The organism is Paenibacillus sp. FSL R10-2778, from assembly GCF_038593035.1.
Taxonomy (GTDB): Bacteria; Bacillota; Bacilli; order Paenibacillales; family Paenibacillaceae; genus Paenibacillus_AQ; species Paenibacillus_AQ odorifer.
On record NZ_CP151956.1, the window covers coordinates 6625629 to 6683299 of the forward strand.

51 protein-coding genes (2 of these 51 cut by a window edge) are annotated in these 57671 nt (G+C 45.9%); 20 read left to right on the plus strand and 31 right to left on the minus strand.

Annotated elements, in window-relative coordinates; all coding sequences use genetic code 11:
- Positions 1-127, plus strand: partial view of a histidine kinase N-terminal 7TM domain-containing protein gene (locus tag NST40_RS29650; RefSeq protein ID WP_076276257.1) — the final stretch only. Its footprint begins 1466 nt before the window's first position; 127 of the gene's 1593 nt are visible here — the last part of the coding sequence; the start codon falls outside the window, past its left edge; it ends in the stop codon at positions 125-127.
- 141 nt (positions 128-268) lie between these two features.
- Positions 269-1741 (plus strand): alpha-amylase, encoded by a 1473-nt coding sequence (locus NST40_RS29655; protein WP_036682065.1) that lies wholly within the window; start codon positions 269-271, stop codon positions 1739-1741.
- A 48-nt stretch (positions 1742-1789) separates the two neighbouring features.
- Here the strand turns inward: NST40_RS29655 and mprF are convergent, their stop codons facing one another.
- From mprF to NST40_RS29695, 8 genes are all read right to left on the minus strand, one after another.
- Positions 1790-4456, minus strand: a complete 2667-nt coding sequence (mprF, locus tag NST40_RS29660) for a bifunctional lysylphosphatidylglycerol flippase/synthetase MprF (RefSeq protein ID WP_341004098.1) — start codon at positions 4454-4456, stop codon at positions 1790-1792.
- A gap of 367 nt (positions 4457-4823) precedes the next feature.
- Positions 4824-5174: a FlxA-like family protein gene (locus NST40_RS29665; protein WP_076099710.1), complete on the minus strand. Its 351-nt coding sequence runs from the start codon at positions 5172-5174 to the stop codon at positions 4824-4826.
- A gap of 115 nt (positions 5175-5289) precedes the next feature.
- Positions 5290-6513 carry a multidrug effflux MFS transporter gene (locus tag NST40_RS29670; RefSeq protein WP_342410931.1) on the minus strand — a complete coding sequence of 408 codons (1224 nt, stop codon included), beginning with the start codon at positions 6511-6513 and terminating at the stop codon, positions 5290-5292.
- 163 nt (positions 6514-6676) lie between these two features.
- Positions 6677-7297: an alpha/beta hydrolase gene (locus tag NST40_RS29675; protein WP_342410268.1), complete on the minus strand. Its 621-nt coding sequence runs from the start codon at positions 7295-7297 to the stop codon at positions 6677-6679.
- Entirely contained in the window at positions 7294-8244 is a 951-nt protein-coding gene (locus NST40_RS29680; protein ID WP_076276260.1) for a ring-cleaving dioxygenase, read from the minus strand. Before NST40_RS29680 ends, NST40_RS29675 begins: the two co-directional genes overlap by 4 nt.
- A gap of 17 nt (positions 8245-8261) precedes the next feature.
- Complete coding sequence (locus tag NST40_RS29685; protein WP_036682076.1) at positions 8262-8663, minus strand: DoxX family protein; 402 nt, start codon at positions 8661-8663, stop codon at positions 8262-8264.
- A gap of 115 nt (positions 8664-8778) precedes the next feature.
- Positions 8779-9627, minus strand: a complete 849-nt coding sequence (locus tag NST40_RS29690) for a neutral zinc metallopeptidase (protein WP_076124048.1) — start codon at positions 9625-9627, stop codon at positions 8779-8781.
- A gap of 196 nt (positions 9628-9823) precedes the next feature.
- Positions 9824-10294, minus strand: coding sequence for a MarR family transcriptional regulator (locus tag NST40_RS29695; RefSeq protein ID WP_076124049.1), 471 nt, complete (start codon positions 10292-10294; stop codon positions 9824-9826).
- Positions 10295-10575: 281 nt separating this feature from the next.
- Between NST40_RS29695 and NST40_RS29700 the strand changes: the two genes are divergently transcribed.
- From NST40_RS29700 to NST40_RS29710, 3 genes are all read left to right on the plus strand, one after another.
- Positions 10576-11271: a futalosine hydrolase gene (locus NST40_RS29700; protein WP_081387418.1), complete on the plus strand. Its 696-nt coding sequence runs from the start codon at positions 10576-10578 to the stop codon at positions 11269-11271.
- Positions 11271-12122 (plus strand): 1,4-dihydroxy-6-naphthoate synthase, encoded by an 852-nt coding sequence (locus NST40_RS29705; protein ID WP_076124051.1) that lies wholly within the window; start codon positions 11271-11273, stop codon positions 12120-12122. The genes NST40_RS29700 and NST40_RS29705 overlap by 1 nt, the downstream gene beginning before the upstream one ends.
- A 157-nt stretch (positions 12123-12279) precedes the next feature.
- Complete coding sequence (locus NST40_RS29710) at positions 12280-13101, plus strand: class I SAM-dependent methyltransferase (RefSeq protein WP_342410269.1); 822 nt, start codon at positions 12280-12282, stop codon at positions 13099-13101.
- Positions 13102-13167: 66 nt separating this feature from the next.
- Here NST40_RS29710 and NST40_RS29715 read toward each other — a convergent pair whose 3' ends face one another.
- The 7 genes from NST40_RS29715 to NST40_RS29745 form a co-directional block, all read right to left on the minus strand.
- The gene (locus NST40_RS29715) at positions 13168-14148 is read right to left on the minus strand and encodes an alpha/beta hydrolase (protein WP_036682085.1); all 981 of its coding nucleotides are present in this window, start codon (positions 14146-14148) and stop codon (positions 13168-13170) included.
- Positions 14149-14373: 225 nt separating this feature from the next.
- Positions 14374-15741 carry a HAMP domain-containing sensor histidine kinase gene (locus NST40_RS29720; RefSeq protein ID WP_076278281.1) on the minus strand — a complete coding sequence of 456 codons (1368 nt, stop codon included), beginning with the start codon at positions 15739-15741 and terminating at the stop codon, positions 14374-14376.
- Positions 15738-16412 carry a response regulator transcription factor gene (locus NST40_RS29725; RefSeq protein WP_341164464.1) on the minus strand — a complete coding sequence of 225 codons (675 nt, stop codon included), beginning with the start codon at positions 16410-16412 and terminating at the stop codon, positions 15738-15740. The genes NST40_RS29720 and NST40_RS29725 overlap by 4 nt, the downstream gene beginning before the upstream one ends.
- A gap of 169 nt (positions 16413-16581) precedes the next feature.
- Positions 16582-17655, minus strand: a complete 1074-nt coding sequence (locus tag NST40_RS29730) for an ABC transporter substrate-binding protein (RefSeq protein WP_038573734.1) — start codon at positions 17653-17655, stop codon at positions 16582-16584.
- Entirely contained in the window at positions 17652-18485 is an 834-nt protein-coding gene (locus tag NST40_RS29735; protein ID WP_036682094.1) for an ABC transporter permease, read from the minus strand. Before NST40_RS29735 ends, NST40_RS29730 begins: the two co-directional genes overlap by 4 nt.
- On the minus strand, positions 18475-19287 hold the full coding sequence (locus NST40_RS29740) for an ABC transporter permease (protein ID WP_036682096.1): 813 nt from the start codon (positions 19285-19287) through the stop codon (positions 18475-18477). Before NST40_RS29740 ends, NST40_RS29735 begins: the two co-directional genes overlap by 11 nt.
- The gene (locus NST40_RS29745) at positions 19277-20386 is read right to left on the minus strand and encodes an ABC transporter ATP-binding protein (protein ID WP_036682445.1); all 1110 of its coding nucleotides are present in this window, start codon (positions 20384-20386) and stop codon (positions 19277-19279) included. The genes NST40_RS29740 and NST40_RS29745 overlap by 11 nt, the downstream gene beginning before the upstream one ends.
- A gap of 309 nt (positions 20387-20695) precedes the next feature.
- Here NST40_RS29745 and NST40_RS29750 point away from each other — a divergent pair, with 309 nt between their 5' ends.
- Entirely contained in the window at positions 20696-21796 is a 1101-nt protein-coding gene (locus NST40_RS29750; RefSeq protein WP_052097383.1) for an FUSC family protein, read from the plus strand.
- An 85-nt stretch (positions 21797-21881) separates the two neighbouring features.
- Here the strand turns inward: NST40_RS29750 and NST40_RS29755 are convergent, their stop codons facing one another.
- Complete coding sequence (locus tag NST40_RS29755) at positions 21882-22772, minus strand: DMT family transporter (protein ID WP_076276263.1); 891 nt, start codon at positions 22770-22772, stop codon at positions 21882-21884.
- A gap of 61 nt (positions 22773-22833) precedes the next feature.
- Between NST40_RS29755 and NST40_RS29760 the strand changes: the two genes are divergently transcribed.
- The 3 genes from NST40_RS29760 to NST40_RS29770 are packed head-to-tail and all read left to right on the plus strand — an operon-like array spanning position 22834 to position 26186.
- Positions 22834-23742 (plus strand): LysR family transcriptional regulator, encoded by a 909-nt coding sequence (locus NST40_RS29760; protein WP_305954097.1) that lies wholly within the window; start codon positions 22834-22836, stop codon positions 23740-23742.
- 35 nt (positions 23743-23777) lie between these two features.
- Positions 23778-24752 carry an aldo/keto reductase gene (locus NST40_RS29765; RefSeq protein WP_342410270.1) on the plus strand — a complete coding sequence of 325 codons (975 nt, stop codon included), beginning with the start codon at positions 23778-23780 and terminating at the stop codon, positions 24750-24752.
- Between the two features lie 42 nt (positions 24753-24794).
- Positions 24795-26186, plus strand: coding sequence for an aldehyde dehydrogenase (locus NST40_RS29770; RefSeq protein ID WP_076219755.1), 1392 nt, complete (start codon positions 24795-24797; stop codon positions 26184-26186).
- A gap of 51 nt (positions 26187-26237) precedes the next feature.
- Here NST40_RS29770 and pgmB read toward each other — a convergent pair whose 3' ends face one another.
- The 5 genes from pgmB to NST40_RS29795 form a co-directional block, all read right to left on the minus strand.
- Positions 26238-29243 (minus strand): beta-phosphoglucomutase, encoded by a 3006-nt coding sequence (gene pgmB, locus NST40_RS29775; protein ID WP_342410271.1) that lies wholly within the window; start codon positions 29241-29243, stop codon positions 26238-26240.
- A gap of 46 nt (positions 29244-29289) precedes the next feature.
- Complete coding sequence (locus NST40_RS29780) at positions 29290-30381, minus strand: carbohydrate ABC transporter permease (protein ID WP_342410272.1); 1092 nt, start codon at positions 30379-30381, stop codon at positions 29290-29292.
- Complete coding sequence (locus tag NST40_RS29785) at positions 30381-31469, minus strand: sugar ABC transporter permease (protein ID WP_036682450.1); 1089 nt, start codon at positions 31467-31469, stop codon at positions 30381-30383. Before NST40_RS29785 ends, NST40_RS29780 begins: the two co-directional genes overlap by 1 nt.
- A 173-nt stretch (positions 31470-31642) precedes the next feature.
- Positions 31643-33064, minus strand: a complete 1422-nt coding sequence (locus NST40_RS29790) for a carbohydrate ABC transporter substrate-binding protein (RefSeq protein ID WP_341004104.1) — start codon at positions 33062-33064, stop codon at positions 31643-31645.
- 335 nt (positions 33065-33399) lie between these two features.
- On the minus strand, positions 33400-34404 hold the full coding sequence (locus tag NST40_RS29795) for a LacI family DNA-binding transcriptional regulator (protein ID WP_036682112.1): 1005 nt from the start codon (positions 34402-34404) through the stop codon (positions 33400-33402).
- A 258-nt stretch (positions 34405-34662) separates the two neighbouring features.
- On the opposite strand from NST40_RS29795, the gene NST40_RS29800 reads away from it, so the two are divergent.
- From NST40_RS29800 to pepT, 4 genes are all read left to right on the plus strand, one after another.
- Positions 34663-35676, plus strand: a complete 1014-nt coding sequence (locus NST40_RS29800; protein WP_081387420.1) for an LLM class flavin-dependent oxidoreductase — start codon at positions 34663-34665, stop codon at positions 35674-35676.
- A 477-nt stretch (positions 35677-36153) separates the two neighbouring features.
- A complete protein-coding gene (locus tag NST40_RS29805; protein WP_076276265.1) occupies positions 36154-37230 on the plus strand; it encodes a hypothetical protein in 1077 nt (358 codons plus the stop codon).
- Between the two features lie 36 nt (positions 37231-37266).
- A complete protein-coding gene (locus NST40_RS29810) occupies positions 37267-37920 on the plus strand; it encodes a sortase (protein WP_342410273.1) in 654 nt (217 codons plus the stop codon).
- Positions 37921-38015: 95 nt separating this feature from the next.
- Positions 38016-39248: a peptidase T gene (pepT, locus tag NST40_RS29815; protein WP_076220750.1), complete on the plus strand. Its 1233-nt coding sequence runs from the start codon at positions 38016-38018 to the stop codon at positions 39246-39248.
- A gap of 95 nt (positions 39249-39343) precedes the next feature.
- Here the strand turns inward: pepT and NST40_RS29820 are convergent, their stop codons facing one another.
- From NST40_RS29820 to hxlA, 3 genes are all read right to left on the minus strand, one after another.
- Complete coding sequence (locus tag NST40_RS29820; RefSeq protein ID WP_036682121.1) at positions 39344-39721, minus strand: helix-turn-helix domain-containing protein; 378 nt, start codon at positions 39719-39721, stop codon at positions 39344-39346.
- Positions 39722-39805: 84 nt separating this feature from the next.
- Positions 39806-40363 (minus strand): 6-phospho-3-hexuloisomerase, encoded by a 558-nt coding sequence (hxlB, locus tag NST40_RS29825; RefSeq protein WP_036682124.1) that lies wholly within the window; start codon positions 40361-40363, stop codon positions 39806-39808.
- A gap of 7 nt (positions 40364-40370) precedes the next feature.
- A complete protein-coding gene (gene hxlA, locus NST40_RS29830) occupies positions 40371-41003 on the minus strand; it encodes a 3-hexulose-6-phosphate synthase (RefSeq protein WP_036682127.1) in 633 nt (210 codons plus the stop codon).
- 263 nt (positions 41004-41266) lie between these two features.
- On the opposite strand from hxlA, the gene NST40_RS29835 reads away from it, so the two are divergent.
- The 5 genes from NST40_RS29835 to NST40_RS29855 all read left to right on the plus strand — a co-directional run bounded on the left by NST40_RS29835 (position 41267) and on the right by NST40_RS29855 (position 46368).
- On the plus strand, positions 41267-42658 hold the full coding sequence (locus tag NST40_RS29835; protein ID WP_076124068.1) for an MATE family efflux transporter: 1392 nt from the start codon (positions 41267-41269) through the stop codon (positions 42656-42658).
- A 152-nt stretch (positions 42659-42810) separates the two neighbouring features.
- Positions 42811-44484: a GAF domain-containing sensor histidine kinase gene (locus NST40_RS29840; RefSeq protein WP_076219649.1), complete on the plus strand. Its 1674-nt coding sequence runs from the start codon at positions 42811-42813 to the stop codon at positions 44482-44484.
- Between the two features lie 16 nt (positions 44485-44500).
- Positions 44501-45193: a response regulator transcription factor gene (locus NST40_RS29845; RefSeq protein ID WP_076219648.1), complete on the plus strand. Its 693-nt coding sequence runs from the start codon at positions 44501-44503 to the stop codon at positions 45191-45193.
- A gap of 153 nt (positions 45194-45346) precedes the next feature.
- Positions 45347-45910 carry an NADPH-dependent FMN reductase gene (locus NST40_RS29850; RefSeq protein WP_076276267.1) on the plus strand — a complete coding sequence of 188 codons (564 nt, stop codon included), beginning with the start codon at positions 45347-45349 and terminating at the stop codon, positions 45908-45910.
- Positions 45907-46368 carry a VOC family protein gene (locus NST40_RS29855; RefSeq protein WP_076276268.1) on the plus strand — a complete coding sequence of 154 codons (462 nt, stop codon included), beginning with the start codon at positions 45907-45909 and terminating at the stop codon, positions 46366-46368. Before NST40_RS29850 ends, NST40_RS29855 begins: the two co-directional genes overlap by 4 nt.
- Positions 46369-46437: 69 nt before the next feature.
- On the opposite strand, the gene NST40_RS29860 is transcribed toward NST40_RS29855, so the two are convergent.
- The 3 genes from NST40_RS29860 to NST40_RS29870 form a co-directional block, all read right to left on the minus strand.
- Entirely contained in the window at positions 46438-46668 is a 231-nt protein-coding gene (locus tag NST40_RS29860; RefSeq protein WP_036682139.1) for a cold-shock protein, read from the minus strand.
- A 118-nt stretch (positions 46669-46786) separates the two neighbouring features.
- Positions 46787-46987 (minus strand): cold-shock protein, encoded by a 201-nt coding sequence (locus NST40_RS29865; protein ID WP_019914790.1) that lies wholly within the window; start codon positions 46985-46987, stop codon positions 46787-46789.
- Positions 46988-47249: 262 nt separating this feature from the next.
- The gene (locus NST40_RS29870) at positions 47250-47528 is read right to left on the minus strand and encodes a hypothetical protein (protein WP_076276269.1); all 279 of its coding nucleotides are present in this window, start codon (positions 47526-47528) and stop codon (positions 47250-47252) included.
- A 238-nt stretch (positions 47529-47766) separates the two neighbouring features.
- On the opposite strand from NST40_RS29870, the gene gdhA reads away from it, so the two are divergent.
- The gene (gene gdhA / locus NST40_RS29875; RefSeq protein WP_036682144.1) at positions 47767-49152 is read left to right on the plus strand and encodes an NADP-specific glutamate dehydrogenase; all 1386 of its coding nucleotides are present in this window, start codon (positions 47767-47769) and stop codon (positions 49150-49152) included.
- A 93-nt stretch (positions 49153-49245) separates the two neighbouring features.
- Here the strand turns inward: gdhA and NST40_RS29880 are convergent, their stop codons facing one another.
- Both NST40_RS29880 and NST40_RS29885 read right to left on the minus strand, forming a co-directional pair.
- Positions 49246-49959 carry an HAD family hydrolase gene (locus NST40_RS29880; protein ID WP_076219645.1) on the minus strand — a complete coding sequence of 238 codons (714 nt, stop codon included), beginning with the start codon at positions 49957-49959 and terminating at the stop codon, positions 49246-49248.
- A gap of 34 nt (positions 49960-49993) precedes the next feature.
- A complete protein-coding gene (locus NST40_RS29885) occupies positions 49994-52567 on the minus strand; it encodes a DUF2339 domain-containing protein (RefSeq protein ID WP_076276270.1) in 2574 nt (857 codons plus the stop codon).
- 191 nt (positions 52568-52758) lie between these two features.
- Between NST40_RS29885 and NST40_RS29890 the strand changes: the two genes are divergently transcribed.
- Complete coding sequence (locus NST40_RS29890; RefSeq protein ID WP_342410274.1) at positions 52759-53799, plus strand: stalk domain-containing protein; 1041 nt, start codon at positions 52759-52761, stop codon at positions 53797-53799.
- A gap of 459 nt (positions 53800-54258) precedes the next feature.
- Here NST40_RS29890 and NST40_RS29895 read toward each other — a convergent pair whose 3' ends face one another.
- Entirely contained in the window at positions 54259-56976 is a 2718-nt protein-coding gene (locus NST40_RS29895; RefSeq protein WP_081386188.1) for a CHASE3 domain-containing protein, read from the minus strand.
- A gap of 214 nt (positions 56977-57190) precedes the next feature.
- Positions 57191-57671 carry the 3' portion of a DNA alkylation repair protein gene (locus NST40_RS29900; protein WP_076218263.1) on the minus strand. The gene runs 227 nt beyond the window's last position, so 481 of the gene's 708 nt are visible here — the last part of the coding sequence; its start codon lies beyond the right edge, outside the window; it ends in the stop codon at positions 57191-57193.

Genomic DNA, 57671 nt, shown 5'->3' on the forward strand with positions numbered 1-57671 from the left:
TCCAGAGGCCACTCTAGAAGAACTGCTATCTGAAGCCGACCATGCTCTCTATAGCTCCAAACGGAATGGACGCAACGCTGTGCATCTCTCCCAAAGGTCAGAAATCATTCTTTTCAAGCCTGTTTAATGACAATCATGTCCCTTCCTGCGCATTCAACAACTGGCCTTATTTTTCATAGTCTGTTTTTAAGTTTAATAAGAGTTATCTGAAAAACTAATCAGAGTGTTGAGAGTAAAATTTGCTTGATGGGATATGGAGGCGTAAGAAATAATGAGGAACCATACAATGATGCAGTTTTTTGAATGGCATGTTGCTGCGGACGGGAAACACTGGGATCGCTTAAAAGAAACTGCACCCGCGCTAAAAGCCGTAGGCATTGATTCTGTTTGGGTACCTCCTGTGACAAAGGCCGTCTCCGCTGAAGATACAGGCTATGGCGTGTATGATCTATACGATCTGGGCGAATATGACCAAAAAGGTACGGTACGCACCAAATATGGCACCAAACAAGCACTGATCAACGCAATTTCGGAATGTCAAAAGAATGGCATCGCCGTTTACGTTGATTTGGTGATGAATCATAAGGCTGGCGCGGATGAAAAGGAAGTATTCCAAGTCATCGAGGTCGACCCCAATGATCGGATGAAAGAAATTTCGAAACCTTTCGAGATTGAGGGCTGGACAAAATTCACCTTCCCTGGCCGCGGGAATGAACACTCTGCCTTTAAGTGGAATCACAATCATTTTAACGGCACTGACTTTGACGCCAAAGAAGAGCGAACCGGCGTATTCCGTATAGTAGGCGAGAATAAAGCGTGGAATCAGAATGTTGACGACGAGTTCGGAAACTATGATTATCTAATGTTCGCTAATATTGATTACAGCCATCCGGAAGTCAAAAAAGAAATGATCCAATGGGGAAAATGGCTGGTAGATACCCTCCACTGCAGCGGCTTCCGCTTGGACGCCATCAAACATATCAACCATGAGTTTGTTAAAGAATTCGCGGTAGAGATGTTTAATAAATGCGAGAAGGATTTCTATATCGTCGGTGAATTCTGGAATTCCGACTTAGAGTCCTGTCGACAATTTCTGAATACCGTCGATTATAAAATTGACCTCTTCGATGTATCCCTTCACTACAAGCTGCATTCAGCTTCTTTGGAGGGCAGAAACTATGATCTGACCAAAATTCTTGATGACACACTGGTGCAGACCCATCCCACCAATGCTGTAACCTTCGTTGACAATCATGATTCTCAGCCTCACGAAGCCCTGGAATCCTGGGTAGATGATTGGTTCAAGCAAAGTGCTTACGCGCTTATCCTGCTGCGACGGGATGGATATCCTGTGGTCTTTTACGGGGATTATTATGGGATCGAAGGACCAACACCTGTAGCAGGTAAAAAAGATGCGATTGACCCTCTGCTGTATACCCGCTATCACAAAGCTTATGGTGAACAGAAGGATTATTTCGATCATCCTAACACGATTGGCTGGACACGGCTCGGCGTGGAGGATATTGAACACTCCGGTTGTGCGGTTGTGATCAGTAATGGTGAGAATGGCCAGAAGAGAATGTTCGTAGGAGAACATCGCGCCGGTGAAGCATGGGTGGATTTCACCCATAACCATAAAGCCACCATAACCATTGAAAAAGATGGTTGGGCGACCTTCCCGGTCAATGGCGGCAGCGTCTCCGTCTGGGCTTTGCCAGATGCAGAAGCTGACAAGAAGTAAACCTGATTAAAAAGGTGCCCAACGCCGTTTGGCGTTGGGCACCTTTTTTTAGTTATTCGTTTTATGCTCCGGATGGCGGGATACAAGCCTCACCAGATCCAGCGTTAAGACGGGTAATGTTAGGGACGCTGGATAAGCTAAGTAACGCGGCTCCCACTCCGGATTGAACTTTTCCTTGTAACGACGCAATCTGGCAAAACCGTAACCATGCCCATGCCCACCTCTATTAAACACTTGATGAGCCAGCTTCTCCTCCTTCAGAGCTCCGGGGTCCTGACCCCCACTGGATGATAGAGGAGTGTTGCCTAGATTAAATCGCCGATACCCCTTGGACTTCGCCCATTCCAGCATACAAACCAATAAATAATCTACCGTCCCGTTTGGCACATTCTTCCGCTGGCGCAACAAATCTACGGACAGGGTCAATCCTTGATCATACCCTGGGGCAATAGAAGCAAATGCCAGTATTGTACCTTTGGTGTTCCGCAGCACCACAATGGGAGCCCGTTGCAGATACTCGACCTTAAACCACCCTAACGAATAACCCTTTTCCGCTCGGCCATTCAACCACTCGTCCGAAATCGTTCGCAGATCTCTCAGCAAACTATCAGCATGCGGCGCTTCTGTAATTTCAACAATCATGCCTTCCCGTTCAAAACGATCGCTTACCCTTTGCAGATCACCATTCTTCAGATCACTGAGTGCAAAGTTATCAAGGCTTATCACTGCCTCTTCACCCAGCTTAAAAAAGCGATAGCCCTGCTCCTGATAGACCGATAAAAAAGCAGGTGAAGCTTGATAGAAAACTACAACCAGACCATACTGATCTGCAGCTTGTCTAAATTCACTGACGGCTTCACTTATTAAGCTTCTCTCTCCCAGCGGATCACCCAGCACAACGAGTTTATCCCTAACTCTGGCGAAAGCGAGCAGCACTTTATCGTTCTGAGCCCAGAAGAAGCCCTTATCACCCAAAAACAAAGTATGAGTTAAGGTATTGCCTTGAACTCCATCTAGAAAATGTTTCAGCTTAGCTACATCCAAGGTCCCGAACAGCTCGTTCTCCTTATGATGGGGCCTGAGGTTTACCCACATTATGAGCAGTACCCAAGACAAGACCAATCCTCCCACTGCCGTAAATGCAACATGACTATATCGCTGCAACCATTCAGGCTGTACACCCGGAGGCAGATGCTTCAGAAATCCACGATGTACATAACAGCCCATCAGATAGTAGCTTAGTGCAATTACTGAAGTGAGGGCAAACCACCGGATCGCGCTCTGTCTGCTGATTGGCGCACTAATCCGATAAAACCGCGATCTGGATATCCAAAGAATAAGCGCTACTATAAGTAGCAAAAGCGCCTCTTCATAATCAAAACCCTTAGTGACTGCAAACAATGATCCAATAAACAGAAGTATGCTAGTCCATACATATGCACTATGGACCCGCAATGTAATGCCCCGCGACAATAAAATCAGCATAAAACCAATAAGGACAGACAGATGATGAGAAAGCTGCATTACCGGAAACGGCAATATTTCCTCCGTAATCTTCAACCTATACAGCAATCCGGGTACTGCTGCAGATAGTAAGAGAATAAGCCCGCTAGCTAGTACCAGCTTACCAAGAGCCCACATCCCAAGATCGCTCAGAAAGGTATACTGACCCGGCCAGCCCCAGATCTTCTGCCATTTGTTAAGAGAGGGTTCGAACCCTGGAACTGAACGATCTTGATCCTTTTTTCCTTGCAGACCAATTTCCAGTGCAGCCAGCACCAATCCAATCAACCAAGGAATGACATAATAAAACAATCGAAAGATGACAAGCACCGCCATCGCCTTATCGGTCTGGTAGCCAAGCTGTGTCAGCCCGAGCAAGGCGATAAGGTCAAATGCACCGATACCGCCGGGTGCCATACTCAAGATTCCGGCAATAGCAGCAATCGTAAATATACCAAAGATAGCTATAAAATGGACCTCATCCAAGAGATGGCTGCTGATGGTCCAAAACGTCACGCCAGCAAAGCTCCATTCCAGAAAGGAAGCACCGACGGAGTTAACGACTGTAAGCCAGGATGTTCTGCCTTTTCCCCGGTTAATCCATTTCGCATAAAGCGATGAGCGCTGCACAAACACAAAAACCGGCAAATAAAGCGCCATACCCCATACTGCAAATACCAGCCAGCGATGTTCTTCCAGCAAAGCCGTTGCCGGGAGTAAACCAAAGATATTCGCCCATGAAAGTAGTGATAACCCGGTAATCATAAGCGGCGAAAGAAATACAATGGCGGGTGTTAGCACGGAGGTCGGCACTCCGCTTTTTTTATACAGCAGCGTCCTTAAACCAACTCCAGCCAGACCTGCAAACCCAATCAAGTTATTAAATGTATTAGCAATCCATGCATACCGAAAGGTACTCCACAGCCCTACTTTTAAACGAAAATGTGCCCGAATCAAATAATCATAAGCACTCATCACAGCTACGGAAAGAAGTGAAAAACCAATCATTTGCAAAATAGCAGACGTAGGTACTCGCCTTAGTTCACGCATTATAAGTCCTAAATGAACCTGCTTCAGCTCATGTTGCCCCTCCCAGTATACGAACGCTATGATAGCCACTGGAAAAAGAGCTCTGACCGCCCGGATCCGATAGATAGATAAGATCAGTCTTACAATTTTGAATCTTTCTAATGTCTGTTGCTTTGAATGCATGAGCCCACCTGCCTTTACCGCTGACACACGTTGTGCTAGACAATTTTTACAACTAGTCCATTATAGCAATTCTTGGAATAGAAGACCCGTGATAATCAACACCTACTCTATTAGACTGCCAGCAAATCCCTAACCCCTGCAACAGTTAAAGATTTTTTGGGAAATGAGGATAAGCATAGTTAATATATTACGAAGCTGGACAGATCAATATGACGGAACTTTATTTTAGGGGTATCTTTCTAGTATTGGCCAACAATGTGATAAAAGAACATTTAAATTGTAGTCTAAACTTAAAAATACATAACAAAAAGGACATCCCTCACGGCAAAGGATGCCCTTTTTGTTATGTAACACGACTTAGTATGGTTTATACACGAATATCAAATCTGCCTTGGCTATTCGTTGTTGCGGTAGCGATTTCTTGCGGGCTTGCCGCAGCAAGCGCGTTGTTTGCAGGTTTGGCAGGTGCTTCTGCACTACTGCTTGCAGCGGAAGCACTGCTCTGCGACTTCTGGGAAATTTGTGCCTCGATTTGCTTGATCTGCTGCTCAATTTGTTTCGTTTTCGTTTCTTTGGTCTTCGCGTCATCCGAGCTGGCATCAATCTTGTCCAATTCGGCTTCCAGCTTCGCTTTTTGTTTCTCGAGCGCGCTGGTATCTGTAGTACTAGACGTCGAGGTAGTATACGATGTAGAACCTGAGACTGCGGATATACTCATAATCATCCCTCCCTTCCTTACCTCCAATATAATCCTTTTGCAGATAAGGAACGTTAAAACCCGCTGAAAGTTTGCTGAAAGTATTGCTCTCTTTCAAGGTTATAAGGATAAAATGTCAATAATTGGAATTCCCCCGTTTGACCAACAGAAGATAAGACAGAATAGAGAGAACACCCGTACAGGCAATCACAATCGCCATTGGAAGGGCTGAATCTACGCCTCCAAGACCCACAAGCGGTGCTACACAGCTACCAAGCAGCAGCGGGATCAGCCCTATCAAGGCCGAAGCGCTGCCTGCGGCTTCTCCTTGGTCCTGCATTGCAAGTGAGAAGCTGGTTGCGCCGACAATCCCCACACTGGAGACAACAGCGAACAGACAGATTAGAATAGGAATCAGCCCTCCCCCCATCAGGATCGTAAGCAGCAGCAAGACGCCCCCCATTGTACAGAGCAGCAACCCGCTAAGCAGTAGCTTCGTCTCACTCACCTTACCAGCAAGTCTGCCGGCAATTTGACCCGTAATAATAATCCCAATCCCGTTCACAGCAAAGATCAAGCTATATACCTGCGGAGTAACCGCAAAAATATTTTGCAAAACAAAAGATGACCCAGAGATATAAGCGAACATAGACGCTGTAACAAAACCTTGGGACAAGGCATAACCCATAAACTTGCGGTTGCCAAGTAACACCTTAAAGGTAAGCAAAGTACCCTTCAACCCACTCTTGGAGCGCCGCTCCTTCGGCAATGTCTCAGGCAAGCGCAGGAGAATCGTTAAGCAAAAAATAATTCCGGCAGCAAATAATACGAGGAATATCCCCTGCCATGTAGTCACTCTTAAGAGCTGGCCTCCAATGACTGGAGCCAAAATCGGACCCAGACCATTAACAATCATCAATAAAGAGAAAAATTTCGTTAGTTCAGAGCCACTGTACAGATCACGCACAGCCGCCCTAGAGACAACTACACCCACTGAACCAGCAAGACCTTGAATAAACCGCAAAACAATTAAAAGTCCAATCGAAGGACTAAAAGCACATAGCACTGAGGAAACGGCATAGATGAACATCCCTATAAGCAGTGGACGGCGACGTCCATATACATCACTCAGTGGTCCAGCTACTAACTGACCCGAGGCCAGTCCCAATAAAAAGAAGGTGAGACTTAGCTGCACCAAAGCAGCTGTCGTACCGAAATCGTCGACAAGTGTAGGCAGTGCTGGCAAATACATGTCAATCGACAACGGCCCAATGGTTGTAATGGAGCCCAGAATAACAGCAAGTTGCAATCTCTGCTTCCTTGAGGGTCCATCTACAGCAAGTTTATTAGCATTTTGCATTCCAATCATGATCCTTACGTCAACCTTTCTAAAGCAACCCGGGGGCCTTTTTTGTATTCTTCATACTAACGTAAAGGAACTCAAATGATCAATCCTTTTATAAGGCCTCATTCGGGGCTAATAACTTAAAAATAACCGCCAAAAGGCGGTTATCCTAATTGTTTTATGCATTTTGAGATGTGCTATACCCCTGTAGCCAATCTTTGGCGGCTTCGGCTTCCGCCATACTCAAGCGGTGACCTTGATTGCCCCAATGGGTTGTAACCTCAGCGCCTGCTTTCTGCAGAATCCCCTCTAGCTCCTGAGTTTCCGTAGATGTTATTAGCGGATCATTCGTACCTGCCCCAATAAAGATAGACACCCCTTCTAGAGAAGGAAGCTCCACATTGCGTAATGGCACCATCGGATGCAACAGCACTGCCGCGCGGAAAATGTCCTTATAATGAAACAGAAGGCTACCAGCAATGTTTGCACCGTTAGAGTAACCAACCGCTACCAGATTGTTGGCATCAAACCCGTATTTCTCTGCCGCCTCATCCAGAAACTGCTTAATCTCATGGGTGCGGAAAACTAAGTCCGCTTCATCGAACACTCCTTCTGCCAGCCGACGGAAGAATCGTGGCATGCCATTCTCCAGCACATTGCCCCGTATACCTAGCACCGATGAATCTGGCGATACCATCTCAGCCAGCGGCAGCAAATCCTGCTCATTACCACCTGTGCCATGAAACAACACTAATGTAGGTTTAGTTATATCTTTACCTTTACGGAATACATGAATCATCCCTGCTTCACCTCAATTTCTCTTACTTGAATAGGCGTTAAGTTTTCTTCGATGGCCGCGCGATGCGGCTCAAACCAGGACGGCAGCATCAACTTTTCACCCAACGCATCTGGGGCTTCATCACGGGCAAAACCTGGAGGATCTGTAGCGATTTCGAACAGGATTCCTCCTCTTTCACGGAAATATATCGCATTAAAATACTGACGGTCTTGAACGGGTGTAGGTCTATGCCCATGACTCTGTACATGGCGCGACCATTCCAGTTGCTCTGCATCATCCTTTGCCCGCCACGCGATGTGATGAACTGTCCCTGCACCTCCCGCTCCGAGCGGAACGGGTGATGTCTTCAAATCAATAATATTACCTAGTTCCCCATTGGTTCTATAGCGAGTATATCCATCTCCGTCAGCAATATGTTCCATACCCAGCGTATGAACAAGTGTCTCAGCTGTTTGCAACGGATTGCCGCTATACAGCACAGCCCCGCCAAAACCTTTGATCGCGTATTTAGTAGGAATCCCACCAAAGGACCACTTACTGAGCGGGCCTTCCTCACGTTCCACCAGTTCAATCCGCAGACCGTCGTAATCGGCAAAAGATAAATAGGGTTCCGAGATCCGACTTCCCTTTGTAACCGAAATTCCGTATTCAGCAAGGCGTTGTTCCCAGAATTGCAGAGCACCGACCGGCACTGCGTAGATCGTTACGCCAACTTGACCACTGCCTATTCTGCCTCTACGCCCTACAGGTGAAGGGAAAAATGTAATAATCGTTCCCGGCGAACCCTGCTCATTCCCAAAGTATAAATGATAGACCTCTGGAGCATCAAAATTAATCGTTTTTTTCACGAGCCGTAGGCCCAGAATCCCGGCGTAGAAATCAACATTGCGCTGAGCGTCTCCGACAAAAGCTGTAATATGATGTATTCCTGCAGTTTGAAGTGTCATTATTATAAACTCCCTTCTTAGTTAAAAAACAATGCATCTAGAGAAATCGAACCTGGTCCCGTAAGCGCCACACCTACCGCAAATACCAAAACCGTGAGTGGAAACTCAATTCCGTTCGAAGTGGACCAGAAACCATTTGGAGCATGAACCTTAACGATTGCCCCCAGCATCGTGGCAGCGATTAACACCGCTGCAACAGGCGTTAACAGTCCTGCCGCGAACATAAATCCGCCCACCAGCTCCATAATCCCTGCTAAAATCGCCATAGTCACACCCGGTTTGATTCCGATGGACTCCATCCAGCCTCCCGTACCCTTCGGACCGTATCCTCCGAACCATCCAAATAGCTTTTGTGCGCCATGTCCTATAAAAGCAAGCCCAATCACCAATCTCATTAATAACAGTCCTACACTTATCATTTTTACCTTCCCCTATTCCTTCGATTTAATTATCTTAATGTTAAGATATTGGGTAAAAAAGAGCGCCAGGCGAACCGGAATAACCTATGGGCTGCTCTCCTCTTCCCTCTTCTATCTACAACTCGGAGGCGTTAAACGTATCGCCGCCCTTAATCGTACCCGAGTTAAAACCTTTGTAGAACCAGCGCTTTCTCTGCTCTGAGGTACCGTGAGTGAAACTATCCGGCACTGCATAGCCCTGAGCTTGCTTCTGAATCGTATCATCGCCGACGGCGCTTGCAGCTGCCAGAGCTTCCTCTAAGTCGCCTTCCTCCAGCAGATTCATACCCTGAGCATGATTGGCCCAGACACCGGCGAAATAATCAGCCTGCAGCTCAAAACGAACCTGATATCTGTTGTACTCCTTCTCACTCAACGTCTGGCGAAGGGAATCGAGCTGTTTCGAGGTGCCTAGTAATGTCTGTACATGATGTCCAACCTCATGGGCAATGACATAAGCCATGGCGAAGTCGCCCGGCGCGTGGAAGCGTTGCTGCAACTCATCATAAAAGCTCAGATCAATATACAGTTTGGCGTCACCCGGACAGTAGAAGGGACCAACTGCCGAGGTGGCTGTTCCGCAAGCAGAGTCTACACTCCCACTGTATAGCACTAAGGTGGGGTCCGTATAGGTCATTCCCTGCTGCTGAAAAATCTCACCCCAAACCTCCTCTGTGTCGGCAAGAACTACCGATACAAACTCCGCAAGCTCTTGCTCCTCTGCGGTCTGTTCATAAGGGGCCGTTGAACTGGAGCCTGTGGAAGTCAAACTTCCCAGGATATCCCCGGCATTGCCTCCACTGAGTAACGTGATGACCAGGACAAGGATAATTCCTCCGATCCCGCCACCAATCATCTTGCCGCCGCCGCTCATGCCTCTGCGGTCCTCCACGTTCGAACTCCCTCTTCTTCCCTGCCATTTCATGGCCAAGCCCCCAGTCGAAATATCAGGTAATCTTAAGTAAATGGCTACCTGGCTTCGTTAAGTTAAATATCTTATTAGTGATATACCCAAAAAAGCAGGGTTTCACTTATACTTACTGGAGTTGGGAGAATGAGGATGGAGCCGAACTACTTCCAACCTTATAGAAGCGCCTAGTTATTCGTCATGTTCGCAGCGCCTATACACCTTTGCCAAGCTTTTTCATTAATTCGATAGCCTGAACTTTCTCTTCCTTATCTAATCCACCCATCAAATCATGAATTGAGGCTACATGACGGGGGAAAATCTCATCAAACAGTTCACGGCCTGCATCCGTAATCTCCGCATAAGTAACGCGGCGATCCTCGCTACAGGGTACACGTTTCAGCAGTCCCTTTTTCTCCAACTTGTCGATATTATAGGTAATGCTTCCGCTCGTAACGAGAATTTTCTCCCCAATCTGTTGCAGCGGAATCCGCGTTCTATGGTAAAGTACTTCAAGCACCATGAATTCAGCCGAAGCCAAGCCATAACTCTTCATATCCTTCACCGCATGATCCATTAGGCTTTTATAAGCCTTAGATAAGACTACGAACAATTTCAGTGAGGCGGCTTGTTCTTCGTCAGGTGCACTCTCTGTATTACGCAGATTTATTTGTTTATCACTCATCAATTCCACCTCCACTTCAATCAAACTTGTATTCAATCCATTTATTTGTCTTTACGTTAAGTATCTTTAATTTAAGATAACTATACGACTTCCCATCCTCCTTGTCAACCTCATCTCTAAAAAAGTCACTTCCGTCTAGAGACCGGTAAGTTTTCCTTTGACACTTTACAGGGAGTGATAAAAATCACCCCAAGTTTGACCTGACCTATAAAAGGGCGTATTCTTGTCTTTACGAATGACTCTTTAGTAAGCGATTTCAATACCCTAAAGGAGGCGACCTGATGAGTTCGTTCAATCCAACCCCTACCGAAGGAGCTATGGAGGGGCAGGCTGGAGCACGACGCGTGCTGATCGTGACAGCCGTAGACGCGGAGCGTGACGCGGTCCTGCGCGGCCTGCAAGGCAGCGACAGGTTCCATGTTATCGCTGCCGGCGCAGGGCCGGCAGCGGCGGCGGCGGGAACCGCCGCGGCACTCGCAGCCGGTTCTTACGGCTGCGTATTGAGCGTCGGGATCGGCGGCGGATTCCCGGGGCTGGCGCCTTTAGGCTCGCTGGTTGTAGCCAGCGAGATGATTGCCGCCGACCTCGGGGCCGAGACGCCGGAGGGCTTCCGCAGCGCTGCCGAGCTCGGCTTCGGCAGCGTGTCCGTGCCGGCTGACCGCGGCACGGTGCAAGCGGTTTCGGCCGCGCTGGCTGCGGCCGGGTTACCCGTAAGCACGGGCACCGTGCTTACGGTCTCGACGGCGACCGGCACCGCGGAGACGGCCGCCGCCCATCTCGCGCGGCATCCCCATGCCGTCGCGGAAGCGATGGAAGGCCACGGAGTTGCCGTGGCCGCTCAGGCGCTGGGGCTCCCGGTACTGGAGCTCCGCGCCATCTCGAACCCGGTCGGTCCCCGCGACCGGGCCGCTTGGAAGATCGGTGATGCAATGGAAGCATTAACGGCGGCAGCCGCTATATTACTGGAGGTGCTGTAATGACAACTGAGCTTAATATCGCTTTTTCCCCTTGCCCTAACGATACCTTTGTATTTCATGCCTGGGCGCACGGGCTTGTCCCGAATGCACCTAAGCTGAATGTAACCTATGCCGACATTGATATTACCAATACGCTGGCTGCTGACGGAGAAGGACCAGAAGTCCTCAAAATCTCCTACGCTGCTCTGCCTTGGGTTCTGGAGCGGTACAAACTGCTGCCATGCGGCGGTGCTTTAGGACGCGGCTGCGGCCCGCTGCTGCTTACAGCAAGTGGACCCCATGCGGTCAAACGCCCAGAAAAGCTAGCCGGACGCCGGATTGCTGTACCTAGCGAACGCTCTACGGCTTATTTGCTTTTCCGATTATGGGCAGCACAAAATGTAACTGGAGGCATCGGCGAAATAGTCGTAATGCCTTTCGATGAGATTATGCCTGCCGTACGGGATGGCCATATCGATGCAGGGCTGGTTATTCACGAAGCCCGCTTCACTTACGCCTCTTATGGTCTTAATATGCTGACTGATCTAGGCAGCTGGTGGGAAAGCGATACCGGACTGCCCATTCCTCTCGGCGCTATCATTGCCCGCCGTGATTTAGATGCCGATGCTATCACCGGCTGGATTCGCAGCTCTCTTCAGTATGCGTGGGATCATCCAACGGATTCCAGAGACTATGTGCTTAGCCATGCTCAAGAGTTGGCTCCTGAAGTGGCTAAATCCCACATCGATCTCTACGTGAATGACTTCTCGATGAATCTGGGTGAGGACGGCTATGCCGCAATCTCTGCCCTGCTTAATCGTGCTGCGGCAGAAGGACTTGTGCCTGCAATCGATCCAGCACTGCTTCGTTAGCATTTACCAGATAGTTTAACAATCCCCGGCCACACCTATAAGGTGTTCTCCGGGGATTTTATTTATTCTACGTAGCCTTCCAGCCAGACATTATTTGGCTTATCGAACCAGTGATTATACAATAGACCTATAAACATGATCTATGAGGGAGGATCACATGATACCTGAAAAAAACAGCAAACAAAACATCGACCGCTTTTTGGGCTTTCAAAATGAATATGACCGCTACCGTCCCGAAGCCCCTGAGATGATTATCAAATTGCTAACAGATTACCTAGGTACCAACCCTTCACTCGTCGCAGATATAGGCTGCGGTACGGGTTTGTCTACTTTTCTCTGGAACGATTTCGCAGAACGCGTAATCGGTATCGAACCCAATCCAGATATGTTGGGAAAAGCAATCGATAAACTTAGCAGATTAGAAGCATCCCAATCAATTACTTTTGTGCAAGGCTACTCTAACCAGCTTCCGCTTGCATCAGATAGTGTAGACATAGTTACCTGCTCGCAATCATTCCACTGGATGGATCCTGAAAGTACACTGCAAGAAATCTCCCGGGTCTTAAAAAAAGGCGGAGTCTTTGCCGCCTACGATTGCGATTGGCCTTTATCTCTTCAGCAAAATGTAGAAGAACGATACAACCAGCTGATCTCCAAAACAGAAGAATTGCTGGCTTCGCTTTTACCTAATGAGGAGAGAGCACATAAATGGGACAAAGAAGGTCATTTGTCACGGATCAAAGCTAGTGGAGCCTTCTCTTTTGCCAGAGAAATCGTATTCCACAACCTAGAGTCCTGCGATGCCCAGCGATATATTGGTTTAACCCTAAGTCAAGGGGGAGTGCAAACCGTAATGAAACTAGACGCTACCTTGCTTGAGCAAGACATCGCCGCTTACACCGCCGCAGTTGAACAGCATTTTAAAGGCAGAACATTAGAGGTTCTGATCAGCTACCGAATGAGAATCGGCATCAAATAATCTTCGATCACAACCAAAAAAACGCCCCGCCCCCTCATATGAGGAGTTCGGAGCGTTTTCTTCTTTTTATTTAACTTCCTCCATGAATACCCTTAGGTTCTCTACGATTTCTTTGGATTTTGAATGATGTAAGTAATGTCCGCCTTCAAATGTCATTACTTTTCCATGCACTGAATCCTTGACTTGCCCTTCATGTAGAGGAATCCAGTCTTTCACGGTAGTATTATTCGCTTGTATAAAGAAGATAATGGGAAGATTCTTGTCGAATGTTAAGCCTCTGGAGGCAACAAAGTTAGGATAAATATGTTCCATTTCATTTAAGGTAGTGGAATTGTTCATATTTTTAAGCGAAATCAATTTCATTTGTTTTTTGGTTTCATCATCAAATGGCAGTCCATCATAAGGGTCACCGCTTAATTGCAAGCCCAATCTTATAATCCCTGAATCTTTAAGCAGCTTTAATTTTTTAATTGGAAATTTAACATCCATACCGCCTTGTTCCGGAACACTACTATCAATACCCACAAAAGCACTCACTTCGTTTGGATATTTCTTCGCATATTCCAATCCGTAAATACCTCCAATCGAGTGGCCCATTAGAATGTATTGGTCAATGTTAAGATTCTGAACGGCTTCATGAATTTCACTAACGATATTCTCTGTAGTTCGTTCTTTTTTCGTTTCATCACTGAGTCCATACCCAAACGGTTCAACCGCCACCACTTTGTAGAATGGTGATAACTCATCAATCAACGGCTTGAAATCAAGCGCTGGCGCTCCTGTTCCAAAGCCTGGTATGAGCACGATCGTCTGTTTACCTTCTCCTTGAATCAAAACATTCATATTTTTCCCGTCAACAGGGACTAACTGACCATAGTGCTGTATTTTTTTCTGATCTGTTTTGTTGCTGATCACATTAACTGTATAGACAACGGCTAGAAAAAGTACGACCACGATCACTATTGCTCCTAATATTTTGAGCAACAGGTTACGCAGTTTATGTTTTTTCTGTCCATTCCCCGTTTTTTTGTCCGCTTGTTGTGTCACCCTCATCTTCTCCTGTCTTTAATCTGTTTATTAAGTTCCCTTAACGTTTCGCTAATGAGATCATAACTAACAAAGATGTACCCCTCATGACGACAATATGAACTGAAAATGAACAGGTAAAAAAAATGCTACGGCAGCACAAGACAAGAAAACTTGCCTGTACTGCTGTAGCATGAAAAATTCGGGATGCATTCAAGCCCTCGCAAGGCACCGCCTGGAAGCTAATTACTCTGTCGGCGCTATAATTGGGAGGGTGACAACGATGGTCGTTCCTTGGCCGGGTTCGCTTTCCACGCGGATATCCCCTTTATGAAGCGTTACGATCTGTTTAACAATGGCAAGTCCCATCCCGCTGCCACCATATTTACGGCTGTGGGATCGATCAGCCTTAAAGAACCGTTCAAATATACGTTGCTGATCCTCAAGTGAAATCCCGATGCCAGTGTCTGTTACCCGAACGGTCACGTTGTTGATATCTTGTTTGAGGCTGACGTTAATTACACTGTTATCCTTAGAAAACTTGATGCTGTTGCCAAGGAGATTAGTCCATACCTGACTTAACAGGTCATAATCAGCCAGTAGGATAATAGGCTTCAGATCAAGGTCGAAGCTGATGTTACGAGCTGACCATTGCGGCTGAATCGCTACGATTACTCTTCTTATCTGTTCGTCCAGATTGAATGTAGTTAGCCGTAGCTGCTGGGACTGCGATTCTAATAAACTCAGCTTCAGCAGGCTGTCACTCATTTTAGACATCCGTTCTGCTTCAGCGATAATAATATCCAGATAACGATTTCGCTCTTGTTCTGCAAGATCTACTCGCTTGAGCGCAATCGCATACCCAGATATTGAGGTGAGCGGAGACTGGACCTCATGCGACACATTGGATACAAACTCCTTACGCATCTGCTCAAGCTGCTGCAGATCGTGCATCATTTCTTCAAAGCTGCGAGCCAAGGTACCTAGCTCACCGGTTTGCTTAATATTCAGCTCGACGTTAAAATCACCAGCTGCTATTCTTCTGGTCGCTTTGGTTAGCTTCTTGATCGGTCTGACTAAGAACATTGCAGCTACCAGAATCAAGAGGCTTCCAGCTATCAATGAATAGAGCAAGAAATTTAATACCAAGTTCCTTCTGGCAGTGACGGAAGGGGGATTAAGCGTCTCCACAAACATCGCTTTGGTGCCGTCTTCCGTTCTCAGTTGTAAGCCTAGGAGAAGCGCAGAAATATTCCTGTTATGAGGTTGATATACTTCTCCTGCGAGAACTTTTTTTATTTCTTCCATAGTTACAGGGACCGGCTTGTGCCCATTAAGCGTTCCGTAAGATTGGAATTTACCCGCTTCGTCGAAAATTCGGATGTGGTAGGAATCAAGCTGCTTCATTCCACTTACGAAAGAGTTGGCTTCACGAAATGGGAAGGTCTCGTAAACCCTGACAATATCCTGCCCAAAATGCAATAAGGGAATTCGCGAGTTCTCGTTCAGTTTATCTTCGAATACCCAAGTTGCCACAAACAAAGCAATGATTGTGCCCCCGATTACGGAGGCTAAGAAGGTCAGTACAACGCGTGTATATATGGATCTAATCATTCGTACACCTCAAGCCTGTAGCCAAGTCCACGCACCGTCTCAATACGAAAATCAGGGGTAGTCGCAAACCGTTCACGCAGGCGTTTAATATGCACGTCAATCGTCCGATCATCTCCAGTATAATCAATTCCCCAAATTTGATCGATCAACTGCTCGCGCGTATAGACTTGTCCAGGGGTTCCAGCAAGCTTGTACAGCAACTCGAACTCCTTAAGGGGTAAGGCAAATGACTCCGTGCCTTTCATCACCTTATAGGTCTGTCGATCAAGGATGACATTGCCAATTTGGATCATCTGCGTGGAGCCAATCCGATATCGTTTCAGCAATGACCTAACACGAACCGTCAGCTCTAACGGATCGAAAGGTTTAGTTAAATAATCGTCCGTGCCTAATTCGAAGCCCTTCACTTTCTCCCAGGTTTCGCCTCTGGCAGTCAATATAAGTAATGGAAGATCAGGATTAGCTCTGCGGAGCTCCTTACAAAGCATCCAACCATCCATATTTGGCATCATAATATCCAGCACGACAAGATCGACATGTGTTCCAGCATATACGGCGAGCGCTTCCTTGCCATCCACAGCTTCAACTGTTTCGAATCCGTCGTTGCGGAGAAATAAACAGACAAGTTCGCGAATGTTCGCATCGTCGTCAGCAACCAGTATAGTAGGCATTCGTTTCCTCTTTTCCTGTTGTCCATTCTTACTATTATACTATATTATACTTTCGGCTAAACTGTCTGTTGTCTTGAGGTTACACGATGATCAAACCGAAAAAGAGCGCCTAACACGGTTACCCGTATGTAGACGCTCTTAATGTCGTTTCGCTTTAGCTTTAGTGAGCTTACTTCTTATTCATCTTAAACATTAGGAACAACTCATTATAATGAGCGAGCATCCGTTTGCCAAGGTTATCGTATACTTCAAGCCGGTCCGTAATTTCGGCTGGTGGATAGAAACGGGTATCCTCAGAAGTTTCCTCAGGAAGCAGCTCCAGCGCAGGAATGTTAGGCGTGGAATAACCTACATATTCTGCATTCTTAGCAGCAACGTCTGGGCGGAGCATGAAGTTGATGAACTGATGCGCTCCATCCACATTTTTCGCTGTCCGAGGGATAACCATGTTATCAAACCACTTGTTCGAGCCTTCTTCCGGCACTACATAATCCAGCTTATCATTCTCGTCCATGATCTCGGAAGCATCGCCGGACCAGACAATCCCAACCGCAGCTTCTTCATTTGCCAGCAGCATCTTGATCTCATCACCGACAATCGCCTTCACATTAGGAGACAACTTGTTGAGCTTGGTCAGTGCTTCCTGCAGATGTGCCTCTTCCTTGTCATTAACGGAATAATGCAGGCTGTTCAAAGCCATGCCCATCACTTCACGGGCTCCGTCTACCAGGAAGATGTTATTATGCAGTCTGCTGTCCCAGAGAGAATCCCAGCTGGTGAAGTCCATGCCCTTGGTCATTTCCGGATTGAAAATAATCCCGACGGTCCCCCAGAAATAAGGCACAGAATATTTGTTACCCGGATCAAACGAGAGGTCCATAAAGCGTGAATCAATATTCTTTAGATTCGAAATCTTGCTATGATCCAGCGGAATGAGCAGATCTTCTTCTTTCATCTTAGCAATGGCATAATCCGAAGGGATTACAACATCAAAGGTAGTTCCACCCTGCTCAACCTTGGTCAACATAGCTTCATTGGAATCGAAGGTTTGATAAATGACTGTTAAGCCGGTCTCTTTTTCAAATTCCTTCAATAGATCGGGATCAACATAGTCGCCCCAGTTATAGATAGTCAGTGTGTTCCCACCTGAATAACCCTCTCTCGAATTCATCCAAGAGCCCAAGTACATGAGCGCAAATGCCGTGATAAGGATCGCCAGAAAAGCATTTATCAGCTGTTTCATCTAGGCACCCCCGCTTCTGCAACAGGCTCCGCCACAGCTTCTGCTGTGTTATGGCGATTTTTCTTAAGGGTCAGGAAGTAATAACCCACCACGAGCAGAATGGTGAACAGGAAGATCAGCGTCGACAGCGCATTAATCGATAGCGACACCCCTTGCCGGGCTCTAGAGTATATCTCAACCGATAACGTCGAATAACCGTTGCCTGTTACGAAGAACGTAACCGCAAAGTCATCCAGTGAATACGTAAGCGCCATAAAAAATCCGCTGAATATCCCTGGTTTAATAATCGGCAAAATTACTTTAGTCAGCACATCCTTACGGCTTGCCCCAAGATCACGGGCTGCATCCGTTAATGTAGGGCTCATTTCCTGTAGATGCGGCAAAATCATCAATACGGCAATCGGCACACTGAATGCAACGTGTGAGAGCAGAACAGATGCGAAACCCAGCTTGATGCCAGCAATGGTGAACAGGATAAGGAACGAAGCACCAATAATGACATCTGGACTGACGATCAGCACGTTATTCAGAGACAGCAAGGTGTTCTTGGCGCGGCGATTCTGCACACTTTTAATGGCCAGCGCACCAATAATAGCGATAAGGGTCGCAATAGCCGAGGATAGCAGCGCGATCACAAGCGTATTGATTACGATGATGATCAGGCGCTTATCTTGGACCACCTCACGGTAGTAATCCAGCGTGAAGCCCTCGAACTTATGCATCGTCCCCCCACTGTTGAACGAATAATACATTAAATAGAAGATAGGAGCATACAGAACAATGAACACCAGAACTAGGTAGAGGTTAGAGAATCCATTTTTATTTCTCATTCCGCGCCCCTTTCCGCGATCCGCCTGTGATAATCATAAACAGCGCCATAATGGCAATCAGAAACACTGCAACTGTAGAACCCATGCCCCAGTCCTGAGTGACCAGGAAATGCTGCTCGATTGCGGTGCCCAGCGTAATGACCCTGTTGCCTGCAATCAGACGGGTGATCATAAACAGGGACAGCGCAGGTATGAATACTGCCATACAGCCTGAGCGTACTCCCGAAATGGTCAGCGGAAAAATAACACGTCTAAACGTGGTCCAGCCCGAAGCCCCTAAATCACGTGCCGCATCCAGCAAGGATAAATTCAAATCCTCCAAAGCGCTGTATATCGGCAGGATCATAAACGGAATAAAAATATAGACAGATACAAATACAAAACTGAAGCCCGTAAACAAAATTTGCTGTTCTCCGATTCCAAGCAGATCAAAGAAATTATTAATCGGACCAAATGTACCGAATATCCCTATAAAAGCGTAGGTTTTTAGCAGCAAATTAATCCATGTCGGCAAAATAATCAGCAATAACCACAGCTGCTTATGTTTGGTTCTCGTCAACAGATAAGCCGCCGGATAGGCAACCAGCAAAGAGAATGCTGTAATCAGAAACGCGTACCAGAACGAGGTCAGCGTCATTTTTAAATATACAGGGGTGAAGAAACTGACGTAATTATCCAGAGTAATATGGCCATCCAAATCAAATAACGAATAATAGATGACAAGCACTACCGGTGCAATTACAAACAATGCGATCCAGAGGTAATAAGGGATGAGATAGTACGATTTGCCCTTATTCTTCATGACTCTCCACCTCGCCATAAGCTTCCAGACGTCTGTCGAATTCTTCCTCCGTTTCACCGAAACGCATAACATGAATCGCTTCCGGATCAAAATAAAGGCCAATTTCACTGCCTACAGTCGCCTTACGTGTAGAATGCACAAGCCATTCATGCCCGGATTCATCATAACAGCTGATTTCATAATGCACGCCCCGGAATAGCTGGGAATCAACCCGCACACGTAGTTTACCCTGTTCCAGCGTAGAAATTTCCAAATCCTCAGGACGAATAACAATCTCTACGGATTCATTCGGTTTGAGCCCGGCATCGAAACATTCGAAGCGGCGGCCGTTAAACTCCACCAGATAATCCTCGATCATAACTCCCGGCACAATGTTCGATTCGCCAATAAAATCCGCCACAAAACGGTTAATCGGCTCATCATAAATATCGTTAGGGGTGCCGCTTTGCTCGATTTTTCCTTTATTCATGACAAAAATCCAGTCGGACATCGCGAGTGCCTCTTCCTGGTCATGCGTTACAAAAATAAAGGTAATGCCTAACCGCTGCTGCATTTCCCGCAGTATGTACTGCATCTCCGTGCGCAGCTTGAGATCTAGCGCCGATAGAGGCTCGTCCAGCAGTAGAACCTGTGGCTCATTCACAATCGCCCGGGCAATGGCAACCCGCTGGCGCTGACCGCCGGACATTTCATTAATCGCACGCTGCTCATAACCCACAAGGTTAACGAAGCTTAGCGCTTCCTGCACCTTCTTCGTGATAACATCCTTCTTAAGCTTCTTAATGCGCAGTCCGAAAGCCACATTCTCGAATACGTTCAGGTGTGGAAACAATGCGTAATCCTGAAATACCGTATTGACCTGCCGCTCATTGGCGGGAATGTGGTTAATTACTTTTCCATTTAAATAAATAGAACCGCTCGTTGGCTCAGCGAACCCGGCGATCAATCGAAGAATAGTCGTTTTACCACAGCCAGATGGACCAAGTAGTGTATAGAATTTGCCGCGCTCTATCTCAAAGCTGACTCCTTTTAACACCGGATCTTCGTCGTCATATTGCTTAGTAACTTCTTCAAATGAAATGATGGTACCTTCCTGAATAGCTATAGCTAACAACCTCCCTTACCTTAGTAATACAATACTATTTTACCCGCATCTTGCGGAGAACAATCGAAATGAGTATGCTCAGCGCTAATAAGCGACAATTTTCCCTCTCCTTCGACGCTCCAATAGATATAGCATATTAGATTGTACCATTATATGCGATAGCTTACATTGTTAAATGCTAAGCATAAACTTAACAAGTTTGTAAAAAGTCCAGTCTTCCCTGCCCTTTTTGAGGTGCTATAATGAAAACGAACTGAAAAGCCAGTGTGGTTTTCTTATTTTTACGAAAGAAGATGAATGATAATGAACGAGGGGTTACTAGACCGCCTTGAAAAATATGGATTCTCGCTTTACATGATACGAATTACGCTTGCCGCATCACTATCCTGGGTAGCCGTACACAGTTTATATGGTGACCAATATTTATACTTTGCACCGCTTGCAGCCATTCTAATTACTCAAGCCAGTGTGAAGGCTTCACTTGAAAAAGGAATCTACCGCCTAATCGGCATTATTATCGGCGGAATTGTCAGCCTGATTGTAGGCCAATTCTTCGATGTAGGTGCATTTTCCATTCTGCTAATTCTGCTCATCGGGATTGGAATTGCCACAGCCTGTCGGATGAATATCCAAGCGGTTTCGCAGGTGGGGGTAACCTCGGTTCTGGCCCTTACCTTTTATCACAATGATTACGTGCTGTGGAGAGTCGCCGAAACCTTTATTGGTGTGCTCATTGCCTTGATCATCAATATGATTATCGTTCCACCGAACAGGTTCGTCAAGGTAAAAGCATTGGCACTCGATGGAAGCCTTCTACTTTCGGATGCTTTAAAAGGTCTCGTAGGCATAAGAAGAGATTCATCAAAGGATAATAATATGCTGGAGCAAGCAGGTAAACTGCTGTCTGCCAGCAATCAACAACAGAAGGAAATGTTCTATACCATTGCTCACTATCAGTGTCGTGGTGATCTAAAGGGACTTATACAAGCCACAGCACATCTAAAGACCATTCATTCCTATGTTAAAGAAATTGCCGACGATATTTGCTTGCTGCCAGCACATCATGCCAATTCTGACTGGATGCTGGAAGTGCTGGAGGCAACAGCCGATTGTATAGCTGTTTATGGTACCAAGACCTTATCCAAGGCTGAATGCCAACGTTCACTTACAGATTGTCTGCATCGTGCCCGCGACTTGCAGGCGGCCAGCTTCTCTGAACTGCAAGGACGGTGCTCACTGTCATCTGTTCGTGATCTAGGAGCGCTCTTCAGTCACTTAAACCGGGTACTCGAAGAAGTGGAACGTGCTAGTTCTGCTACTTACGTAGTTGCAGCTCGGCCTTCAACAGCTGAAATCACACGCGCTATACGCTTAATTAAAAAAGGACTCTCCCAGAAGCTCTAAGCTTGGGAGTGTCCTTTTTTATGTTCAATCCCTATTAGACATAATGCCCTTTAGCACGATTGGTTACTACAACCATCCAACAAATTTAACTGACTGATTGTTTGGCAGCACGCCCTATCTTCACATTTACCAGTACAATACTGCTGACAATCAGCAATAATCCGATCACAAGGTTTATGGTAATCTGCTCTTTCAAAAAAACTACGCTGGTTGCTATCGAGATCAGGGGGATCAAGAAGGTGAATGAACCTACTTTTCCTGCTTCTCCTTCGTTAATCAGCTTGAAATAAATTAGCCAGCCCAGAGCAATAACAAAGATTGCGATAAACAAGGTATCCACAATAAAGGTTCCACTCCAGGTGATATCCGACCATTTCTCCGTAGCTGATCCCGAAAGTAGCAGAATGATGCCACCGATCGTGATTTGCATAGCCGTCATCCACAGCATATCCACACGTACAGCATTCCGTTTCATATATATTGTTCCTAATGCCCAGCTTAAGGCACTGGCTAAAGCCAACACAATTCCCCATATGGAGATACTCCCATTAATTCCGCCGATACTAAGAGAGGCTACCCCGAGAAAGCCAAGCAGCAAACCAGCCATTTTAAGCCCGTACATGCTCTCACCTAACCACAGCCAAGAAAAAACACCTAGCAATACAGGCTGCAAAAATACAATCGATGAGAACAATCCCGCCGGAACATACTGCAAGCCAATCGTCTGAAATCCATAATAGAACACAATACTAAGTACCGCCGAGATCAGATAGATCGGCCAGAGCTGCTTGAAGCGAAGCTCCTTCACCTTGGGCAGTGCAATTAGAATCAGAATAATACCGCCTACGACGGTTCGAATACCTGCAAATAATAGAGGTGGAGCATAGTCTAAGGCGATTTTGGATATAGGCCAATTAATGCCCCATACAATCACCAAAAAAATAAGAAGGATCATACTTTTCTTCTGCTGATTCATTTGTTCACTTCCTTGGTGTAGATTCATCACAAATGATACAATAAACAAGAGCATAAATGAAATGAATAATAATCATAAGGGGCATATCATATTTGTTATGAACAATACTCAAATTCGTTTATTCGTCAAAATCGCCGAAAGCGGCAGCTTTACTAAAGCTGGTGTAGAACTGAATATGACACAGCCTGCGGTCAGCCGGGCGATCTCGTCCCTCGAAGCCGAATTAGACGTAAAGCTCTTGCTTCGAGACCGGCGTAATGGCCTGATGCTTACGGATATCGGCAAACGTATTCTTGTTATTTTCCGTGAAATTCTAATGGGCTTTGATAAGGTCAATCAGGAGATTTACGCGGAGAGAGGTCTTGAAAAAGGAAGTATCCGCATTGGAGCTTTCCCTGTGGCAGCGGCTCATTTTCTACCGAAGATTATTAGCTCTATCACTAAAAAATATCCAAATATTACAATTAGCTTACAGGAGGGTTCTATCGCTGAAGTCAGAGAATGGCTGGATTCAAAAGAAATTGATGTTGGCTTATTGCTCGCTCCCAGTGCAGAATTCGAAACCATTCCATTATATAGAGAGAAATTGTTTGCCGTTTTTAGAGATGACCATCCCCTGCAAAAGCGATCCATTGTATGTGTGCAGGAATTAGCGAACGAGCCCATGTTGATTTGCAAAGCAGGATATGAACCGCCCGTTGTAGAGCTATTCCGCAGAAGTAATAGCCATCTGAATGTGAAATATGTGGTTAATAACTTTGCAACAGCTCTTAATATGGTTCAGGAGGGACTGGCGATCGGCGTGATGTCTGAGCTGTCCTTGTTATCTCTGCCTCCAAATGTGGTTACCCGTGAGCTGCAGCCGGATGCTTATAGAGATATCCAAATTGCGGTCAGCTCGCTTGCCGACACTTCAATTGCTGTAAAGCTCTTCATTGAGACAGCGCTGGATCTTTTTACTCAAAAATGAATGGATAAATTAATAGACGATAAGGAGTGCTGAGGATGAACTTTAAGAGATTAGGAAATAGCGGATTACAGGTATCCGCATTAGGACTGGGAACGAACGCTCTCGGCAAACGTGCGGATCAAGAGACCTCCATTCAGATTGTACATGCTGCGCTTGATCAGGGAATTAATTTCATAGACACTGCTAATATTTACGCTGGCTCAGAATCCGAGCGAATCATCGGTCTGGCCTTGGAAGGTAGGAGACATGAGACTGTTCTAGCAACTAAAGCAGGTTTAGTTAAAAATGAGGGTCCCAACGGCAGCGGCTCCTCCCGTCGCCATTTGCTGCAGGAGCTTGAAGATAGCCTTCGCCGCCTTAAGACGGACTATATCGATCTATACCAGATTCATACCTTTGATCCCTATACTCCGCTTGAAGAAACCTTACGAACCTTGGACGATATGGTATCCTCGGGGAAAGTCCGTTATATCGGGGCCTCCAACTACACAGCATGGCAATTAATGAAGGCGATTGGGATTAGTGAAGCACGCAACTTCACCAAGTACATTTCAATTCAGTGCAGCTACTCCTTAGCAGACCGGACACCGGAGAATGAGCTTCTTTCGCTCTGCCTGGATCAAGGTGTAGGGATCATTCCATACTTTCCACTAGCTGGCGGAATTCTCACAGGCAAATATAATACAAGCGACTCAGCCCCATCGGGGTCCAGAGCAGATACCGATCCTAATTTCAAAAGATTCCTTGATGCTGACCGGATCAAGCTCGGAAGCCAAGTGAGTCAAATTGCTGAGGAAATGGAAACCTCATCTACCGCGCTCTCCTTAGCTTGGCTTATGAATCGGCCTGCCGTCTCGACGGTTATTGTCGGGGCTACACGTGTGGAACAGCTGGAACAAAATTTGCTTAGTACCTCGCTTGTACTTAATGAAGAAACTTCGGCCAAGCTGGATGAAGCCAGTGATTCCTTCCGTTATCGCGAGCCGTTCGCTTTTTACCGGCTCCCATAGAGTCGTATGCTCTAACTTCTTACAAGGATGGAGGAAAGATTAATGACAACCTATACAGCTGACGGCATTCAAGGAATGCTTGAAGAGCATAAGGATTTTTTTAATAGCGGCGTAACTAAAGAGGTTTCTTTTCGTCTCCAGCAGCTGCGAAAACTTAAAAATATTATTAAACAATACGAAGGACGTATCATCACCGCACTACAACAGGATTTAGGAAAAGGTGAGTTCGAAGCCTATGCCACAGAAATCGGCTTTACGCTGGACAGTATCGGCTACATGATGAAACATCTTAAGCGTTGGGCGAAGCCTAAAAAGGTTCGATCCCCGCTGCACTTATTTCCTGCAAAAAGTTATATTTTAAGTGAGCCTTACGGCACAACGCTCATTATTGGTCCGTTTAATTATCCATTTCAGTTGCTGATTGAGCCCCTAATCGGCGCCATTGCCGCTGGTAACTGCGCTGTCCTCAAGCCATCTGAGAGCACACCTGCCATCTCGTCCGTGGTTGAGCAGCTTATTCAGGAGACCTTCGAGCCGCAGTATATCCGCGTAATTCAAGGGGAAAAAGAGACCACTAATTTGCTGATCCACGCCAAGTTTGATTATATTTTCTTTACGGGCAGTGTGCCTGTCGGCAAAATCGTAATGGAAGCGGCGGCGAAAAATCTAGTGCCTGTAACCTTGGAGCTTGGCGGGAAAAGTCCGGTTATTGTTGATAAGACCGCTAATCTTGATGTTGCAGCGAAACGGATTGTCTGGGGCAAGCTTCTAAACGCGGGTCAAACCTGTATTGCACCGGATTATCTGTTAGTCCACAAGGATATTGCCAAAGAATTGATCACCAAACTCAAACATCACATCACTGAGTTCTACGGTCAGGATGCACAGCCTAATACAGATTATGGCCGGATCGTGAATGATCGCCAGCTGCAAAGACTTGCTGACCTCATTGCGCGAGATCAGAGCAAGGTGATTATGGGCGGCACCATCGTGCCAGAAGAACGTTATATTGAGCCTACTTTAATCTATCCTGCCACTTGGACGGATGCTGCTATGGAAGATGAGATCTTCGGTCCGATCCTCCCAATATTGGAATATCATCAATTGGATGAGGCCATTCAGAGTATTAATGAACATCCAAAGCCACTGGCACTATACCTATTTACGGAGGATAAGAGTGTAGAACAAGAGGTGCTGTCCCGGGTCTCATTCGGGGGAGGGTGTATCAATGATACGATCTCACATGTGGCGAGCACTTATCTTCCGTTTGGTGGAGTAGGAAACTCTGGAATCGGGGGTTATCACGGGAAGTATAGCTTTGAGGTCTTCTCCCATCGTAAAAGCATCGTCAAGCGAGGCACACGGATCGACCTCGGAATCGTATATCCTCCTTATGGCAATAAAGTGAAGCTGGTTCGAAAAGTAATGAAATAAACAAAGCAGCAAACCTCTCATGATCGGGAGGTTTGCTGCTTATCAGGGTAACTACGCAAACAGCTCTAACAATTTCTCAACACTTATCTCTGCGGTGGAAGCCAGACATAGATCCGCGGTCCCGGTTACGAGCGCCAATCCAGCTCCCACTGACCTCATACCAGCAGCATTAATTGCGGCTATTCCTTCCTCGGTATCCTCAATCGCCACACAGCAGTCTGGGGATATGCCCAGCATTTCCGCAACCTGCAAGTGAATCTCTGGATCTGGCTTACTTCTACGCAAGTTGCCAGGGTCAGCCACCGCCTGAAACCAATGCCCGATCTGCAAGCGTTCGAGAATCAGCAGCGCATTCTCATTCACTGAAGCCAGTCCGAGAGCAATTCCTCTTTGCTGCAAATCGGACAACACGCTGTGGATACCCGGATACAGCTCAGCAGGCGTCATTTGCTGAACCAGCTGTCTATACTTCTCGTTCTTTTTGTTGCAGAGCATTCCCTTTACCGGTTGCGGCAAATTCAGTCCACTACTCTCCAGAATGACTTCTAAAGATTCCATTCGACTTAGGCCCTTAAGACTCTTATGCTTCTCTCGATCAAAAGAAAGCGCAAGCTCATCCGCCAGATCCTTCCAAGCCTCATAATGATACTCTCCAGTGTCAGTAATTATCCCGTCCAGCTCGAAAATAACAGCTTCAAGCTGCTTCACATTCGAAAGCCTCAGCGGCTTCTGTGCAGACAACTGTATAAGGTTTCCCTTATGCATAATCTCAAGCTCTTCGCCCTCCAGCAGCGTATAGATCACTTCAGTATCACTCACAAAAATATCCAACAGCTGTCCAGCGCATGTTATTTTAAACCGATAGCTCTCCCACTGCGCTGGCACACTAGGATTAAATGATAACATCCCGCCGCATAAGCGCATGCCACCAAAACCATTCACAATCGACAGCCAGGAGCCTGCCATAGCAGCAGTGTGCAGTCCATCCTTTACGTTGCGGTTGATATCATCCAAGTCCATCCGTACCGTGCGGTCAAAATAGGAATAGGCTCCCGTCAAATCACCAATCTCAGCAGAGATTATACTGTGAATACACGGTGACAATGAAGAATCATGCGTCGTCAGCGGCTCATAATAATTATAATTCCGGATCTTATCCGCCAAGCTGAATTGGTCACCCAGTAGAAACATCGCCATTACCAAGTCCGCCTGTTTCAACACCTGATGACGGTAAATTACCAGCGGATGGTAGTTGAGCAGCAGCGGATATTTGTCAGCTGGTGTATGCTCGAAATCCCATTTTTTCTTGGAGAGAAACGTGTCGTCTTGAGCATAAATGCCAAGTCCCTCATCAAAGGGGATAAACATTTTGTCCGCCGCTTCCAGCCACACTAATGTCTCATGCTCAGTCAGACCGATTTTTTGCTTCAGGCGTTCAAAATGCTCAGGATACTGCTTAGACAATATCCCTGCCATCTCGTGTGCATAATATAGCTGATCCTGGACCATAAAGTTGGTGTATGCATTATTGTTGACGATAGCTGTATATTCATCAGGACCGGTTACTGCATCAATACAAAAGACACCGCCCCTAGCCGGATTAAAGTACCCCAAGTCCAACCAAAAGCGGGAAGTTTCGAATAAAATTTCCGCTCCCTTCGTAACCAAAAAATCATAATCTCCGGTAGCCAGTACATACTGCTTGATGGCATACGCAATATCCGCATTAATATGCATTTGCGCCGTGCCTGCCGGGAAATACGCAGAGTTCTCTGCCCCGTCTATAGTCCGCCAAGGGAACAAGGCTCCCTTCTGCGACATTACCGCTGCACGCTCCCGTGCTTTGTCTAACGTGGCATAACGAAATTCGAGCAGCTTTCGGCTAATCTCCGGCTGTGTGAACGTAAAGAAGGGCAGCATATACATCTCGGTATCCCAGAAATAGTGCCCTTCGTATCCTTCACCCGTTAATCCCTTGGCTCCAATATTCGTAACCCCATCACGGCCTACGGATTGAAGCAGTTGAAAAGCATTAAAGCGAATGCCCTGCTGAAGCGCAAGATCACCATGAATCTCCACATCCGTATGTGCCCAGTATCGATCCAGATAAGCCTGCTGTTCCTGGGCAAGCGCTTCAAACCCGCTATGGTCTGCTAAGTGTAATATTTCAGTACTTCTACTAAGTAGTTCGTCTTCTGGATAATCTTTAGAGGTATGATAAGAGATATATTTGGTTAGTGAGACGCTTTCCCCACGCTCCACCGGGACGACAAACTGCATGGATAATTTCTGCCCCTCATGCTGCACGGTCCTTTTACCCTCAGATCTTGAATCGAGCTTATGACTTACCCCTGTTAATAGGGCAAACCGGGTATGCCGCGTCCGCTGCTTCATCCATAAGAAGGACTGTCCCGGTTCATGACCGGTATCCTCCAGGAGCAGATTGGGCTCCTTGCCTCCCGAGCCCAATCTGGGATCATCCGTTACCTTAGGTCTTTGGATCTTGCCGTCGATGGATGAAGTGAAGGTAAGCACTCCGCTGAAATTCAGCGCTTTAACCTCATAATCTATCGCCGCCAGATGTTTGTGCTGCAAAGTCACCATCCGCCGGATATGAAGCTGTACCCGGTGACCAGCTGGAGATTCCCAATCTACCTGCCGATGCAGAACCCCGCTTCGCATATCCAGCTTTCGTTCATAATGATGCACTTGCCCACTGTTTAACTGAAAGGTCTGCCCTTCAATACTCAGTTCAATAATCTTGGCATCTGTTACGTTCAGCATCGCTTGATTGCGGGAGGGATATCCGTACGCTCCTTCTGGATATACAATGGGCTCCGAATCAAAAAAACCATTCAAATAATTGCCTGTTACAGACGAGCCTGAGCTGCCGTGGTAACCTTCTTCGAAATTACCGCGCATACCAATATATCCATTGCCAAGAGCAAAAATACTCTCGCTTCTTTGATTGTTCTCTTCACTATAAGCTTCCTCATCAAGACTCCACTCCCGGTAAGGATATACCGCCGCCGGATGTACGTATGGTTTCATCTTCATCTCTCTAAGCTCCCCCTGATCACAGTTTCATTCGGGTTCTAAATCATTAACCTTTCACCGACCCACCCATAAGCCCTCTGACGAAATACTTTTGCAGCAGGAAAAAAATAGCGAGCGGCATCAGCATAGAGATAAATGCAGCCGAAGTAAGTAAATGCCAATCGTTGCCTCTTGAGCCTACTAAATCGGCAATTTTCATCGACATGACTTGCACAGACGGTTGATTGCCGATAAAAATCAATGAGACTAAATAGTCATTCCACACCCACAGGAATTGGAAGATCCCGATAGAAGCCAGTGCTGGCACTGATAGAGGCAGAATTAACCTACTGAATATAGTGAAATGACTTGCCCCATCCATGAAAGCCGATTCGAACAAATCCTTCGGCAATTGACTGATAAAGTTGTACATAAAGTACGTAACCAGCGGTAATCCAAAAGCCGTATGCGCCAGCCAAATTCCCAGATAACTTCCGTTTAGCCCAAGTGCGGTATAATCCTTAAGTACTGGAATAAGCGCAACCTGTATCGGAATGACGAGCATTGCAATAATGATTACAAAAAGGATTCTGCGCCCAGGAAACCGCAGCCAGGCAAAAGCATATGCAGCAAAAGAAGCGATCAGCACCGGAATAACTGTTGCTGGAACAGCAATCGTTAGCGTATTCCAGAAAGCCTGTGACAATCCGGAGCCTTTTTGCACCGTTTCACTACCATCAGCCTGTTTCAGCTTGTATTCCTTACCGGAAAGCACATTATTATAGTTATCCAGCGTGAGATCCGGTGTCATCTTCCAACCTTGTATCTGTTCATTTACGGTACGTGCTCTACGATTCTCCCACATAAGCCGGCTGCCATCAGCCTTCACGCCAGCCTTCAGCTCATCATCTGTATAAGTTTTACCGTTCACCTCAATTGGCTGCCGAAGATCCACATCCTTGGATAGCTGAATCGTCTCTCCAGCCTTCCACTCCTGATGGGGAAAAGCTTTCCACCATCCAGTCTGCAGAATGTCAGCAGCCGGACGGAAGGAGGAAATAAATAGCCCAAGAGTCGGAAGCAGCCAAATAAAACAGATCACACCCAACACGATATTTACAACCGTTTTGCTGCCTTTTCTCTTCTTTTTGCCAGCCATTAGAATCCCCCCTGCTTACGGAACTGACGTAGATTGATTATGATTACAGGCAGCACCGCGATCAGTAGAACAATAGCCAGCGTGGAGCCGTAGCCGAAATTACGGTACATAAAGAATTGCCGGTAGAACTGTGTAGCAACAACCTCTGTATCGTATTGACCTCCTGTCATCACCATGACGACGTCAAATATTTTCAACGTAAAGACGATAATGGTCGTTGTCACTGTCAGAATGGTTGATGAAATATATGGAATCATGATTCCAAAGAAAATCTTCACCTCATTTGCTCCATCCACTCGTGCAGCTTCCAAAATGTCGTCAGGAACCCCTTTGATTGCTGCCGAGAAAATCACCATTGCAAATCCCGTCTGCATCCAGATCAAAATGATAATGAGGAAAAAGTTATTCCATGGCTGAAGCATACTCGTCCAGGCTTGGGGTTCTCCCCCAAAATAAGTAACGATTGCGTTCAACAGCCCGATTTGTTCGTCACCCGGTTGATAGTAATATACGAATTTCCAAATGACTCCTGCCGCTACAAAGGAAATAGCCATCGGCATAAAGATGATCGATTTGGCGATTTTCTCATAGCTGCTGCGATCGGCAAGAATAGCAATTAAGAGCCCGAATGCTACACAAGCAAGCGTGCCAACGAATACCCAAAGTAAATTGTTACGCAATGCCGTTGCCATCAGATGATCGCTAAAGATCGCTGCATAATTGCTCAGACCCACAAATTTTTCTGAAGAAGCATTAAAAAAGCTCAAATATAATGTTCGCAGTGCAGGCAGGACCAGTAACCAGCCCAGAATAATCACTGCCGGACCAATAAAGATATAAGGCAGCACCTTTCGCCGGATATGATCAGGGTACTGCTCAACCGCCCACGTCAGCGTATAGTAAATCAGATAAACACCTAGAACTCCCCAGAGGACAGCCAGAACCGCTGTTAGCAGCGGATTTAATGTGGAATCCCGGAAGAATAAAAAGATTGCGCCGTTAACAACAATATTCGCTAACAACACAACTAGGGACAGCATTACCGCCTTCAGGCTGACGGTTGGCCTAGCTTGTGGTTGTGTTGGCATTTGTGGCTGTGGCTGTGATTGTGCACCCATATTAGCTCCAGCTCCTCCTATAAGTTTTGCGGAGCAAAACTCTTATCATAAGCATCGAACTCACTAGTTAGAAAACAAAAAGAGGGGCAGACAATCCTCTTTTCTTACTGCCCCTCTTTTTACTGTGCGCTTTAAATATTAGGTTAGTTGTTCCAGCCGGACTGGATTTGTTCCAAGGCCTGATCCAGTGTCGCTGTACCGCTCACATAGTCGGTCATCCCTTTCCAGAAGGTGCCTGCACCCACTTTACCTGGCATCAAATCAGAGCCATCAAAACGCAGTGTGGAAGCATCTTGAACCAACTTCGCCATCCGGCGATCGGATTCAGAGGTATACCAATCAAGGGAAGCATCATTCATAGGAGCAATTACGCCGCCAGATTGTACCCAGCTCTTAATCGACTCTCCAGTGGTGAAGAATTCCATGACTGCACGAACCTCTGGACGATCGTTGAACATAGCGTAAATATCACCTGCAACCAGCACTGGTTTACCATATTGCGCATCAATTGGCGGCAAGTAGAACCAATCATAATCCTGATCAACCTTTGCCGTTTCAGGGAAGAAGCTTGTAATAAAGTTACCGAGCATATTAAACCAGGCTTTAGGCGGATCAGTGAACATTGGCGCTGGGGCATCCCCGAAGGATGTTGTCACGATAGACTTAGCACCACCGTAAACATAATCCTTGTTAAGCCAAATTTTAGACATGATTTCAACAGCATTTTTTACTTCTGGTGAAGTAAATGGCAGTTCACCTTTTACCCACTTATCGTAGTTCTCAGGCGTAGTCGTACGAAGCATTATATTTTCGACCCAGTCTGTTGCTGGCCAACCCGTTGCAGCACCACTCTCAATGCCAATAGCCCAGGCAGGATCGCCATCCTTGGCAATTTGCTCAGTGAGTGCCATCAGCTCATCCCAAGTTTCAGGAACCTTGTAACCTGCATCATCAAATTGTTTCTTTGGATACCATACCAAGCTCTTTACATTACTGCGGTTCCAAATCCCCGCCATGATCTTCCCGTCTTTTCCGTCCATCGTAGACATATCGAGCCAGCTCTTATTGTAATTAGCCGTCAATTTGTCTTGATCCAGCACACTGGTCAAATCGATAACCTTGCCCGTCTTAGCAATCGATGCCAGCAATCCCGGCTGCGGGAAGTCAGCGATATCAGGAGCATTTCCGCCGTCCACCCGAATATTTATTGTTGCTTCGAACTCCTTGGAGCCCTCGTATTGAATATCGATCCCTGTCTTCTCTTCAAATTCTTTAATGCTGCTCTCAAATTTCACTTGGTCAGCATCTACGAAGGGTCCAAACATGGTTACTTTAGTCCCTTTATATTCACCTTTCATCGCTAAATCTAACGGGGAACCCGAAGGTTCAGCACTAGGTGCATTTGTCGCTTCCTCGGTGTTATCTGCTGTTGGGCTGACTGTTGCCGCCGGTGGATCTGTAGGCGCCGCATTATTGTTGCCTCCGCCGCATGCGCTCAGCGTCATTGTGAAGGATAAACACAGTACTAAAGCCAACGACTTTTTACGTCCTGAGATCTTCTTCATCTTTTGTACATCCCCTTTAATGGTTATAGAGATAACATCTTATTCAATCATCCGGGCACCCTGGCATGTATTAGCAGCTTGTAGCAGATCACCTCCTTGCAAAGCTTTTCAGAAGACAGGTAAATATCCTAAAATCAAACTCCATCACAAATGTAATTTAATAATAGCGCTTACATTTTTTATATTATCATAATTAGTAACCGTTTCCAATCGGAAAATGAGATGTTTTTCATAAGAATTCATACTATTTTCTATCCTAACATTTAAATTTTAATTAAGACCGATACGTGGCTCTGAAAAGCTTTTCAGAAGAAGGTCACAAAAATAAAGAGCCTTTATTTTTCCCGCGTGGATTCCCGCACAATCAGCTTATGCTCCATCTTTTCATTCAATACCTGGACACCACCTGTTGTGAGCAATTCATGCAGCATCTCCGCCGCACGATACCCTAACTCATAAATCGGCTGTGCAATCGTGGTCAGCTTTGGAATGAACATACTCGACATCCGCAAATTATCAAATCCAATCACAGATACCTGCCCCGGAACTAGAATATTACGATCCTTCAGATAAGAAATCGTCCCCATTGCAAATTCGTCAGCAACACAGAAAACGGCGGTCAGCTCGGGATAATCAGTAAACAACTCATGCGCAGCTTGATAAGCGTGTTCGAACCTGTGATTGGCATATTTGCTCTTCACAATATTCTGCTGTAGTCCAAACTCTGTTAATGCCCTTACAAAACCTTCATAACGAGGCGGGCCGGATACGGAGTTATCATGGTTAAAACCAATCATGCCAATGTCCTTATGCCCTAAATCAATCAGAAACTTTACCGCATCGTAAGCCGCCTGTTCATCATCCACCTCCACAGATGGAATGTCGTACTCATCAGAATGCGAGGATACCAACACAAAAGGAATTCTACAACCGACTAATTTGTCATGTGTCTCAGGATAAAGGACATCACTGGCGAACACGATCCCATCCACCTGCTTCTCATGAAAGTTATCGATGTAAGACAGCATCCGTTCTTTGTCGCGGTCCGTATTGCAGATCATTAAACTGTATCCGAGCTTGATGCATGCATCCTGCATTCCCCGAATAACCCCTGCGAAATACAGGTTCTCAATATCCGGAATCAGCAGGCCCAGTGTAAAAGACTTCTTGTAGATCAGGCCGCGTGCAAACGCATTTGGTTGATATTGCAAACGTTCTACAGCCTCCATCACTCGATTCCGTTTGCTCTCTACGACCGTATTCGGTGCATTCATAACACGCGATACGGTGCTGATCGACACCTCCGCCATTCTGGCAACATCTCTTATGGTTGGCTTCATAACGATAACTTCCTTTTTTTCAGGTAACTTTTCGATGTGATTATAGCAAGCCCGTTAAGAAATAACAAGAGATATTTTAAAGCGCTTACATTTTATTTTAAAGACATACTTATTCCTTATCTAATCATTACAAAGTGCGTATAACTTACTTAAAGTGTGTATATAGTTTTATTACATGGTATACTAGGCGAGTAGCATTATTCGCAGCTACAAATACTGCTCTAGACTATCTGAGCGTTTATTATAGGAGGGATTACATTGAAGCAACAGCGCGATATTCGATTCTCCGTACTGGACTTAGCCTCTATTGTGGAGGGTGGCACAGCGGCAGACTCTTTTCATAACTCTTTAGCTTTAGCTCAACATGCTGAGGCATGGGGCTATCACCGGTATTGGTTTGCTGAGCATCACAACATGATTGGTGTTGCCAGTTCTGCTACCTCACTCTTAATTGGCCACATTGCTGGCGGCACAAAAAGCATACGCGTAGGCTCTGGAGGCATCATGTTGTCCAACCACGCACCACTTGTCATTGCAGAACAATTCGGGACCCTCGAATCCCTATATCCAGGACGGATTGATTTAGGACTGGGCAGAGCCCCAGGATCCGATCAACCGGCTTCCCGTGCGCTACGCCGTGGTCTCGGAAGCGACGGCAGTGACTTCCCCGAGCAGTTAAGTGAGCTCAGAGCCTACTTCGATCCTGCAGGTGCAGGATCACGACCGGCTGGGGTTCGTGCTGTTCCTGGTGAAGGCTTGAATATCCCCATCTGGCTGCTAGGCTCCAGCGGTTTTAGTGCTCAGCTGGCAGGGAAGCTAGGTTTACCTTTTGCTTTCGCCAGCCATTTCGCACCAGAATATTTACTACAAGCTTTACACATCTATCATAGTAATTTCCGTCCTTCAGCAGCACTCGACAAACCTTATGTGATGGTCGGAGTTGGCATTACAGCAGCCGATACCGTGAATGAGGCAAGACGACTGGCTACCTCGCAGCAGCAGCAATTCCTTAATATCATCCGCGGACGTACGGGGAAGTTACAACCACCGGTTGAAAGTATGGAGGGGCTATGGACGATGCAAGAAAAAGCAGCCATGCTTGAGAAACAGCGTTACTCTTTCGCTGGTGATAAAGCAGCAATTAAAGAACGGCTTCAAGAAATCCTGCAAGAGACACAGGCCGATGAATTGATTGTTTCTGGTGGAATTTATGATCCTAACGCTCGTCTACGCTCTTATGAGATTGTAGCCGACGCTATGAAGGAAATCTAATTTATCATCATAATTAAGGCAAGACGATAGGTCTGGTATCGGGGTTTGAGCCCTATTCCAGATGTATGTCTTGCCTTTTTATTTTGCATTCATAATCGTTCTCAATAAAACACAATAAAAACAATGAATTACATAAAAATAAAGAGTTAAATAGAGAAAACTGGTGTAAACCCATTAACATAATTGATATTTGATCAAATATGATGGATTTCCTTCTAATATCCCATTTTTGTTTAGATATTATTTTGATTATACTTTAGTTATTCGCTATAACGAACGAATTGGCGGTATATCTCTACCCTCTCCTTCCGCTTTCACGGAGATTCCTATATACGCACAAGGAAGTGGTTCTGTGAGATACTACTTATTTCGACAATGTTTGATGAAAAATCCGATTAGAAGAGAAGAATTTGCCGGAAGCCCGCAAATGATGTCTACAAAATTTAATATGGGGTTCAGGAGAAAGGAGCGAGTAAAGTGAAGAAGAAATATCGCTCGGCTTTCATAGCTGCTTATATCCTGACTATTCTAGCAGGAGTCATCTGGCATGCTGGCGGAGTTAGTGCGCAAGATACCATTAAGCTTACGGTGAATTCGCATACGACAAGCACAGCCACCATGAACAATATGCAGCCTGGTGATGAAACGAACTCAGAATACACAATTATTAACGCAGGTAGTGAGGGCTTTAATTACTATGTGGACTTCAAATTCATCTCTGGAGACGCAGAATTATACGATATTCTCCAAATGACACTCGAAAAAGAGGGAGTAATCATCTATTCAGGGGTGATGAGTGAGGCTGCCGGAAGAGTTGCCATCGGTTCACTTGCCGGGGGAGAACAAAGTGTAATCCAAATGGATGTAATTTTCCCGTGGGAAGCAGGGAACGAATATCAAGGGAAAACCACCACTGTAGCCTTTGAGTTCTCCGCTTCTGGAGGACCGGAGCCATCCGCTCAACCTAGTCCTTCACCGACAGCGACGGCCACAGCTCAGCCTACACCGGAGCCATCACCTACAGCGACTGCTACACCTACTGTAGCGCCAACTACGACACCTACTGCCACGGCTACAGCTACACCTGAAGCTTCGCCGACCGCAACAGCTTCACCAACCACGACACCTACAGATCCGCCGACGACTACTGCTTCACCAACTGCGGCACCTACGAATACACCGACGGCTACTTCGCCAACGGTAACAGCAGCTGCCACACCAGGGCAATCAACGACGCCAACACCAACACCATGGCCAACACCTACAGCTTCACCAGTAGTAGATGAAATTAGTGTTACTGAAGCGCCGATCCCACTGGGTGGAGGCGATAATGAGCCGACAGCATCACCAAGTGCTGGCAGCCAAACTACCAGTGCAACACCGCAGCCAAGCAATGAAATCGCCCTGCCTGATGATGAGCTTCCACTGGGAGCACCAGAGGTTGGCAACAAGCTTCCAAATACCGCTGAGCCTTGGTATAACTTGATTCTTGCCAGCTTAGCCATTGCGGTACTCAGCGTGATTATCATGCGCAGATTGAAATCGAAGAAATAACCACATTTTGCAGCATAAGTCTGGAGGTGAGAGAGTATGAAGAAGCGTAATGGTGTCTTGCTAGCCGTGAAGCTAATCTTCATACTCTCTTTAGTTGTGTTGATTTACTCGGTTGTACAAGTGGTCAAAGCACCGCTCGAAGCTAAACAGGCTTTAAATGATTGGGCAAAAAAGAGGGAGGAAGCTGTCGCCCGCCCCCTTTCTGCCGAAGAAATCCCTCTTCCCATGGGAATGATCAGTTCAGCCAAGGAACAGCCGCACCCCGCTCATTCCTATTCAGAAGGTGAAATCATAGGAGAGATTCGTTTCCCCAAATTAAACAAAAAGATCGCAGTGCTAGAAGGCACGGAGAGCCCCGATCTAAAAAAGGGAGCCGGACATTATAAAGGCAGCGCAGCTATCGGTGCCACCGGCAACAGTGTGCTCGCAGGCCACCGCGATACAGTGTTCCGTAATCTGGGAGAACTCGTCGCTGGAGATCTTATCGAGCTGGAAAGTACCGATGGGACTTTTACCTATGAAGTAACAGGCAGCACAATTGTTGACGGGGACGAACGTGGTGCTATAAAGCCAAGTGATAAGGCCATCCTCACATTGATTACCTGTTATCCCTTTTCATATGTGGGATCTGCACCGGACCGTTATTTACTTTCAGCGAAGTTAGTGAAACAAGAAATATTGCCGCATTAAACTTAAATATTACCTCAATCTTCTTCCTCAGGGATGAGACCTTATATGGAAAGTGATACTATATATATACAATAGTAAAGAGGAGATGACCCAAGGTGAAGAAAGAGGTTGTAGAACGGTTTATTTCGTATGCACAAATGGATACCCAATCGAATGAAGATAATGAGACTTGCCCATCCACTCCGGGACAGATGGTTCTGGCCCACAAGCTGGTTGAAGAGCTTAAGGAAATCGGCATGGAGGAAGTCCAGGTGGACGAGCATGGCTATGTTATGGCGACACTCCCTGCGAATACGGACAAGGATGTTCCGACCATTGGTTTTTTAGCCCATTTGGATACAGCGACTGATTTTACCGGAACGAATGTGAAGCCACAGATTATCGAGAACTATGATGGTCAAGATATTCTTTTGAATAAAGAGCTGAATGTTGTATTATCCACAGCGAGCTTTCCGGAGCTGGCGGAATACAAAGGCCACACCTTAATTACAACCGACGGCACGACCCTGCTTGGCGCAGATAATAAAGCCGGTATTGCTGAGATTATGACCGCCATGCATTACCTCATTCAACATCCAGAAATCAAACACGGCAAGATTAGAGTTGCCTTCACACCAGACGAAGAAATCGGCCGCGGGCCTCATAAATTTGACGTAGCCGCTTTTAATGCTTCCTATGCTTACACTGTAGACGGAGGTCCACTCGGAGAATTAGAGTATGAAAGCTTTAATGCTGCGTCTGCCAAAATCTCAGTCTACGGCGTTAATGTTCACCCTGGTACTGCAAAAGGAAAGATGATTCATTCCGCCAAAATCGCCATGGCACTTCATCTCAGACTCCCTGCTGAGGAAGCGCCCGAATATACAGACGGTTATGAAGGCTTTTATCACCTAAGCTCTATAGAAGGCACACCTGAATTCAGCAAGCTGCAATATATCATCCGCGACTTCGACCGTGAGAAATTCGAGGCACGTAAAGCATATCTCTCAGCTGTCGTAGAAGAATTCAAAAACATCCATGGTGAAGAGAACATCGTGCTTGAAATGAAGGACCAATATTACAATATGCGTGAAAAAATCGAGCCAGTGCGTCATATCGTCGATATTGCCCATGAGGCGATGGAGAACCTTAACATCACACCGATCATCCGCCCGATTCGCGGAGGTACAGATGGCTCGCAGCTTTCCTACATGGGCTTGCCGACACCTAATATTTTCACCGGAGGCGAGAATTTCCATGGCAAATTCGAATATGCGTCTGCGGACAATATGGTAAAAGCGGTAAATGTTATCGTGGAGATTGCTAAGCTATTCGAACAGAAAGCCTAAAGTATTATCCGCATCACTCCTTTAAAATACCAAAAAATCCCTGTAGAGGCCGATCCAGACCTCTCAGGGATTATTAATGTTCATAGGCTATTCGATTAGCATCTTTCTTCCGGCGGCGTGTCCTTCCAGATCACGTTTTCTCCGTAATTTTTACCCCAATCATACATCAATCGAAGGACGGGAAGCAGACTTTGGCCATATGATGTCAGGGAATACTCTACTTTTGGCGGAACCTCAGCGTACACTTTTCTTAGAACCAGCTGGTCCTCTTCGAGCTCGCGAAGCTGATTGGTCAACATTTTTTGCGTGATATGAGGAATTAGCTTCTTCAGCTCGCTGAATCGCTTTGTCCCTTCAAGCCCTAGATGCCAGAGGATAATCAGCTTCCATTTCCCTCCGATCACCGCAAGCGTCAATTCCTTCTCACAGTTAATTTCCTTCAAGTTTATGCGATCTTTAATCTCGGTTGCCATACCTAAAGCGCCTCCTCTCTCCTGTTATCATACTAACACAAAAACGAATAACCTCCTTATAAGAAGGCATTCGTTTCTGTACGTTCACTCTAAATTAGCATGCTTGCCGAACATTTGCTGATTCGTCTGCCCCGTCTTCTCCATCATTCGCAGAATAATAGCATCATAAAAGACCAACATCGTCTGTTCGAATAAAGAAGCCATCGGCTGGATCGTGCTGTAGCTTCCACTGGCCGGATCTTTTGGAGATCCCGGCAGCTTCACTGTATAGCCCGCTAAACGTCCAACCGTCGAATCCGGCGCAATGGTAACGGCAACAACTTCTGCACCCACCCCTTTGGCTTTCTCAGCCATAGAGATCAACCCTTTCGTCTCACCAGAACCGGAACCGAGGACTAACACATCCCCCTGTTCAATCCCCGGAGTCACCGTTTCGCCTACAACATAAGCCTCTTTACCAACATGCATTAACCGCATAGCAAAGGCCCGTCCCATCAGTCCAGATCTGCCCGCTCCAGCCACGAAGATCTTATTGGACTGAAGCAGCAGCTCAGCCATTCGCTCAGTCTCTTCTTCATCAAGCTGAGATATGGAGCGCTGGAGCTCCTCTATAATTTGCTGCGCATATTTCATTGTATCCATTGTAATCTTAAGCCTGACTAACTAGACGTTTCATTTCTGCTGCGGCAGCCTTTTGATCCGCTTCACCTGTGATGCCTCCGCCAACGATGACAAGATCAGGGTTCGCGGCGATCACTTCTGGAAGTGTGCTTAGCTTGATCCCTCCAGCGATAGCTGTTTTGGCCTGCTTAACCACACTCTTAATCGCATTTAAATCTGCAAAAGAATTTTTACCTTCCGCTTGATGGTCATATCCAGAGTGTACACAGATATAGTCTACGCCAAGTGCGTCTACTTCAGCCGCTCTTGTTTGGATATCCTTCACATTAATCAGATCAACTAGAATCTCTTTATTGGTTTTCTTCGCTTCCTCCACTGCACCTCTAATGGTAGAATCATCAGAAACACCAAGTACAGTAACGATATCCGCGCCCGCTTCCACGGCCTTCATCACTTCATATCCACCTGCGTCCATGATTTTCAAATCTGCCAACACAGTCAAAGCTGGAAAAGCCTCTTTGATTGCCTTCACTGCATGTAACCCTTCATTTATAACGATAGGTGTTCCAATTTCAACGATATCTATAAATTCGGCAACTTTTGAGACAACCTCTTTCGCTCCCGCAATGTCCACTAAATCCAACGCTAATTGTAATTTCATATTTATTTGCACTCCTTATTAATATATTTTAGTAAGTCATGTACAAATTGTAGTTCCTTACATCCCTTTAGGGAAGTAGGCACTTTATTGTGATGTAGTTACCTAGAGGATACTAATGTGCGGTTAAAGGGCTCTTTTCGACTTAAATTAAAAACGTTTTGTCATTTTTCTGTAAAAATACTGCATTTCCATGAAAGCTGTGCTAATATTACAGTTTGTTTATGAAATTTTAGGAAGTACATCATAATATAAGAAGGTGCACAATGAAGCAAAATAATCACCAGGAATTCAACCTGGTCAAACTGACCTGGCCGATTTTCCTCGAGCTATTCCTCTTTATGCTCATGGGCAGTGTGGATACTTTTATGATCAGTTCAGTGTCCGACGATGCCGTGTCTGGTGTCGGCGCAGCGAATCAGATCATTGCGATAGCAATTTTAGTCCTCAGTGTAATTGGTAATGGCGCAGCTATTGTGGTCTCCCAATATCTCGGTTCCAAAAAACCTCTGGAAGCCGCTCAAGTGACCGGCAATGCTATTACCCTAAACCTGTTAGTCGGCATTCTCCTAAGTACGTTTTTGCTGATATTCGGAGGGTCGCTACTGACTGCGCTGAATGTAAAAGGGGATATCCTCATTTACGCCAAAGCCTATATGAATATTGTTGGGGGCGGTATTTTTCTGCAAGCATTAATTAATGCTCTGGCGACTACTATCCGTACTCACGGTTTCACCAAACAGACGATGGTCGTATCCTTGCTGATGAATATCATTCACGTAGTGGGCAACTACCTGCTCATTTATGGTCATTTCGGACTTCCGGCGTTAGGTGTGGAGGGTGCGGCTATCTCAACAGTGATGAGTCGCTTTATCTGCCTGATCCTATTCTTCCTGCTGCTCTACAGAGTGATGGAGGTACGGGTGAAAGTAACCTATTACATTCATCTTTCTAAAAAATACGTGCTGCAAATTCTCAAAATCGGCATCCCGTCCGCTTTTGAATCCATCACTTATCAGTCGTGCCAGCTTGTATTCACACTGTATATTACTTATTTAGGCGCTGAAGCTATGGCTACCCGCCAGTACGCGCTTAATATTTCCAATTATATTTATTTATTCAGTGTAGCTGTCTCTATGGGAACTTCCATCGTTGTAGGACATCTCGTGGGAGCTAGACGACCTGATGAAGCCTATAAGCGTGTGTTCACCAGTGTAAAGTGGGCGTTGCTGGTTACCGTAATAATAGATGCTGTGGTGATTTTCTTCCGGGTACCGCTATTCGGGCTTTTCACAGACAATGAGAACATCATTAGGATGGGGGCGCAGGTCATATTGCTTAGCTTCTTCCTGGAAACCGGGCGCACAACCAATCTGGTTATCATTAACTCTTTACGTGCCTCGGGCGATGCCAAATTCCCTGTATATATGGGACTGATCTCCATGGTCTGCATGAGCTTACCTCTTGGTTATTTCCTGGTGTTCCAACTTGATCTCGGGTTAGCCGGCGTGTGGATTGCTACTGCGGTCGATGAGTGGGTGAGAGCCGTCATTATGTATTTCCGCTGGAAGAGCCGAGCTTGGGAGAAACATGGACTTATCGAACACGAAGCTCCAGAACACTGTACACCTTCCGCTACTCCTGCAGCTGTAAATTAATATGTATATACAGAGGGTTCTTTAAGGTCATATCAGATCTTAAGGAACCTTCTATTTATTTACGCCAACATTACATAAAATTTGAGAATGAAGGAACCATTCTACGTTACAATAGATAGAACATAATTCACAAAGCTAAAGGAGAGAACTTCATGCCGGAGGAAACCGGAATCCATGAGTTACTGACGCTCAAAACGATTGCGGAGACTTTAAACAGTTCCAATGAGCTCAGACCCATGCTCGACACAGTCATGGGCAAGCTACTTGAGTTAACCGGAAACACTGCAGGCTGGATCTTCCTGAGCGAAGAATACATGGAATATGAGTGTGCCGCTGATCGAGGCCTGCCACCTGCACTACAGCGCGACAATAAACAACCAATGCAGTGCGGAAGCTGCTGGTGCCTAAGCCGCCTATGGGACGGTCGGCTCGAGCATGCCGTTAACATTCTAAGCTGCAAGCGGCTGAGTAACGCCAGGCAGTATAACTGGGGCGACACGCTGGGCATCACCCACCACGCCACCGTCCCGCTGCATTCAGGTGAGCGTTACTTGGGACTTATGAATGTGGCCGCACCAGGCAAAGCACATTACGCCGACAGCGAGCTGGCTTTGCTGCAATCCGTGGCTTTGCAAATTGGCAGTGCTATAGAACGGATGCAGTTATATAGCACCGAGCAGCGCCGCGCGAATCTGTACGCCAAATTAGGCGAATTCAGCGCAGCTTTAAATCTAACCGCCAACCAATGTATCTCGCCCAGTATTCTGATCGAGAAAAGCGCCGCCCTGATTGGCGACTATTTCGATTGGCCCTTTGCAGCGATTATCGGGCAGCATGAGGGACAATTCGAAGTCCATGCTGCCTATGCGGCTAATATAACGCCGGAAATAGCTCCCTTCGAGCTCTCGGATTCTTTTAAAGTACGTCTAGGAGATATCACAAAAGGACAACGCTTTGCGACATTAACCCCTGATGAAGAGCAGGAAATTACGAAGTCCTGCTGTTCTAAACAACCTGTCGCGGAGCGTGTCGTGATGCTCGCCGTGCCCTTTCGGCAGATTGCCGCACAAGGTGCAGGAATTCTACTGATCACCTCACCCAAAGCACTAGCCTCCGCAACTGCGGATGGAGAGGTGCTTGAGGCTGTCGCTGAGCATATTTCCGCTACATTGGAAAGTGCTCAGCTTGGAGAGAAACGCCGCGAAATTGCGCGTCTTGACGAGCGGAATCGTCTGGCCCGTGACCTGCACGACTCCGTGAACCAGATCCTCTTCTCCCTCTCAATGACCGCCAAAGGCGTGGAAAGTATGCTGAAGCAGGAGCATGTCTCCCATCCTGCTACTGAGGCTGTCCGCGATATTCAAGCTTTATCCCAGTCTGCACTCAAAGAAATGCGTGCATTAATTATGCAGCTTCGGCCTGCCGGACTGGAAGCCGGTTTATTGACTGCGTTGCAGGCTCATGGCCAGCAGCTAGGGCTGCTGATACAGACGCAACGGAGCGGTGTTCACGAACTTCCCCGCAACGTGGAGGAAGGGCTGTGGCGCATTGGCCAAGAAGCACTCAATAATGTACGGAAGCATTCCGGAACCTCTAAAGCGGAGGTATCTCTGCATCTGAATGCAGCCGAGGTGGTACTGAGCGTTGCCGACCAAGGTAAAGGCGGGGCCAAACGGCGTTCTAACACAGACACTAATGAATCTCTTGGTCTGCATATTATGAAGGAAAGAGCAGAAGCTCTCTCCGGTCGTATTCATATCCACAGTGTGGAAAATCAGGGCACAACGGTTGAGGCAACCATACCTCTGCCCATCCAATCTACATGAAGACGGGTGATCATAAATGACGATAAACTTATTATTAGTAGACGACCATGCAATGGTACGCCGTGGGCTGCAAGTATTTCTCTCCACACAACCCGATATCAAGGTGATTGGGGAGGCCTCCAACGGCCGCGAGGCTCTGGAAAGAACAGCTGATTTGAACCCGGATGTCATATTAATGGATTTGCATATGCCCATTATGGACGGCATTGAGACCGCTCAAGCACTGCGGATCTCCCACCCGCAGGTCAAGGTCATTGTATTGACCTCCTTTTCGGATCAGGATCATGTACTCCCGGCTATCCGCGTAGGAATCAAAGGTTATTTGCTTAAAGATATAGAACCAGAAGCGCTGGTAGTTGCGATCCGTAAGGTACATAACGGGCAAGTGGAGCTACATTCCGAGGCTGCCAGCCAACTGATGAATCTAATGGCGATTTCTACACTAGAGCAATTGAAACTTAACACTTCCGATCCGAACGGCCCAAACACAACACCTGCTGCGATCACCGGATTAGAGCTTCTTACCCCACGCGAGCAAGAAGTATTAGACCTGATTGCGCTCGGTATGAGCAACAAAGAGATTGCCAGCAAGCTGGTCATCACCGAAAAAACCGTTAAGACCCATGTCAGCCACGTTCTCGGAAAGCTAAACTTAGCGGATCGGACTCAGGCTGCCATTTTCGCATTGAAAGGCGGCTATAACGCCTAGAATCAAAACTCCTCTACAACTTTAGTCTTAGATGCTCAGCACAATGGCTGAGCGTTTTTATTATGTATGTTCATTCCATGTGCTGATGTTAACAGAGGCCGATTCAACTATCATTGGTTTATAGCAACTGACCTCACATAGGAGTGGATACAGATGAAAGTGATGATCCTGACAGGCAGTAATCGAAAAGAAGCAACCAGCACGAAGCTGGCAGAACATGCCGCCCATTTCATTAGTCAGCAAGGAGAAAAGGTTACCGTGTTTGATCTCTACAAACGCCCACTTCCCTTTTATTCACCAGACGAGGTTTACACAGAGCATGAACATTTAAACGAGCTTAAACAAGAGATGTTAGCAGCGGATGCAGTAATCTTGGTTACTCCGGAATATCACGGCTCGGTAAGTGGCGTATTAAAAAATGCGATTGATCATCTAGGCCAGGCGCATTTCAACGGTAAAGTTGTGTTATCCGCCAGTTCAGCCGGGGGAGCGGTAGGGATAAGCTCATTACTTCAATTGCAAGCCATCGTACGCAACCTGCATGGCATCAATACACCAGACTGGATCTCCATCGGTGGACTGCAACGCAAGCGTTTCGAGGTCGGGTACGACGGATACGAGGGCGGGCGAGAAATCGAAGATCGCATCCACCTAGTATTAGAAGCATTCCTGAACTTAGCCCGCAAAATCGGCAGACCGGCAGGTGCTATCCAATGATCAAAGGACTATATGAAGCACATTTACCAGTAAGCAATCTTGAAGTATCCATCGAATTTTATGAAAAATTAGGTCTGAAAATGGCTTGGCGGGATGAAGAAACTGTATTCTTCTGGATCGAGGAAGGTCGAAGCTGGATTGGTCTTTGGGAAGGCCAGGAGGTCCAAACCCCATACCATCCGTCCTTGCGGCATATTGCCTTCCGTGTCACTTACGAGGATTTGAAGCAATCACTGCAATGGCTGGAATCGATTGGTGTAGAGGCTGTTCCGTTCCGCAACCGGACTTCTGTTGAGCCTTTTATCCGGGCTTATCAAGGAAATGCTTCTGTCTACTTCAACGACCCTGACGGCAACAGCTTGGAATTTATGTGCCACGTAGAGGTTCCTGAACATCTGAAGCATATTTCAGAGAACATAACCTTAACGGAATGGGAGAAATTACTGCACAGTAAATAAAATACTCAAACAAAAAAACAGCTGCTCCCGTCCAAGGGTCCAGCTGTTTGAGTATATTAGCTTCTTCGATTACTTAATCGAAATGCCCTTCTTCATGGCCTTCATGTCTGCATTCGTATTCACAAGCGTTGGCAGTATCTTCATACTTCTAGTCATGGGAGAGTTGCATTGCCAGCAGGTAGGTACATATTGAAAGGCGAAATTATCGCGCATCCAACCTGTGCAACCTTCCTTGGTACAGGACCAAATAGCTGTGTCTTCTTGCGGAAGTTCCTCCAGTGCTTTTTTACGAAAATACATAAGTACCCCTCCTTGGATCGAATCGAGACGATATCGCTACCCTATTAGGGGCAGATTCATACTATGAAAATAAAAAAAGCTGCCCTCAACTTGTGTTAAGGGCAGCCTGATTTTTAAACTACAGTTTTACAACGTTTTCGGCTTGTGGTCCACGAGCGCCTTGAGTTACGTTGAACTCAACGCGTTGGCCTTCGTCCAAAGATTTAAATCCGTCGCCTGTGATTGCGGAGAAGTGTACGAATACGTCGCTTCCACCTTCAACCTCGATAAAACCGAATCCTTTGTCTGCGTTAAACCATTTCACTGTACCTGTTTGCATGATATTACCTCCAATATTTTATTTAACACATGTCCTTTTATTCCTACGTAGTGTACGAACAAATAAAAATTCACACATTGGAAAAGGACTCATACGCACAAATGATAACCTTTTACAATATGTGAATTAAGGGTTAAATTTATGATTGATTTCATTGTACCACACTAAATCACTAAAAGCAATGCGTATGCCTATTTAATTTTCACTCCGGCTCTTATTGCCTATAAACAGCAGCAGCAGCCGAGCCGGACGAACACCCATGTTAGTCGATATAACCTGCCAATCCTTTATCCATCAAGTAATCCATTTCTGCATCAAGAATGGTCTCTACTGTGATTTCATCCAGCTTCACATCACGTTGGGCAGTGACATAGTCGACCAGATCATCGCTGTCGATGTCTACCTCACCCTTGGCGTTCGCCTTGGCTTTATTGATAAAGGTCTGTTCATGCTTCAATACTAAGCGGATGATTTGCGGCTCCACTTTGGTTTTGGCAGATAATACATTTACTAGCTCCTGCTCATTTACTTTGTCACTCATTTTTTAAATTTCATCTCCTTACAATTATTACACAATCATTGTAGCATATTTCGCGCTTTAACGCGTCATTACGCGAAGTATACCGCGGTTTATTCACACTTTTCTTATCATCCCAGCGTCTATAACGTTCCACTTGAAGTAAGTTATTTAATAAAAACAGTTGTGAGGAACATTGACTTGTGCCAAAATATAAAAAAAGTGTTGGACCAAATGAATACTAGAAAAGGCGGTTGAATTCATGAGCTCTGTATCTACCCAGCAATTAGACACAAACAGCAACAAGGCACATCGTTATATCGAAGACGTATACGCACAGGTTGTTGCGCGTAATCCTTTTGAGCCCGAATTTCATCAGGCCGTAAAGGAAATCCTTGAATCTTTGCTTCCAATCCTCGCTGCTGAACCTAAGTATCAGGAAAATGCCATTCTGGAAAGATTGGTTGAGCCAGAACGTTTGATTATGTTCCGTGTTCCTTGGACAGACGATCAAGGTAAGGTCAGAGTTAACCGTGGATATCGTGTACAGTTCAGCAGTGCAATTGGACCTTACAAAGGTGGACTTCGTTTTCACCCATCCGTTAATGCTAGTATTATCAAATTCCTTGGTTTCGAGCAAATCTTCAAAAATGCTCTTACCGGCCAACACATCGGCGGAGGTAAAGGCGGCTCCGACTTTGATCCTAAAGGTAAATCCGAAGGCGAAATCATGCGTTTTGCACAAAGCTTCATGACTGAATTGCAAAATTACATCGGTCCTGACCAAGACGTTCCTGCAGGAGATATCGGTGTAGGTGGTCGTGAGATCGGCTACATGTACGGACAATACAAGCGGATCCGCGGAGGATATCCGGCTGGCGTATTGACTGGTAAAGGTATTGGTTACGGCGGAAGTCAGGCTCGGACAGAGGCTACTGGTTACGGTACAGTTTATTTCGTAAACGAGATGCTGAAAGCAAAAGGCCTTTCTTTTGAAGGAAGCCGCGTTGTTGTTTCCGGTTCTGGTAACGTAGCGATCTATGCGATCGAAAAAGCTGTACAGTTAGGCGCTAAAGTCGTAGCTTGTAGTGATTCCGCCGGATATATCTATGACGAAAATGGGATTAACCTCGAAACTGTCCGCCGCCTGAAAGAAGTCGAAAGAAAACGGATTAGTGAATATGTGAATGAGCATCCTAACGCTGTGTATACTGAAGATTCCACGCAAATTTGGACCATTCCTTGTGATATCGCCCTTCCGAGTGCTACTCAGAATGAGATTGATGAAGCCATGGCATTGAAACTGATTGAGAATGGTGTAAAAGCAGTAGGCGAAGGTGCCAATATGCCATCCACCCTTGAAGCTATTCATCAGTTCCAACAAGCTGGCGTACTATTCGCACCTGCTAAAGCTGCTAATGCTGGCGGCGTAGCTGTATCTGCGCTTGAAATGGCACAAAACAGCATGCGGTTGTCCTGGAGCTTTGAAGAAGTAGATACGAAGCTGCATGAAATCATGGTTTCCATCTACGAACAATCTGTAAATGCATCCGAGCAATATGGACAGTCCGGCAACCTTGTTGCAGGAGCGAACATCGCTGGATTCAAAAAAGTGGCCGACGCTATGCTGGCTGAAGGTGTAATCTAAATAAATTACCGGCGCTCTAGTCACGAACGCCCGACATACAAAAGTCCCCGTAACCGGTCAGCAAGAATCCGGTTACGGGGACTTTTTGTGTGTCTAAGCGTTCCATCCGGGGATCTTCCGCAAATCCCCGTCCCAAATCGATTGAGTACTCTCCACAGTCGTATCGTGGGGTGAAGAAGCCGTACGAATGTAACAGGAATCTATTCCTATCGTTAGCGCCCCTGCAATATCCGTACGGGGATCATTCCCGATCATGATGGCCGAACGCAAATCCGCTCCATAATGTTCAACTAAATAACGATAAAATAGCGGATCTGGCTTACTCACTCCTGCTTCGGAGGAGATGGCAATACCATCGAATAAAGGAAGAATACCCAGCATCGTTAATTCTGCTTCTATAAAGGTTTTCTGGCCATTGGAGAGCAAAAACACCTTTTTGCCATGTTCTCTTAATGTTTGCAGAATTTCAACCACACCCTCATAAAGTGAGATATGGATCATCGATAATGTCCGCAGCCATCTAACCGTTTCATGTAACCACGCTTGATCCGGTTCCCCACCCAATTGACGGGCCACAGAACAAAACACATCCTCCATTACGAAATCTGGATACTGACAATTCCGTGCGGCTTCGGTGAGCTGTAAATCCCTCTCCCGCAGAAATTGTGCCTGTAGCTCACTTCCTGTTATGGACATCCCCTGATATCCGAAATGGAGCGATAATCGATCCCATACCTCCTGCTTCTCCTCATCTGTCTGAATATCGATTAATGTGCCATACAGGTCGAAAATATAAGTCTCGTACATCCACCGTCTTCCTTCCTATTATTCTCTCTGTGTTTTATCCCTTAGTACCATTGCCATTGTCGGTGGTTGTCTGGCCCTCCTCCATCCGGTTTGACACCTTTTGATAGAGATAGGAGATGCCGAGCAAGCAGATGCCAAAGCTGGCATAGGCTATGATTTTGCTGCCAGTATTCAGCAGACCCAAATCATAGAGCAGCAGCTTGCCCGTGGCCAGCAGCGTTAATCCAAGGCCGAAGCGCCGGATGTACACATACCTTTTGCGGAAGCCATACATGATAAACAGAACGGCTAATAGTAGATAAATGAGACTAAAAATTAACCCTGCATCACTCAATTGCAATTGCACTCCTAGGAAAGCGGTGATAATGCCAAGTAAATAAATCGCCATGAAAACAGGATAGATCTCCATACTCTTAAACTGGCGATTCAGCGCTGCGATCAGCAGATCACGTCCGCTAAACCAAACGAAGATATTAAAGATAATCAGTACGGCCAGTGCGATATAATCAGCTGCTGTATTTTGCGCGAAATTATTTTGCAGACTTGGCAGACCTACTGTAATCACTATACAAATGACGTAGCCAATCCCAAACAGAAGTCTCACAAAATATTTAACAATCGTGTCATACAGGACCTTCACCTTTGGCAGCACGTAAGCCAGAACCAAGGTCCATACAGCGGACAGCAGCAAATAATAGAAGGTTCTATGCGCAAAATCCTCCGGTACAACCAGATGATACAATCTTCCCGATTCATACAAGCCGTAAATCCAGAAATTTAATAATGCCGCATATTTAAACCACAACGCTAAGGTGATTTCATAAGGTTCGCTGCGCTGAAGAGCATCCTTACGGTTATGCTGAACAGCATACAACACCGCGACAATCAGCATGCCTGCTGTGATAAAGACATATTTTAGCGGGAAGTAGACATCTCTAAAATTCGTCCATTGATAGTCTGCAACCCACTGCGTCGGTACATTTAGACAGAAGAATACTACAAGGCAGAGCATCATAATGCCCCAGCCCGCCCTTTCCATCCCCTTAAAGCGGTTCAGATTGCCATACAGCGTAAGAACGACGCCCTCAATCAGCCAACCGATGGACCACCAAGCCGCTCCAAATTGAAATGGAATCATCAATATGCCGAAGGTCAGTGAAGTGGCATAGAACAGCAGCATGCTTTCTTTTTCCTGTGGCATCAGCTTCTCAAGCCCTCGACCCAGACCGAGATACAGCAGGCAGAAAAGCAACGCCAGTGCACCATTGTAATCCTTCAGTCCTGCATCCATAAATAAAATATACAAGGTGAGACAGCTAATAAACGTATTACATCCTAAGAGAGAGAAATCCCACCAGGACAGCTTGGAACGATATTTGAACGGGTACCACAAGGTAATTCCCAGATACATCGCAAAAGTCAAAACAGCATAACACATATTAATTCCGTTGCTATCCGACAAAGCTATTAATATGAGCATGGAGGGTGTATTAAATAAGTAGCTGATATAATTGACAACGTTCCAGCGTTTGCGGAAAGAAATCAATAAGATGAATAAATTCAATAGAAACAAGTAACCCATAGCCACATAAACCGCGTTGCCCGAAAGGCCAAACGCCCCCAGATAAGAGTATAAGGGCAGATATCCTCCGATTAAGCCCAGCGCACAAATACTCCGTGATTCATACCTTAAAGACAGGAGTACCGCAGTTAAAGTAACGAGTACAGACAAGGATAACCCTACATATATACTAATAATATCAAGCAGAAAATAGCTATAAAAAATAGAGCCATACAGCACCGAAATCCCGCCGCCAAGCAGCCCTAAAGCGAAGGTGCCCTTTCCTTTGCGGTATAACCACTCCCCGCCTCCCAGCATCAATAACCCCAGTAGAAAAAAAGCGCTTCCCTTCATATAACCTGTGAACCAGTTGGAATAGGTATACCGGAAGCCTGCCCCCACCGCCAAAATCAACAGCAGAATACCCAGCTTGTTAATCCAGCTTAGTCCAATCTTCATTTCGATCTGATTTTGTTTTCTTCGGCGCTTAAGCACCTCTTCACTGATCTCTTCCGAAGCAAAATCATGTAATCCATTATCCATGCCCGAGTTGAGGCGAAGCTCCGCTTCCCTCAGTCTCTGCCGCTGTGCCAGCACACGCTCATTTAATTCTGCCGCCAACGCCCCGAGTCGACTGGATATCTCTGCTTGTTCCTCACCCAGCTGCCTGGAGGCTGTGTGGTACAGCTGCTGAATATGGCGTTTCGTCTCCACTTCAAAAGCCGTCAGCCGATCCGTATGAGCGTGGCTTCTAGAGGCAAAATAAGTTTGCAGCTTCTGCCTCGACACTTTAAGAATGCCCAGCTTTTCATCTAAAATTTGTTCCGTTAGCGCAACTCTTAGCTCAGTATTCTCTTCTTGAAGCTTACCTACCTGAGTCTTTAGCTCGACCAAAGCGAGCTTATGCTTCTCATATTGCTTCTTCAAGTATTCATTCTCGTTGACCAGATCGTGACTTTCATATTCCGCGATCAGAGCCTCATATTCCTTAATCAGCCCGTCCTGCTGTACCTTCATGAATCTCAGTCGATCTTTGAATGACTCCATAGCGCCTCCTTATGTGAGCGATTGTTAATACTTACATATTACTACATATAGCTGGGGGGTCTTATGCTTTTTTTATATTTGCAGTGAATGAAGATTACAATCGGGATGCAATAAAACTGCAACATTTTGGAGGGGTGTCCCGTCAGAATAATAACAACACTAACAAAAGATTTTAAAAGGAGCTCACAACCATGAACAACATTTTAAAAACAAGTACAGTTCTTTTAACTTTGTCCCTAGCACTTTCTACAGGAGCAGCTTATGCTGCACCCAACACAACTTCTGCTAAAAATGAGGCTACACAAACCTCCGCTAGCGTTAATCAAAAGACGTTTGCGATTGAAATCAACGGATCGACTATTAAAGAAACAGGCTTCCAAAGCACAAGCGGCAAAGAGCCGATGGTGCCACTACGTTCAATTACTGAAGCCCTTGGATTTGAATTAACCTGGAATGCACAGAATAAATCCGTTGAACTTATCAATGGCGCTGTATTCACTACAGTCAAAGCTGGAGAAGACCGTTATAGTATCAACAAAATGAATACAACACTTGGAACTGCACCACAATTGGTTGACTCCACTTTGTATGTCCCAGCTTCCTTTTTAAGCGAAGTAATTCATCAAAACATGACTGTGAAGGGAGATTCCATTGTGATCAACACAAATGCCGCCGAGCAGCACATGACTAAGACTGGTGTGATTACAGCAGTCTATGATGGTGGTAAATACCAATCCGTTCAAATCCAAGGTGTAGGTACGGATGGAATCGTATTAAATGTAGGGGAAGATACGGCTATTGAGATGGCTGACGGCACTAAAATTGCACTCAAAGATCTCCATATCGGGATGACAGTAAAAGCAGAACACTCCATGGTCATGACTATGAGTCTTCCGCCACAAACACCAACTTACAAAATCACCGTTCTGGATAAGCAAAAACAAGATGATCTTCTAGGTACTGCTGGTACTATTGAAGAAGTTCAAAAAGACGATAAGGGAAATATCAGTATCACTGTTAAAGGTAGTGGCCTGAGCGAATTGTCACAAAAAGAAGTAGTACTGCGCATTAGCGAAGACACAGTGCTCATTAACAAAGACGGCGAAGCTGTTAAAAGCAGCGAGCTTGTTAAAGGCACAAAAGTTATCGGATTCTACAGCCCAGTGCTGACCAGAAGCCTGCCACCCATCGGCACAGCTGTCAAAGTTGTAGTAGATTCTGCACAACAATAAGAGAGAGACTGGAATCTTATTAAAAATATTCCAAAGAGACATTAAAACAGCGATCCTTCCGTTATGGGAGGATCGCTGTTTTGCGTTATAGACTATAGGTTGGCTGACTCGCTTCAGCCGATTTGTGAGGTAAACGAAGGCCGGCTGAACGCTTGGTCACACTTTTACTTGCCTTGCTGCAGAGTTTGGGATGATCATAATCGCGAGCCTTACGGACCCAGCTGACGTTATTTGTGAATTTTCTGCCTTCAGAGCAGCGTTTCGGACTCCAGCGCCACTATTCATTAAAAAGAGGGGCATATTCGATGTTTTTTATGCCAATAGCGTCAGTGGGGTCCGTTAGAATTACAAATGTGGTAAAAAGCTGCGTTAACGGTCAGCTGTGTCCGATAGCAGAGCAGATTATAGTTACTTCGTTCGCGCAACTTCACTCGAGTTGTCCGAAGTTGGAGGTCTAGCTCATGAATCGCTAGCCAGTATCAATTGCATCAACGCTAATAAACGCTCCAAGTTAACAGGCTTACTGAGATAATCTGTTGCCCCAGCCTGTAGGATTTTAGCCTTATCTTCCTTCATCGCTTTTGCAGTCAGTGCAATGATGGGAATATCCTTCTTCGCGGGCATTTGTCTGATCCGATTGATTGCCTCATACCCGTTCATCACTGGCATCATAATATCCATAAGAACGATATCTATAGAAGCCGCTTGCTCCAGTTCATACAGGCCGCTCTCTCCGTTAGTAGCTGTAGTTACATGCAGCCCGCGCTTTCTTAAAGTATTTGATAAAGCGAACAAATTCCGTTCATCATCATCCACGATAAGTACATGCTTTTGATTCAGAGAAGTGAAGTCAGTAAGTGTATCCTCAGCCGTTGTAGCGGCAAGTACCACTCCACTCCCGATCTCTTGAATAACAGTCGCTTGATCAGCCACTTCCTCAAGGCTTGGAGCCTCAAGCTGCAAAGGCAAATACACTGTAAAGACACTGCCCACACCCTCTTGGCTCTCCAGCGTAATTCTACCACCAAGTAAGGTTGCCAGCTCTCTGGATATGGATAAACCAAGCCCAGTTCCCCCATATTGACGTTCTGTATTTCCATTCGCCTGTTGAAATGCTTCGAAGATGATGGACTGTTTGTCTTCTGAAATCCCAATTCCAGTATCCTTGATGGCGAAGGCAATAAATACCCCAACACCCAAATCTGCCAAATCCAGCAGCTCGTCCTTAGTTGCTAAACGGATTTCCAGAGTGACTGCACCTTCCGCTGTAAACTTAAACGCATTGGACAGCAGATTTATAATAATTTGCCGCACCCTTTGAGCATCCGAATAAAACAACGGGGGTAAGTCCTCTCCTAGCTGTATGTGCAAAGGAATCTCTTTTTTATGAGCAAGCTGGCTGAAGTTCTGAGTCATCGCCTCCGGAATCTCCGATATATTTATCGCTTCAATTTCAATATTCAGCTTCCCCGCCTCAACCTTGGACAAATCCAGAATGTCATTAATCAACGCCAACAGATCTTGTCCCGAAGAATGAATAGCTTTTGAGAATTCAATATCCTCTTCACTTAAGGCTCCCGACTGGTTCTCCATAAGAAATTCCGAGAGCAGCAAAATGCCGTTAAGCGGAGTTCGCAGTTCATGAGACATATTAGCCAGAAACTCCGACTTATATTGTGAGCTTTGCTGCAATAACTCTGCATATTGACTAAGCTCCGTTCGTGCTTTTTCTGCCTCAACTGACTTTTGTTCTGCAAGCAGATTCTTATCTTCCAGCTTTCTATTCGTTGCATGCAGCGTCTCTGTCTGGATCTGCAGCTCCTCTGACTGAGTTTGTAGTTCTTCCGTATATACTTGAAGCTCTTCGTTAAGACGTTGAGATTGCTCCAGCAGCTGATCGATTCTCATACTGCTAATCGTGCTGTTAATGGCAGAGCCAAACGCATTCGAAATAGATTTCAAGAACCTGATCTGCAGTTCCGTAAGTGGAGCAAAGGAGGCGATTTCCACCACAGCAACTACCTCACCTGAGAAAGAAATTGGCAGCAGCAACAGCGACTTCGGTACAGAGGCGCCTAGCCCGGACTCAATACTGATATAACACTCCGGCAGCTCCTGTACATGCATCAGACGTGCCTCTTTAGCACATTGTCCAACTAGTCCTTCACCGATATAGAAGGTCTGCGAATCCGGGAAATTGCTGTTTCCGGCAAAAGTAGAGACTCTTTTTAAAAAGTCCTGCTCATGTTCTTGTGTCCGCACATATAAGGAACCATATGGGTAATCAATAACTTCTGCTGTTTTGCCAAGAAAAATGTCCCCCAGTTTCGGGATTTGTGTTATACCCTGATACCTAGCCAATAAATCGTTTGCGTTATCTTGAATCCATATCCGCTCTTGTTGCATGTCTATCAGATGATTCGTTGCTATGCTCAGATCTCTAATTTCATCATTTGTGGTAATCTCTATCCTTGTCTTCTTATCCTCGATAGAATCTAAACCCACAATCGTATGGGTAACTTTATGAATCGTACTAACGATGGCGCGTGAATTGATCCATGAGGCAATTATGGAAGTAACTGCTATAAATGCCCAAGCAATATAAAGAAGCTCAAGCAGAAATTTATTCTTGTCTGCTTGTCTAGCTATCAGGCTGTTAGTGTTCTCATTCATCGTCTCGCGGTAAGCGCTGATTTGATTACGAATCCGGTCCATTTGATCTTTGCCATCGTCTGAATTGAAGTATCTTAGGATCTCAGCTTCCTGTCCCTCTTTTTTTAACTGGATCAAATAATCACCAGATTGCTTGATCCACTGTTTAATATCACTTTCGATACCCACAAGTCGCTGAAGCTGAAAGGAATCATTAGCAGTCAGCACGTAAAGCTTATCATAATTAGCTTCCCATTCAGCCTTACCCAAATTGTAGGGCTCCAGATACTTGTTATCGCCAGTGATGACATATCCACGTTGGCCCGTTTCCATATCTAAAACATTCTTTTCGATCAGATTAGCCAAATTAGTAATCTCTCGGTCCTGATGAGAAATAAAGCTGGTCTCCCGCTGCAGCTCATTAATTCTTCCATGCATGACAAAAACAAATCCTAATAGACAGATCACGATTAAAACTGTAATTGACAGTATTTTATACTGCAATGTAAATCGGCGTTTGTTCACAACTAGCCCCCGTCCTGTCTTCTAACTATAAACCCCTTCCTATTCTACATCATTACAAAGGATTACTTGAACTACGGCTTTATTTATTCTTCTATGTAAGTTTTGGCTGTGGCTAATTTAAACAATTTCAGCAGGGTTGAAACACTTGTTTTTCCCGGAATAAAAAAAAACCCACAAGTGCCTTTCACCTTGAAGGGTTACCTAAATATCTAACTTAGCAAATACAAGTTTTCTTCTTCACACCAAGCTTCCCAGCCTGTTCAACCTTAGCAATATAATCAACAGCCATGGGAACTTTACAAGCGGTTTGTCCCATGTTCACCTGGACCTTACCTATACCTGCTGCGATCTTTGCTGTCTCCTCATGCAGTTCTGTGATACTGCTGCCCACCATAATTACGAAAGTATTCATCGTATAACGGACACGATTTCGCTCCTGATGAATAGTAGCACCCACTTGTTGTAACAACTCCCTAATCTCAGCAATGTCCAGCTTATCATCCGGTGTAATTGAAATGTAATTGGCATAAGTGCTCCAGCCGCAAATAGCTATTAGTTCATCTGAGGAACGAATCCACTCTCTCGCAAGTTCCAATCCATATGGACTCTCTGCGGCGAGAGGGGATACTATATATTCCACTACCGCATGCCAGTTGGCCGCCGAAGCCCAGCTTTGAAGCTCTTCCTTCGTCATA

Bases quoted from the DNA above. Each gene is read 5' to 3' on its own strand.
- mprF (WP_341004098.1), bottom strand. From the start codon at position 4,456: ATGCATTCAAAGCAACAGACATTAGAAAGATTCAAAATTGTAAGACTG.
- NST40_RS29665 (WP_076099710.1), bottom strand. From the start codon at position 5,174: ATGAGTATATCCGCAGTCTCAGGTTCTACATCGTATACTACCTCGACG.
- NST40_RS29670 (WP_342410931.1), bottom strand. From the start codon at position 6,513: ATGCAAAATGCTAATAAACTTGCTGTAGATGGACCCTCAAGGAAGCAG.
- NST40_RS29675 (WP_342410268.1), bottom strand. From the start codon at position 7,297: ATGATTCATGTATTCCGTAAAGGTAAAGATATAACTAAACCTACATTA.
- NST40_RS29680 (WP_076276260.1), bottom strand. From the start codon at position 8,244: ATGACACTTCAAACTGCAGGAATACATCATATTACAGCTTTTGTCGGA.
- NST40_RS29685 (WP_036682076.1), bottom strand. From the start codon at position 8,663: ATGATAAGTGTAGGACTGTTATTAATGAGATTGGTGATTGGGCTTGCT.
- NST40_RS29690 (WP_076124048.1), bottom strand. From the start codon at position 9,627: ATGAAATGGCAGGGAAGAAGAGGGAGTTCGAACGTGGAGGACCGCAGA.
- NST40_RS29695 (WP_076124049.1), bottom strand. From the start codon at position 10,294: ATGAGTGATAAACAAATAAATCTGCGTAATACAGAGAGTGCACCTGAC.
- NST40_RS29700 (WP_081387418.1), top strand. From the start codon at position 10,576: ATGAGTTCGTTCAATCCAACCCCTACCGAAGGAGCTATGGAGGGGCAG.
- NST40_RS29705 (WP_076124051.1), top strand. From the start codon at position 11,271: ATGACAACTGAGCTTAATATCGCTTTTTCCCCTTGCCCTAACGATACC.
- NST40_RS29710 (WP_342410269.1), top strand. From the start codon at position 12,280: ATGATACCTGAAAAAAACAGCAAACAAAACATCGACCGCTTTTTGGGC.
- NST40_RS29720 (WP_076278281.1), bottom strand. From the start codon at position 15,741: ATGATTAGATCCATATATACACGCGTTGTACTGACCTTCTTAGCCTCC.
- NST40_RS29725 (WP_341164464.1), bottom strand. From the start codon at position 16,412: ATGCCTACTATACTGGTTGCTGACGACGATGCGAACATTCGCGAACTT.
- NST40_RS29730 (WP_038573734.1), bottom strand. From the start codon at position 17,655: ATGAAACAGCTGATAAATGCTTTTCTGGCGATCCTTATCACGGCATTT.
- NST40_RS29735 (WP_036682094.1), bottom strand. From the start codon at position 18,485: ATGAGAAATAAAAATGGATTCTCTAACCTCTACCTAGTTCTGGTGTTC.
- NST40_RS29740 (WP_036682096.1), bottom strand. From the start codon at position 19,287: ATGAAGAATAAGGGCAAATCGTACTATCTCATCCCTTATTACCTCTGG.
- NST40_RS29750 (WP_052097383.1), top strand. From the start codon at position 20,696: ATGAACGAGGGGTTACTAGACCGCCTTGAAAAATATGGATTCTCGCTT.
- NST40_RS29755 (WP_076276263.1), bottom strand. From the start codon at position 22,772: ATGAATCAGCAGAAGAAAAGTATGATCCTTCTTATTTTTTTGGTGATT.
- NST40_RS29760 (WP_305954097.1), top strand. From the start codon at position 22,834: ATGAATAATAATCATAAGGGGCATATCATATTTGTTATGAACAATACT.
- NST40_RS29765 (WP_342410270.1), top strand. From the start codon at position 23,778: ATGAACTTTAAGAGATTAGGAAATAGCGGATTACAGGTATCCGCATTA.
- NST40_RS29770 (WP_076219755.1), top strand. From the start codon at position 24,795: ATGACAACCTATACAGCTGACGGCATTCAAGGAATGCTTGAAGAGCAT.
- pgmB (WP_342410271.1), bottom strand. From the start codon at position 29,243: ATGAAGATGAAACCATACGTACATCCGGCGGCGGTATATCCTTACCGG.
- NST40_RS29780 (WP_342410272.1), bottom strand. From the start codon at position 30,381: ATGGCTGGCAAAAAGAAGAGAAAAGGCAGCAAAACGGTTGTAAATATC.
- NST40_RS29785 (WP_036682450.1), bottom strand. From the start codon at position 31,469: ATGCCAACACAACCACAAGCTAGGCCAACCGTCAGCCTGAAGGCGGTA.
- NST40_RS29790 (WP_341004104.1), bottom strand. From the start codon at position 33,064: ATGAAGAAGATCTCAGGACGTAAAAAGTCGTTGGCTTTAGTACTGTGT.
- NST40_RS29795 (WP_036682112.1), bottom strand. From the start codon at position 34,404: ATGAAGCCAACCATAAGAGATGTTGCCAGAATGGCGGAGGTGTCGATC.
- NST40_RS29810 (WP_342410273.1), top strand. From the start codon at position 37,267: ATGAAGAAGCGTAATGGTGTCTTGCTAGCCGTGAAGCTAATCTTCATA.
- NST40_RS29820 (WP_036682121.1), bottom strand. From the start codon at position 39,721: ATGGCAACCGAGATTAAAGATCGCATAAACTTGAAGGAAATTAACTGT.
- hxlB (WP_036682124.1), bottom strand. From the start codon at position 40,363: ATGGATACAATGAAATATGCGCAGCAAATTATAGAGGAGCTCCAGCGC.
- hxlA (WP_036682127.1), bottom strand. From the start codon at position 41,003: ATGAAATTACAATTAGCGTTGGATTTAGTGGACATTGCGGGAGCGAAA.
- NST40_RS29835 (WP_076124068.1), top strand. From the start codon at position 41,267: ATGAAGCAAAATAATCACCAGGAATTCAACCTGGTCAAACTGACCTGG.
- NST40_RS29840 (WP_076219649.1), top strand. From the start codon at position 42,811: ATGCCGGAGGAAACCGGAATCCATGAGTTACTGACGCTCAAAACGATT.
- NST40_RS29845 (WP_076219648.1), top strand. From the start codon at position 44,501: ATGACGATAAACTTATTATTAGTAGACGACCATGCAATGGTACGCCGT.
- NST40_RS29850 (WP_076276267.1), top strand. From the start codon at position 45,347: ATGAAAGTGATGATCCTGACAGGCAGTAATCGAAAAGAAGCAACCAGC.
- NST40_RS29855 (WP_076276268.1), top strand. From the start codon at position 45,907: ATGATCAAAGGACTATATGAAGCACATTTACCAGTAAGCAATCTTGAA.
- NST40_RS29860 (WP_036682139.1), bottom strand. From the start codon at position 46,668: ATGTATTTTCGTAAAAAAGCACTGGAGGAACTTCCGCAAGAAGACACA.
- NST40_RS29865 (WP_019914790.1), bottom strand. From the start codon at position 46,987: ATGCAAACAGGTACAGTGAAATGGTTTAACGCAGACAAAGGATTCGGT.
- NST40_RS29870 (WP_076276269.1), bottom strand. From the start codon at position 47,528: ATGAGTGACAAAGTAAATGAGCAGGAGCTAGTAAATGTATTATCTGCC.
- gdhA (WP_036682144.1), top strand. From the start codon at position 47,767: ATGAGCTCTGTATCTACCCAGCAATTAGACACAAACAGCAACAAGGCA.
- NST40_RS29880 (WP_076219645.1), bottom strand. From the start codon at position 49,959: ATGTACGAGACTTATATTTTCGACCTGTATGGCACATTAATCGATATT.
- NST40_RS29885 (WP_076276270.1), bottom strand. From the start codon at position 52,567: ATGGAGTCATTCAAAGATCGACTGAGATTCATGAAGGTACAGCAGGAC.
- NST40_RS29890 (WP_342410274.1), top strand. From the start codon at position 52,759: ATGAACAACATTTTAAAAACAAGTACAGTTCTTTTAACTTTGTCCCTA.